General features: G+C 69.2%; 50 protein-coding genes and 2 pseudogenes (1 of these 52 running past the window's edge). 28 read left to right on the plus strand and 24 right to left on the minus strand.

Annotated features, from left to right (window positions below; translation table 11 throughout):
• Positions 1–34: 34 nt before the first annotated feature.
• On the minus strand, positions 35–2338 hold the full coding sequence (locus AB6807_RS14630) for an FdhF/YdeP family oxidoreductase (protein ID WP_371085138.1): 2304 nt from the start codon (positions 2336–2338) through the stop codon (positions 35–37).
• A gap of 242 nt (positions 2339–2580) precedes the next feature.
• Here AB6807_RS14630 and AB6807_RS14635 point away from each other — a divergent pair, with 242 nt between their 5' ends.
• Positions 2581–3786 carry a YihY/virulence factor BrkB family protein gene (locus tag AB6807_RS14635; RefSeq protein ID WP_371085139.1) on the plus strand — a complete coding sequence of 402 codons (1206 nt, stop codon included), beginning with the start codon at positions 2581–2583 and terminating at the stop codon, positions 3784–3786.
• Positions 3787–3820: 34 nt separating this feature from the next.
• Here AB6807_RS14635 and AB6807_RS14640 read toward each other — a convergent pair whose 3' ends face one another.
• From AB6807_RS14640 to AB6807_RS14650, 3 genes are read right to left on the minus strand one after another with little or no spacing between them, the layout of a single operon-like run.
• Entirely contained in the window at positions 3821–5119 is a 1299-nt protein-coding gene (locus AB6807_RS14640) for a cation:proton antiporter (RefSeq protein WP_371085140.1), read from the minus strand.
• Positions 5116–5322 carry a hypothetical protein gene (locus tag AB6807_RS14645; RefSeq protein WP_371085141.1) on the minus strand — a complete coding sequence of 69 codons (207 nt, stop codon included), beginning with the start codon at positions 5320–5322 and terminating at the stop codon, positions 5116–5118. Before AB6807_RS14645 ends, AB6807_RS14640 begins: the two co-directional genes overlap by 4 nt.
• Positions 5319–6278, minus strand: a complete 960-nt coding sequence (locus AB6807_RS14650; RefSeq protein ID WP_371085142.1) for a hypothetical protein — start codon at positions 6276–6278, stop codon at positions 5319–5321. Before AB6807_RS14650 ends, AB6807_RS14645 begins: the two co-directional genes overlap by 4 nt.
• A gap of 266 nt (positions 6279–6544) precedes the next feature.
• On the opposite strand from AB6807_RS14650, the gene AB6807_RS14655 reads away from it, so the two are divergent.
• The 4 genes from AB6807_RS14655 (at position 6545) to AB6807_RS14670 (ending at position 9916) form a co-directional block, all read left to right on the plus strand.
• Positions 6545–7591 (plus strand): alpha/beta hydrolase, encoded by a 1047-nt coding sequence (locus tag AB6807_RS14655; protein WP_371085143.1) that lies wholly within the window; start codon positions 6545–6547, stop codon positions 7589–7591.
• A gap of 174 nt (positions 7592–7765) precedes the next feature.
• Positions 7766–8266, plus strand: coding sequence for a hypothetical protein (locus AB6807_RS14660; RefSeq protein ID WP_371085144.1), 501 nt, complete (start codon positions 7766–7768; stop codon positions 8264–8266).
• Between the two features lie 134 nt (positions 8267–8400).
• A complete protein-coding gene (locus tag AB6807_RS14665) occupies positions 8401–9018 on the plus strand; it encodes a Dps family protein (RefSeq protein WP_286515211.1) in 618 nt (205 codons plus the stop codon).
• Between the two features lie 178 nt (positions 9019–9196).
• Positions 9197–9916, plus strand: a complete 720-nt coding sequence (locus tag AB6807_RS14670; protein ID WP_286515213.1) for an MgtC/SapB family protein — start codon at positions 9197–9199, stop codon at positions 9914–9916.
• A gap of 39 nt (positions 9917–9955) precedes the next feature.
• Here the strand turns inward: AB6807_RS14670 and AB6807_RS14675 are convergent, their stop codons facing one another.
• The 3 genes from AB6807_RS14675 to AB6807_RS14685 all read right to left on the minus strand — a co-directional run bounded on the left by AB6807_RS14675 (position 9956) and on the right by AB6807_RS14685 (position 15522).
• Positions 9956–14488 carry a DEAD/DEAH box helicase gene (locus AB6807_RS14675; RefSeq protein WP_371085189.1) on the minus strand — a complete coding sequence of 1511 codons (4533 nt, stop codon included), beginning with the start codon at positions 14486–14488 and terminating at the stop codon, positions 9956–9958.
• Between the two features lie 167 nt (positions 14489–14655).
• A complete protein-coding gene (locus tag AB6807_RS14680; protein WP_371085145.1) occupies positions 14656–15096 on the minus strand; it encodes a LysR family transcriptional regulator substrate-binding protein in 441 nt (146 codons plus the stop codon).
• 15 nt (positions 15097–15111) lie between these two features.
• A complete protein-coding gene (locus AB6807_RS14685; protein WP_371085146.1) occupies positions 15112–15522 on the minus strand; it encodes a LysR family transcriptional regulator in 411 nt (136 codons plus the stop codon).
• Between the two features lie 250 nt (positions 15523–15772).
• Between AB6807_RS14685 and psrA (AB6807_RS14690) the strand changes: the two genes are divergently transcribed.
• A complete protein-coding gene (gene psrA, locus AB6807_RS14690) occupies positions 15773–16864 on the plus strand; it encodes an iron-containing alcohol dehydrogenase PsrA (RefSeq protein ID WP_371085147.1) in 1092 nt (363 codons plus the stop codon).
• Between the two features lie 86 nt (positions 16865–16950).
• Positions 16951–18285: an MFS transporter gene (locus tag AB6807_RS14695; RefSeq protein ID WP_371085148.1), complete on the plus strand. Its 1335-nt coding sequence runs from the start codon at positions 16951–16953 to the stop codon at positions 18283–18285.
• 102 nt (positions 18286–18387) lie between these two features.
• Here the strand turns inward: AB6807_RS14695 and AB6807_RS14700 are convergent, their stop codons facing one another.
• The 4 genes from AB6807_RS14700 to AB6807_RS14715 all read right to left on the minus strand — a co-directional run bounded on the left by AB6807_RS14700 (position 18388) and on the right by AB6807_RS14715 (position 23618).
• Entirely contained in the window at positions 18388–19518 is a 1131-nt protein-coding gene (locus tag AB6807_RS14700) for a 2-aminoethylphosphonate--pyruvate transaminase (protein ID WP_371085149.1), read from the minus strand.
• Positions 19519–19586: 68 nt separating this feature from the next.
• Positions 19587–21341, minus strand: coding sequence for a putative 2-aminoethylphosphonate ABC transporter permease subunit (locus AB6807_RS14705; RefSeq protein ID WP_371085150.1), 1755 nt, complete (start codon positions 21339–21341; stop codon positions 19587–19589).
• Entirely contained in the window at positions 21338–22471 is a 1134-nt protein-coding gene (locus AB6807_RS14710; protein ID WP_116911243.1) for a putative 2-aminoethylphosphonate ABC transporter ATP-binding protein, read from the minus strand. Before AB6807_RS14710 ends, AB6807_RS14705 begins: the two co-directional genes overlap by 4 nt.
• Before the next feature lie 73 nt (positions 22472–22544).
• Positions 22545–23618 carry a putative 2-aminoethylphosphonate ABC transporter substrate-binding protein gene (locus tag AB6807_RS14715; RefSeq protein WP_371085151.1) on the minus strand — a complete coding sequence of 358 codons (1074 nt, stop codon included), beginning with the start codon at positions 23616–23618 and terminating at the stop codon, positions 22545–22547.
• Positions 23619–23781: 163 nt separating this feature from the next.
• On the opposite strand from AB6807_RS14715, the gene AB6807_RS14720 reads away from it, so the two are divergent.
• The 7 genes from AB6807_RS14720 to AB6807_RS14750 all read left to right on the plus strand — a co-directional run bounded on the left by AB6807_RS14720 (position 23782) and on the right by AB6807_RS14750 (position 30664).
• Positions 23782–24555: a phosphonate utilization associated transcriptional regulator gene (locus AB6807_RS14720; protein WP_371085152.1), complete on the plus strand. Its 774-nt coding sequence runs from the start codon at positions 23782–23784 to the stop codon at positions 24553–24555.
• 18 nt (positions 24556–24573) lie between these two features.
• Positions 24574–25800 (plus strand): phosphonoacetate hydrolase, encoded by a 1227-nt coding sequence (phnA, locus tag AB6807_RS14725; RefSeq protein ID WP_371085153.1) that lies wholly within the window; start codon positions 24574–24576, stop codon positions 25798–25800.
• A 29-nt stretch (positions 25801–25829) separates the two neighbouring features.
• Positions 25830–27278, plus strand: a complete 1449-nt coding sequence (gene phnY / locus AB6807_RS14730; protein ID WP_371085154.1) for a phosphonoacetaldehyde dehydrogenase — start codon at positions 25830–25832, stop codon at positions 27276–27278.
• Positions 27272–27874 (plus strand): phosphonate degradation HD-domain oxygenase, encoded by a 603-nt coding sequence (locus tag AB6807_RS14735; protein WP_371085155.1) that lies wholly within the window; start codon positions 27272–27274, stop codon positions 27872–27874. The genes phnY and AB6807_RS14735 overlap by 7 nt, the downstream gene beginning before the upstream one ends.
• Positions 27871–28356: an N-acetyltransferase family protein gene (locus AB6807_RS14740; RefSeq protein ID WP_371085156.1), complete on the plus strand. Its 486-nt coding sequence runs from the start codon at positions 27871–27873 to the stop codon at positions 28354–28356. Before AB6807_RS14735 ends, AB6807_RS14740 begins: the two co-directional genes overlap by 4 nt.
• A 21-nt stretch (positions 28357–28377) precedes the next feature.
• Positions 28378–29775 carry an FAD-dependent oxidoreductase gene (locus AB6807_RS14745; RefSeq protein WP_371085157.1) on the plus strand — a complete coding sequence of 466 codons (1398 nt, stop codon included), beginning with the start codon at positions 28378–28380 and terminating at the stop codon, positions 29773–29775.
• A 151-nt stretch (positions 29776–29926) separates the two neighbouring features.
• Entirely contained in the window at positions 29927–30664 is a 738-nt protein-coding gene (locus AB6807_RS14750) for an SDR family oxidoreductase (RefSeq protein WP_371085158.1), read from the plus strand.
• A 35-nt stretch (positions 30665–30699) separates the two neighbouring features.
• On the opposite strand, the gene AB6807_RS14755 is transcribed toward AB6807_RS14750, so the two are convergent.
• A complete protein-coding gene (locus tag AB6807_RS14755) occupies positions 30700–31596 on the minus strand; it encodes an SDR family oxidoreductase (RefSeq protein WP_371085159.1) in 897 nt (298 codons plus the stop codon).
• Between the two features lie 93 nt (positions 31597–31689).
• Between AB6807_RS14755 and AB6807_RS14760 the strand changes: the two genes are divergently transcribed.
• Positions 31690–32535, plus strand: a complete 846-nt coding sequence (locus tag AB6807_RS14760) for a helix-turn-helix transcriptional regulator (protein ID WP_371085160.1) — start codon at positions 31690–31692, stop codon at positions 32533–32535.
• A 47-nt stretch (positions 32536–32582) separates the two neighbouring features.
• Here AB6807_RS14760 and AB6807_RS14765 read toward each other — a convergent pair whose 3' ends face one another.
• Positions 32583–33815: an MFS transporter gene (locus AB6807_RS14765; RefSeq protein WP_371085161.1), complete on the minus strand. Its 1233-nt coding sequence runs from the start codon at positions 33813–33815 to the stop codon at positions 32583–32585.
• An 80-nt stretch (positions 33816–33895) separates the two neighbouring features.
• On the opposite strand from AB6807_RS14765, the gene AB6807_RS14770 reads away from it, so the two are divergent.
• The 4 genes and pseudogenes from AB6807_RS14770 to AB6807_RS14785 all read left to right on the plus strand — a co-directional run bounded on the left by AB6807_RS14770 (position 33896) and on the right by AB6807_RS14785 (position 37494).
• Positions 33896–34501 carry a TetR/AcrR family transcriptional regulator gene (locus AB6807_RS14770; protein ID WP_371085162.1) on the plus strand — a complete coding sequence of 202 codons (606 nt, stop codon included), beginning with the start codon at positions 33896–33898 and terminating at the stop codon, positions 34499–34501.
• A gap of 105 nt (positions 34502–34606) precedes the next feature.
• Positions 34607–35275 (plus strand): annotated as a pseudogene (locus tag AB6807_RS14775) (type 1 glutamine amidotransferase domain-containing protein); the annotation flags it as partial.
• An 84-nt stretch (positions 35276–35359) separates the two neighbouring features.
• A complete protein-coding gene (locus AB6807_RS14780; protein ID WP_371085190.1) occupies positions 35360–36121 on the plus strand; it encodes an alpha/beta fold hydrolase in 762 nt (253 codons plus the stop codon).
• Between the two features lie 101 nt (positions 36122–36222).
• Positions 36223–37494 carry a CynX/NimT family MFS transporter gene (locus tag AB6807_RS14785; RefSeq protein ID WP_371085163.1) on the plus strand — a complete coding sequence of 424 codons (1272 nt, stop codon included), beginning with the start codon at positions 36223–36225 and terminating at the stop codon, positions 37492–37494.
• A 49-nt stretch (positions 37495–37543) separates the two neighbouring features.
• Here the strand turns inward: AB6807_RS14785 and AB6807_RS14790 are convergent, their stop codons facing one another.
• From AB6807_RS14790 to AB6807_RS14815, 6 genes are all read right to left on the minus strand, one after another.
• Entirely contained in the window at positions 37544–38566 is a 1023-nt protein-coding gene (locus AB6807_RS14790) for a helix-turn-helix domain-containing protein (RefSeq protein WP_371085164.1), read from the minus strand.
• A gap of 52 nt (positions 38567–38618) precedes the next feature.
• Positions 38619–39710 carry a DUF2817 domain-containing protein gene (locus AB6807_RS14795; RefSeq protein ID WP_371085165.1) on the minus strand — a complete coding sequence of 364 codons (1092 nt, stop codon included), beginning with the start codon at positions 39708–39710 and terminating at the stop codon, positions 38619–38621.
• Between the two features lie 5 nt (positions 39711–39715).
• Complete coding sequence (locus AB6807_RS14800) at positions 39716–40705, minus strand: tripartite tricarboxylate transporter substrate-binding protein (protein ID WP_116911224.1); 990 nt, start codon at positions 40703–40705, stop codon at positions 39716–39718.
• 79 nt (positions 40706–40784) lie between these two features.
• Positions 40785–41801 carry a pyridoxal-phosphate dependent enzyme gene (locus AB6807_RS14805; RefSeq protein ID WP_371085166.1) on the minus strand — a complete coding sequence of 339 codons (1017 nt, stop codon included), beginning with the start codon at positions 41799–41801 and terminating at the stop codon, positions 40785–40787.
• Between the two features lie 4 nt (positions 41802–41805).
• A complete protein-coding gene (locus AB6807_RS14810; RefSeq protein ID WP_371085167.1) occupies positions 41806–42219 on the minus strand; it encodes a RidA family protein in 414 nt (137 codons plus the stop codon).
• A gap of 354 nt (positions 42220–42573) precedes the next feature.
• Entirely contained in the window at positions 42574–43461 is an 888-nt protein-coding gene (locus AB6807_RS14815; protein WP_116911210.1) for a LysR substrate-binding domain-containing protein, read from the minus strand.
• 161 nt (positions 43462–43622) lie between these two features.
• On the opposite strand from AB6807_RS14815, the gene phnD reads away from it, so the two are divergent.
• The 9 genes from phnD (at position 43623) to AB6807_RS14860 (ending at position 52880) form a co-directional block, all read left to right on the plus strand.
• On the plus strand, positions 43623–44486 hold the full coding sequence (gene phnD, locus AB6807_RS14820; RefSeq protein WP_371085168.1) for a phosphonate ABC transporter substrate-binding protein: 864 nt from the start codon (positions 43623–43625) through the stop codon (positions 44484–44486).
• The gene (gene phnC / locus AB6807_RS14825; RefSeq protein WP_371085169.1) at positions 44483–45283 is read left to right on the plus strand and encodes a phosphonate ABC transporter ATP-binding protein; all 801 of its coding nucleotides are present in this window, start codon (positions 44483–44485) and stop codon (positions 45281–45283) included. The genes phnD and phnC overlap by 4 nt, the downstream gene beginning before the upstream one ends.
• 12 nt (positions 45284–45295) lie before the next feature.
• Positions 45296–46132, plus strand: coding sequence for a phosphonate ABC transporter, permease protein PhnE (gene phnE / locus AB6807_RS14830; RefSeq protein WP_286515271.1), 837 nt, complete (start codon positions 45296–45298; stop codon positions 46130–46132).
• A 2-nt stretch (positions 46133–46134) separates the two neighbouring features.
• A complete protein-coding gene (psrA, locus tag AB6807_RS14835; RefSeq protein ID WP_371085170.1) occupies positions 46135–47226 on the plus strand; it encodes an iron-containing alcohol dehydrogenase PsrA in 1092 nt (363 codons plus the stop codon).
• Between the two features lie 61 nt (positions 47227–47287).
• Positions 47288–48115, plus strand: coding sequence for a phosphonoacetaldehyde hydrolase (gene phnX / locus AB6807_RS14840; protein ID WP_371085171.1), 828 nt, complete (start codon positions 47288–47290; stop codon positions 48113–48115).
• A gap of 168 nt (positions 48116–48283) precedes the next feature.
• Positions 48284–49570 carry a guanine deaminase gene (gene guaD, locus AB6807_RS14845; RefSeq protein WP_371085172.1) on the plus strand — a complete coding sequence of 429 codons (1287 nt, stop codon included), beginning with the start codon at positions 48284–48286 and terminating at the stop codon, positions 49568–49570.
• Positions 49571–49695: 125 nt separating this feature from the next.
• Positions 49696–50262: a dCTP deaminase gene (dcd, locus tag AB6807_RS14850; protein ID WP_018905384.1), complete on the plus strand. Its 567-nt coding sequence runs from the start codon at positions 49696–49698 to the stop codon at positions 50260–50262.
• 111 nt (positions 50263–50373) lie between these two features.
• Positions 50374–51264: a neutral zinc metallopeptidase gene (locus tag AB6807_RS14855; protein WP_116911203.1), complete on the plus strand. Its 891-nt coding sequence runs from the start codon at positions 50374–50376 to the stop codon at positions 51262–51264.
• 131 nt (positions 51265–51395) lie between these two features.
• On the plus strand, positions 51396–52880 hold the full coding sequence (locus AB6807_RS14860) for a DEAD/DEAH box helicase (RefSeq protein ID WP_371085173.1): 1485 nt from the start codon (positions 51396–51398) through the stop codon (positions 52878–52880).
• A 54-nt stretch (positions 52881–52934) separates the two neighbouring features.
• Here AB6807_RS14860 and AB6807_RS14865 read toward each other — a convergent pair whose 3' ends face one another.
• From AB6807_RS14865 to AB6807_RS14885, 5 genes and pseudogenes are all read right to left on the minus strand, one after another.
• Positions 52935–53168 (minus strand): hypothetical protein, encoded by a 234-nt coding sequence (locus AB6807_RS14865; RefSeq protein ID WP_116911201.1) that lies wholly within the window; start codon positions 53166–53168, stop codon positions 52935–52937.
• Positions 53169–53329: 161 nt separating this feature from the next.
• Positions 53330–54964 carry a rhodanese-related sulfurtransferase gene (locus AB6807_RS14870; RefSeq protein ID WP_371085174.1) on the minus strand — a complete coding sequence of 545 codons (1635 nt, stop codon included), beginning with the start codon at positions 54962–54964 and terminating at the stop codon, positions 53330–53332.
• Complete coding sequence (locus tag AB6807_RS14875; protein WP_371085175.1) at positions 54961–55599, minus strand: cysteine dioxygenase; 639 nt, start codon at positions 55597–55599, stop codon at positions 54961–54963. The genes AB6807_RS14870 and AB6807_RS14875 overlap by 4 nt, the downstream gene beginning before the upstream one ends.
• Positions 55596–56445, minus strand: a pseudogene (locus AB6807_RS14880) (ABC transporter substrate-binding protein); the annotation flags it as partial. The pseudogene AB6807_RS14880 and the gene AB6807_RS14875, both read right to left, overlap by 4 nt.
• Positions 56446–56557 carry part of the coding region annotated (locus AB6807_RS14885) for an integrase core domain-containing protein (RefSeq protein ID WP_371085176.1) on the minus strand (this coding region is incomplete at its 5' end). 368 nt of the annotated region lie beyond the right edge of the window, so 112 of the 480 annotated nt are shown. It abuts the pseudogene before it with no gap.

Raw genomic sequence — 56557 nt, forward strand, 5'->3', positions numbered from 1 at the left:
AAGCGCCCCCGTCACACCCGTCCGACCTGCCCGCTCAAGCCTCTGCGCGCAGCCGGACCGGAACCGACTTGGCCGCCGGCACCTTGCTCTGCTCCGCGTGGTGCGCCAGCGGCACCAGCGGGTTGCACTCCGGGTAGTAGCCGCCCACGCAGCCGCGCGGAATGTCGTACGGCGTCACGCGCAGACCCGCCACCTCGCGCAGCTTGCCGTCGTTCACCGCGGTCGACGCGGTCACGAGCACGCCTTCCGCCAGGCCGAGCCGCGCGATGTCGTCGCGGTGCATCAGCAAGACCTTGCGCGTGCCGTACACGCCGCGAAAGCGGTCGTCCAGGCTGTAGATGGTGGTGTTGAACTGGTCGTCGCTGCGCAGCGTCATCAGCCGCAGCACGTCGGGCCCGGTCTGCGGCGTGTCGGGGTCGGCCACGAGGCTGTCGAAGCTCATGAAGTTGGCCTTGCCGGTGGGGGTCTTCCACACGCGGTGCCGTGCCGGAATCGGGCGGTGGAAGCCGCCCGGCGTGCGAAAGCGCCCGTTGAAGTCGCGGAACACATCGGGCCACGTGGCCTCGATGGCGTCGCGCACCCGCGCGTAGTCGCCCACCCAGTCGTCCCACGGCACCTTCGCGTTCGGCTCCAGCGTGGCCTTGGCAATGCCTGCGACGATGGCGGCCTCGGACAGCAGCGTGTCCGCCGCGGGCTCGGCCAAACCCTTGGAGGCGTGCATGCAGCCGGTCGAGTCTTCGACCGACACGGTCTGCTCGCCGCTGCGTTGCCGGTCGATCTCGATGCGGCCCAGGCAGGGCAGCAGGTAAGACACCTCGCCGTGCACGATGTGGCTGCGGTTGAGCTTGGTGGCGATCTGCACCGTGAGCCGCATGCGCGGCCAGGCGGCTTCCACCAGCGCCGTCTCGGGCACGGCCCGCACGAAGTTGCCGCCCAGCCCGATGAACGCGCGCACCTTGCCATCGCTTTTCAGCAGGTCTTCGCACACCTCCACGGTGTTGAGCCCCTTCTTGCGCGGCGGCTCGAAGCCGTAGAGCTCGCCCAGCTTGTCCAGCGGCACCAGCTCGGGCTTCTCGCTGATGCCGACCGTGCGCTGGCCCTGCACGTTCGAGTGCCCGCGCACCGGGCAGATGCCCGCGCCGCGCTGGCCGATGTGGCCGCCCAGCAGCAACAGGTTGCTCACCATCTGCACGTTCTGCACGCCCTTGCGATGCTGCGTGAGGCCCATGCCGTAGATGCCGATGACCGCCTTGGCGCCCGCGAACACGTGCGCGGCCGCTTCCAGCTCGCGCCGCGCCAGGCCCGTTTCGGCCTCGATGTCGGGCCACGACGCGGCGCGCACCGACGAGGCGAAAGCCTCGAAGCCGTGCGTGTGCAAGGCGATGAAGTCGGCCGCCAGCACGCGCGCCCCGCCATTGCGCAGCGCCTCGTCGTCCATGGCCACCAGCGCCTTGCACAGGCCGGTGATGGCGGCAATGTCGCCACCCGTCTTCAGCTGCAGGTACTGCGTGCTGATGGTGGTCTGCGCGGGCGTGAGCATTTCCAGCGGCGACTGCGGGTTGACGAAGGCCTCGAGCCCGCGCTCGCGCAACGGGTTGAAGGTGACGATGGGCACGCCGCGCTGGCGTGCGTCCTGCAGCTGGTGGAGCATGCGCGGGCTGCTCACGGCCGTGTTCTGGCCGAAGATGAAGATCGCATCGGTGTGCTCGAAGTCGTCGAGCGTCACCGTGCCCACCGGCACGCCGATGGTCTGCGGCAGCGCCACCGACGTGCTCTCGTGGCACATGTTGGAGCTGTCGGGCAGGTTGTTGTTGCCGTACAGGCGCGCCAGCAACTGGTACATGTAGCTGGTCTCCAGCGACGCCCGGCCCGAGGCATAGAACACCACCGACTCCGGGTCTTGCGCGCGCAGCTGCCGCAGCTCGGCGCCGATGCCGTCGAAGGCCTCCTGCCAGCTCACCTGCTCGTAGTGATCGGTCTCGCGGTTCCAGCGCAGCGGCACCGTCAGGCGCCCGCCGCTTTCCAGGTCGAGGTCGCTCCACTGCGCGAGCTCGGCCACGGTGTGCTGCGCGAAGAACTCGGCCGGCAGCCGCTTGCTGGTCAGCTCCCAGGCCGTGGCCTTGGCACCGGCCTCGCAGAACTCCGCCGGGTGCGGATGCTCGGGCTTGGCCCACGCGCAACTCACGCAGGCGAAGCCGTCGGGCTTGTTCTGGTGCAGCAGCGCGCGCGTGCCGTTGATGGCGATGTGCTCGCGCAGCAGCGAGGTGGTGACGGCCTTCATCGACCCCCAGCCGCCGGCCGCGTGGGTGTAGGGCTTGAACTTGGGAAGGGCGCTCATGGTTGGAAACGTTGCAGGCGAGGATGAAAGAAGTGAGGACTTTCGGCCGCCGCCTCGGGCCAGCCTGTAGGACGCCCGCTGGTCGCGCTGCCATCAGGCAAGCGCGCCCTGCTCTGACTGGCTCTGACTGTTCGGCAGCGCCAGCGAGCGTCGGTGAGCCCTTCGCCTACCCGCGCGTTCGCTTCTGGCGGATGGCAGCGCACCGGCCAGGCGGCACAGTGACCCGTATTCCGGAGCCCGCCTTGAACACCGCCATCCTCCCGCCGCAGCCCAAGCCGCAGTCCAGCTTGCAGTCCACCAGCAAGACCGTGCAGCTGTACCACCTGTGCAGGGACGCCGTCATGGCCTGGATCGACGACTTGGCCCCGAGCATGGGCGCGGCGATTTCCTATTACACGATGTTCTCGCTGGCACCGCTGCTGGTCATCGTCATCGCGGTGGCCGGCGCGCTGTTCGGCGCCGAGGCGGTGCAGGGGCAGATCGCGGCGCAGCTGTCGGGCCTCATCGGGCAAGACGGCGCGCTGGCGGTGCAGGGGCTGGTGAAGAGCGCGAGCGCGCCGTCGCGCGGCCTCATTGCCGGCGGCATCAGCATCGTGGTGCTGGTGGTCGGCGCGACCACGGTGTTCGCCGAACTGCAGAGCGCGCTCGACCGCATCTGGCACGTGCCCGAGCGCGTCAAGCCCACGGGGGTGTGGGGTGTGCTGCGCGCGCGCGTGCTGTCGTTCGGGCTCATCCTGGGGCTCGCGTTCCTGCTGATGGTGTCGCTGGTGGTCAGTGCCGCGCTGGCGGCGCTCGGCAGCTGGAGCACCGGGCTGTTCCCCGGCTGGGAGCTGTTGCTGCAGGGCGCCAACGTGCTGGTGTCGCTGGGCATCCTGACGCTGCTGTTCGCGATGATCTTCAAGTTCATGCCCAGCGCGCCCATCGCGTGGCGCGACGTGTGGATCGGCGCCCTCGTCACCGCCGTGCTGTTTGAAATCGGCAAGGTGCTGATCGGCCTGTACCTCGGCAAGAGCGGCATGAACGAATCGTTTGCCGCGGCCGGCTCGCTGGTGGTGTTGCTGGCGTGGGTGTACTACGCCGCGCAGATCTTCCTGCTGGGCGCGGAGTTCACCAAGGTGTACGCCAACGCGCACGGCTCGGTGGCGGCGGCCAAGGCGCAGGCGGCCACCGATACCGCGGCGGAGCAGGCGAAGGCCGGCACCGATGGCACGGTGGTGGCTGCCCCCGGCAAGGGCACCTCGCACATCGAAGACGCGCAGCGCCTGGTCGAGAAGCGCACGCGCAAGGCCGTGGCCACGCTGACACAGCAACTGGTGGGGCTGGTGGTGGTCACGGTAGCGAGCACGGTCGTCTCGCGGATGGCGCGCAAGGCCCACAGCGAGCACAGGGCGCACAAGCGTTCGCTGCGCGCGGTTCCTCTCGCGCGTGGTCCGAAGCATTCGAAGTAATGGTTGAAGGACGGGCTGAAGGAAGCGCCCTTGCTCAGCGCCGGCGCTGCGTGGCCGCCTGGTAGATGTTCATCAAAGGCGTGGCGGAAATGCCATGCACGATCACCGACACCGCCACGGTGACCAGCACGGCGCCGCCGATGCTGCCGATTTCCGACGACGAGGCGCCGTGCGTGGTCGCGTACGCCAGGTAGTACATGGAGCCCACGCCCCGTATGCCGAACCATGCGCCCAGCCGGCGCTGCGGCGCGGTCCAGTCGCTGCGCAGGGTGGAGATGTAGACCGCCACCGGCCGCGCCACGGCAATGAGCAGCACGGCGATCAGCAGGTTTCTGAGCGTCAGCATCTCCGTGCGCAGCAGGCAGCCGATGACCAGCATGGCCGCCAGCTCCACGAACTTCTCCAGCTCGCGGGCGAACTCCAGCACGTCGCGCGTCATCGCGCCCGCGGTCTCCGCGTGTGCGGCGGCGGCCTCCTTGGCCTGCGGCGGCTTCGCGGCCGAGCGCACCTCGTCGGCCTCGTCTTCCACCGCGCGCTCCACGTTGCGCATGCTCAGCCCCGCCACGAAGACGGCCAGGAAGCCGTACACCGACGCATGCAGCGCAATGCCGTAGGTCAGCGCGATGAGGCCCAGCGCCAGGAAGCTTTCCATGCCCAGTGCCTGCTTCTTCTCGGTCTGCAGGAAGAGCACCAGCCGCGTGAAGGCGGCGCCGCACGTCCAGCCCAGCGCCAGCCCGCCCACGATGGGCCACACCACGTCCAGCCCCAGCCAGCGCAGGCCCCAGGGCCCCAGGTGGTGGGCGCCGGCCAGGCCCAGCGCGAGCATCACGAAAGGAAATGCCGCGCCGTCGTTCAATCCACCTTCGGCGGTGAGGCCGAAGCGCAGGTCGTCCTGGTCGTTCTCGTGGCGCACCTGCACGTCGGAGGCCAGCACGGGGTCGGTGGGCGCGAGGATGGCCGCGAGCAACAGCGCGGCGGCCAGTGAGAGGTGAAGGGCCAGGCCCGCGAGCGTCATCAGCGCGATGGTGATGACCATGCCCAGCGTGGCGAGCAGCACGGGCTGCCGCCAGCTCGACACCTGCATGCGGATGCGCAGGCGCAGCCCGACCGCGAAGAGCGACACCAGCACCGCCACTTCGCTGATGGTCTCTACCAGCGCGGCATCGGCCTTGATGCCGATGCGCACCAGGTTGAAGCCGCCCGGCCCCAGCGCGAAGCCCAGGGCCATGTAGAGCGCCGCGGCGCTGATGGGCAATGTCTTGAGCAGCGTGCCAGACAGTGCCATCAGGATCAGCAGCGCGCCGATCATCAGGTCCCAGGTCGCCGCGGTCATGGGAGGGCGCCGGGAGGCGGTGTCCTGGCGGCGTCGATCAATCCGTCGATCAGTGGAAGAACAACGCGATCAGGATGATGACCGGAATCGGCACGCCAAGAAAAAGCAGCAGAAGTGAGCGCATGGGAATCTCCTTTGGTGTGTTTGTGGATGTCTTTGAACAGGTCGTTGAACGGGTCGTTAAACAGGCCGCTGCGGCTCAAAGGTCGCGGCGGCGGCCGCCGTAGGTGGCGGCGAAGCTCGCGACGAAGGCACCGATGAGCATCGACACCACCAGCCACAGCGAGGCATAGGCCGAGGCCTTGCGGGCCGCGTCGGCCGCTTCCTTGGCCTTGGCCTGCGCATCCTTAAGTGCGGCCTGGGCCTTGGCATAGGTGTCGTTGACGCGCTTCTCGGCGTCTTGCTGGCTCAGGCCGGTGCGCTGCGCGACCACCTGGCCCACGTACTTCGCGTCTTCGGGCGGCAGCGCGCCGGTGCGGATGCTGTTCAGGAAGATGCGGCTGACTTCGGCATTGGTCGAGGAGGGGCTGCGCTCAGGCATGGCAGGCGCCATAGCGGGCGCGGTGCTGCCATCGGCCGCGGCGGGAGCTGCGGCTGCGGTGGCATCACGGCGGAACAGCGAGTCGATGAAGTAGCTGGTCGGGCCGGAACTGCTGTCCGAACCGGACTGCGAAGCCGCGGCACCCGCGCCCGCAGCAGTGGCTGCCGTCGCCGCGCCACCGGCCACCGTGGCACCCGCTTGCGCGCCGGCACCGACGATGGAGCCCACCACCGAGCTCAGCAGCGCGGCCGTCAACAGCGTGGCCACCGACCATGCGAGAAAGCCGTGCGCCGTGTCGCGAAAGTACACCTCATCGGTGTGCACGCCGGCCCACTTGGTGCGCAGCCGCCCGGCCAGGTAGCCGCCCATGCCCGAGGCCGCGATCTGCGTGAACGTGAGCCACAGGATGGTGGCCACGCCGACGGCCGTGGCGCTCGCGCCCTGGTTGGCCCAGGGGCTGACGGACGACATGCCAAGCCCGGTGCCCAGCAGCAGAAGAATCAGCGACAGCGACGCGGCACCCGCCGCCCCCGCGAAGATCGCGCCCCATGACACGCCGCTCTGGCTGAGGGCCCCTTCAGTGACGCTGACCGGTGTATTGACGCCGTATTGAGCCATGGCTGCTCCTTGTTGTGGAGCGGTAACTTTTTGTCCGCGGCGTTTTCGCTTCAGTCGTCCGCCCACGCGAAGCGGGGTAGGCGAGGTGCCCGAGCGCGGGGCGCACATGCCTCCGCTACATGTTGGGTAGGAAGCCCATGCGCGAGATCAGGAGGCGCCGTCCGACGTGGCCGCGCAGGTCAGTGGCCGAGCTTCAACCCGTCTTGAACGCCCTTCCTCTTCCCTCTTTCCTCTTTCCCTTTCAACACCCTCAAGGACATCCACCAATGAGCCAAGCCGATTCCAGCCGCCGCAGCGACGATGGCAAACCCAACCCCGTCATCAACGCGCTGTCGAACGCCGTGGCCGCCTTGCGCGCCGACGACGACCAGCTCGAGCTGGCCAAGGCCCACGAAGAACTCGGCCCCAAGGCCATCGAGAAGCTCTCGGTGCCCGAGGCGCGCCAGCAGCCGACCGGGGCCGACGCGGTGAAGGCGCTGCTGCAGAAGCAGGGCAAGTCGACACGGCCCGAAGACCTGGTGCCGGGCATTGCCATGACCACCGCTTCGGTCGACGGCGCGGCCGGCCCGTTGCCCGCCAACGTGTACACGCCGGTCGGCACGGGGCCGTTTCCGGTGGTGCTGTACTTCCACGGCGGCGGCTGGGTGATTGCCGACAAGAACGTGTACGACGGCGGCGCGCGCGGCCTGGCCCATGCGGCCCAGGCCATCGTGGTGTCGGTGGACTACCGCCAGGCGCCCGAACACAAGTTCCCGGCCGCGTGGGACGACGCGCTGGCCGCCTACCGCTGGCTGACCGCCAACGCCGCCTCGCTGGGCGGCGACCCGGCGCGCCTTGCCATTGCCGGCGAGAGCGCGGGCGGTAACCTGGCCGTGGCCACCGCCATCGCGGCGCGCGACGCGGGCCTGCCGGCACCGCGGCACGTGGTGTCGGTGTACCCGGTCGCGCAGACCAGCCTGAACACCGAGTCGTACATCGAGAACGCGATCGCCAAGCCGCTGAACCGCGCGATGGTGCAATGGTTCGTCGAGCACCTGGTGCGCGACGAGTCCGACCTGAAGGACACGCGGCTGCAACTGATCGAGGCCGACCTGGCGGGGCTGTCGCCCGTGACCCTCATCAACGCGCGCCTCGATCCGCTGCGCAGCGACGGCGCCAAGCTGGAAGACGCGCTGCGCGATGCGGGCGTACCGGTCGAGCGGCGCGAATACGAAGGCGTGGCGCACGAGTTCTTCGGCGCTGCCGCGGTGCTCGAGAAGGCGCGCGAGGCGCAGGCCTTCGCGGGCGAGCGCCTGCGTGCGGCCTTTGTCTGACAAGCGGGCAGACGGCGCGATAAGGCCCGAAGCGCCCCGTGCTTCGCCCTCGGAGCGCGTGGGTCTGGGCCTTTGCCTACGCAGCTTGAGTCCCCGCACCGACGGGGCTCGGCGCGTGCCTGAACGGCAATAGCAGCTTCGCAACGCCGTTGCTTCTTCTCTTCCGACACGACCATGGCCGAAGACGTCAAGACCCTTGCCCAGGCGAAAGCGCGGCTCGCCGCTTCCCGTGCGGCGCTTGTCGCAGTGATGGCGCCCGCGCATCCACGCGCGCCCGCTCGATCTGCACGGCCCGCGCTTCAGGCTGCGCAGCCGGGTGACGAATCCGATTCAACCGGTTCACCCGGTTCGCTGTCGCAGCGCGTCCAGCAGGGCGTGAGCCAGAGCGTCGTCGGCCGCTGGTGGCGCCGCAGCCACCTGAGCACCGCCACCGAGCTGGCCACGCCCTTCCTGCAGCACTACGCCGAGCGGCATCCGGCCCGGCTCATGGCCTATGCGGCGGGCACGGGCTCGCTGGTGGTGCTCGTGAAGCCCTGGCGCCTGCTCTCGCTCAGCATGGTCGTGGGGCTGATGGTGCGCAGCACCGACATCGCAGGCCTGATCTCCGAATACCTGGTGCCCGAACTCGGCGACACCCGCCATCCGCGCGACGACTTCCTCGACCGGTCTCCTTGAGGCCCGTGCAGGCCTTCAACGAGGCACCGGCCGTGACACGTTCGCGCCTGCAGCAGCCCCAACGCGGCCTGCTGCCCTACGCACAAGCCACTGCGCAACCGCTACAACCATTTCATCTAACACTGGAGTCCAAGATGGCAGCACCTTCCCGTACCAAGAAGCCCAACCTCGCCCCCACCCCTGCCCGCGGCAAGGCGAGCGAAGTCGCGCCCGACCTCGACCAGCCGAGCCACGAGACGCAGAAGTTCGGCGAAATCATCAAGATGCCCAACGGCCTCTCCGAGAAGGTCTGCAAGGACAGCGTGGCGCTGCTCAACCAGTGCCTGGCCGACACCATCACCTTGCGCGACATGTACAAGAAGCACCACTGGCAAGTGGTGGGCCCCACCTTCAACCAGCTGCACCTGATGTACGACCAGCACTTCGAGGCGCAGGTGCTGCTCGTCGACATCCTGGCCGAGCGCATCCAGCTGCTGGGCGGCATCGCACTGGCGATGGCGGCCGACATTGCGGAGACCACCAAGATCAAGCGCCCGCCGCGCGGCCGCGAGCCGGCTGCCGTGCAGATCCGCCGGCTTGCCGAGGCGCACGAGCTCATCATCATCGGCGCGCGCAAGGCCGCCAAGGCGGTGGACGAGTCGGGTGACGACGGCAGCAACGACGTGTTCGTGAGCAACGTGCTGCGCACCAACGAACTGCAGGTGTGGTTCCTGACGGAACACCTGGTGGCTGCGTCGCCGGTCACTGCCTGACCTGAAGTCGAGGGCCTTGCCAGGGCCTCGGGCCCTGGCAGCATGAAGGACCAAAGGCTTGGGTGCGCAAGGCGCGTGCCGAGCGCCCTCGCCAAGTTCACGAAGTCGGCGCGTTCTTACGACGCATGGGCGTTCACCGCCGGTGACGCGCCCGCGAGCCGCCGCTAGATTGGATGCGATGCAAAGCTCCATCCTTCTCTCCCACGGCGAAACCCTCATCCGTCTCCTGGTCGCGGCTGCCCTCGGTAGCCTGGTCGGCCTGGAGCGCGAGCGATTGCTCTGGGCCGCGGGCATTCGCACGCACATGCTGGTCAGCGTGGGCGCCTGCCTTTTCATGCTGGTGTCGGCCTACGGCTTTGCCGACAGCCTGCGCGGCGAGCATGTGGTGCTCGACCCCTCGCGCGCCGCGGCGCAGGTGGTGTCGGGCATCGGCTTTCTCGGCGCGGGCGCGATCCTGGCGCGTGGCGAAATCGTGCGCGGGCTCACCACGGCGGCCAGCATCTGGACCGTAGCCGCCATCGGGCTCGCGGTGGGCGGCGGGCTGTACTTTCCGGCGGCGGCTTCGACGGTGATCATCCTGGTGATCCTCGCGGGCATCAAGCCGCTGGAGGAGGCCTACCGCGCGCGAAGCCAGAGCTGCCGCCTGGGCGTGGTCGCCGAGCACGGCGCGGTGAGCCCCGAGACGCTGGAGGCCGGCCTGGGCATCCAGCCTGCGCGGCTGCGCCGCTTTCTCGTGGCGGTGCAGCCGGGCGGGCAGCTCGACGACATCACGGTGCAGCTGGTGCGCGTGTCGTCGGACGACATCAACGGCTTCGTTCAGCGCCTGCAGAAGCTGCCGGGCGTGCGCTCGGTCGAGGTGATGGCGCGTGGTGGCGGGCACAGCGCCGAGGTCAACTGAGCGCGCCGGATTTCGCTTAGCCGCTCGTTCGACCTCCGCTTAACCGACCTGCTGCATGGCCAGCTCGAAAAGCCGCAACGGCGCGTCCAGCGCCAGCGCGCGCCGGGCGGCCTGCGTCTGCTGCGCATCGAGCGTGACCAGCGCGGCGAACTCGCCCGCCACGCTGGTCGCGATCGGCACGCCGTCCTGGTAGAGCACGCGCGAACCCGCCACGCGCGGCACCTTCGGCCCGTTGACGAGCGTGCCCAGCAGGTTGGCCGGGTCGCTTGCCGCCAGCGCGATGAGCGCGCCGTCGCCAGGCTCCCTGCGCACCTGGCGCATCGAGGCGACCGCTTCGGGCAGCGCGAACTGTTCGCCCGACACGCCTGCGATAAAGCGGCCCCCACGGATCTCGCCGCGCGCTTCCAGCCGCCGGCACACGCGCACCAGCTCGCGCCACGGCGGCAGCCATGCGGCCTCGCGCTCGAGCAGGCGCCAGCAGATCACGCCGTAGCGGCGCAGCAGCACATGCACCACCTGCTCGATGGCTTCTGCGGACGCAGCGGCCACGGCCTCGGCGGCCGCCGGAGGGCGCACCAGCGTCCAGCGGCCCGCATCCTCGATGCCGAAGAGCGGCGTGCGGTGGCGACGGCGCGTGTCGGCCGAGGCGCGCTTCGAAGCCGGCACCAGCAGGGCGCGCAGCCCGGCGTAGCTGTCGCAGCGCGCGCGTCCCTTGGCGACCAGCTCGGTCAGCGCCTCTTCGATCTCGACCGGCAGCAGCCGCGTGCCCGCCGCGATCTCGTCGAAGAAGCAGGCGCCGTGCTGCGCCAGGTGCGCGGCCACGCGCGTGGCGCGCGAGCCCAGGGTGTCGTCGTCCACCGGGGCTGGCGCCAGGCTGGTCCACAGCGCGGCGCTGCGGCGCGGCAACAGCACCACCGGCGTGGCGCGCAACGAGAGGCTGCCCGTGCCCTTGCGTGCTTCACGTCCGTCACGTCCATCACGTTCATCACGGGTTTCGGTGGCGTTCGGCCGCAGCCGCGTCCACAGCACGCGCCCGGCGGTGCACAGGTCGTCGAGCCACGCGCCTGCGTAGTCGCTCACGCGCGCGGGCAGCAGCTCGGCCTCCCACAGCGGCGCGGGCGCCTCGTAGCCTTCGAGCTGCGACAGGATGCCCGACAGCGCCTCCGGCCCGCTCACGCGCGAGGCCGCGCCAATGCGCTGCCACGCGAACAGGAAGCGCACGAAGTCGCGCGGCGCCACGGGCTCGATCTCGCGGCGCAGGCGTTTCAGCGTGTACCGGTGGATGCGTGCCAGCAGATGCCGCTCGCACCACTCGATGTGCGCGGTGCCGGGCGTGAAGCGGCCCTGCAGCACGCTGCCTTCGGCCTGCAGCGCGTGCAGGGCGGTTTCGACCTCGGTGGCTGCCAGCCACAGCGGCTCGGCCAGTTGCGCCACGGTGACCGGGCCTAGCCCGCCGAGGCGGGAGCGCAGCAGCTCGCGCAGCGCGGTTTCACGGTCGGCCGGCTGCTCGGCATCGGCGGGCGCCTCGATGGTGGGCTGCATCGTCGCTTCGGGCGCGATGGCCTGCAGCAGGTGCAGGCGCTCGGCCGTCACCCACAGGCCGCGCGCGCTGCGGCCCTTGCCTTCGACCAGCAGGCGCGTCGCGCGGCCCGCCTTGGCGAGCGCGGCGAGCCACTTCTTCCAGTCCGCCTGCCGAGCGACTTCGTCGTCGCCCAGCGCGCCGAGCATGCCCAGCGCCTCGTGCATCTCGTCGGCGTTGCGCGGCTGCGGCCAGGCTTCTTCGCGCACGCTGGCGATGGCATCCGCATCGAGCTGGCCCACGTCGTCGGCGCTCTCGGGGTCGGTGTAGCGGCGGTTCTGCACGGCCTGCGTGCGGCGCTCTTCGAGCGGCGCGTCGTCCAGGAACGCATAGGGCCGCGCGTTCAGCGCTTCCATCGCGAGCGGGGAGGGCGCGGGCAGGTCGCGCGCCAGCACGCGCACCTCGCCGGCCTCCATGCGGCGCAGCAGCGCGAGCCAGCCTTCGGCGTCCATGGCGTCGTGCAGGCAGTCGTCCAGCGTCTGCGCGACCAGCGGGTGCTCCGGCACCTCGCGCTCGCCGACGATGTTTTCCGCGCACGCCACCTGGTCGGGGAACACGGCCGCCAGCAGGTCTTCGGAGCGCATGCGCTGCAGCTGCGGCGCCACCTTGCGCCCACCGCTGAAGCGCGGCAGCGCCAGCGCGGTGGTCGCGTTCCAGCGCCAGCGCACGCCGAAAAGCGGTGCGTCGAGCAGCGCCTGCACCAGCACGTGCAGCGCCGAGGCCGAGTGCAGGTAGCGCGCCACCTCGTCGAGCGCGAAGCTGTGGCTGGTCGACAGCGACAGCACGATCGCGTCTTCGGTCGCCGCCGCCTGCAGCTCGAAGTTGAAGGTGCGGCAAAAGCGCTTGCGCAGCGCCAGGCCCCACGCGCGGTTGAGCCGGCTGCCGAAGGGCGAGTGAATCACCAGCTGCATGCCGCCCGATGCGTCGAAGAAGCGCTCCATGACCAGCGTGCGCTGCGTGGGCAACGCGCCCAGCACGGCCAGCGCGTGGGCGAGGTGATCGACGATCTGGCGAGCGGCTTCGTCGCCGAGCCCCAGGGCCTGCGTGAGGAGCACCATGGCGCCCTTGCCCTTGCTTCGATTTTCGGGGCCATCCGCTTCCAGCGCCTGCGCCACCTCTTCGCGCAGCCGCGACACGCCGAACGACAGCTCGTCGCTGCGCCCCGGCGCCTCGCCGAGCCAGAACGGAATGTTGGGCGCGGCGCCTTGCGCGTCTTCGACCCGCACGCGGCCCGGTTCTATCTTCAATATGCGGTAGCTGGTGTTGCCCAGCTGGAACACGTCGCCCGCCAGGCTCTCGACCGCGAAGTCTTCGTTCACCGTGCCGATCTTGTCGGCCTGCGGCTCCAGCATGACGGTGTAGTCGCCGGTCTCGGGAATGGTGCCGCCCGAGGTCAGCGCCGTCATGCGCGCGCCCTTGCGCTCGCGCAGCAGGTGGTTCACCGCGTCGCGGTGCACGTAGCCGGCGCGCTGGCCCTGCCGCGTGGTGAAGCCTTCGGACACCATGCGCACCACTTCCATGAAGCGCGCGTGCGTGAGGCTCGCGTAGGGCCAGGCGCGGCGCACGAGCGCGAAGAGTTCGTCTTCGTTCCATTCGCGGCAGGCCGTTTCGGCCACGATCTGCTGGGCCAGCACATCGAGCGGCGCGGGCAGCACGCGCAGCGCGTCGAGCTCGCCGCGGCGAATGCAGTCGAGCAGCGCGGCGCATTCGACCAGCTCGTCGCGCGACTGCGGAAAAAGCCGCGCCTTCGGCACCCCGCCCACCGCATGGCCCGAGCGCCCCGCGCGTTGCAGGAAGGTGGCGATGGCGCGGGGCGAGCCGATCTGGCAGACCAGGTCGACGTCGCCGATGTCCAGCCCCAGCTCCAGCGACGCGGTGGCCACCAGCACCTTCAGCTCGCCGCGCTTCAGGCGCTGCTCGGCGGACAGCCGCGTCTCTTTGGACAGGCTGCCGTGGTGCGCCGCCACCGCCTCCTTGCCCAGGATGTCGCCCAGGTGCCGCGCCGCGCGCTCGGCCATGCGGCGCGTGTTGACGAACACCAGCGTGGTCTTGTGCAGCCACACCAGCTCGGCCACGCGCGCGTACACCTGCGTCCACTGGTCGCCCGACATCACGGCCTCCAGCGGCGTGGGCGGCAGTTCGAGCGCCAGGTCGCGCTGCTTGGCGTAGCCGATGTCGACGATGGCGCAATCGGCCGTGCCGTCGGCGCGCAGCGCGCCGGCGCCGACCAGGAAGCGCGCGACCTCGTCGATGGGCTTCTGCGTGGCGGACAGGCCGATGCGCACCGGCCGCGATCCCTTGTCACCTCGTGCGTCAGCGTGCGCCTCGCACAGCGCCTGCAACCGCTCCAGCGACAGCGCCAGGTGGCTGCCGCGCTTGCTCGCGGCAATGGCATGGATCTCGTCGACGATCACGCTGCGCACCGTCGAGAGCATCTTGCGGCCCGAGGCCGAGCCCAGCAGCACGTAGAGCGACTCCGGCGTGGTCACCAGGATGTGCGGCGGCCGGCGCAGGCTCTGCTGGCGCTCGCGCTGCGGCGTGTCGCCGGTGCGCACCGCGGTGCGGATGTCGACATCGGGCAGGCCCAGCGCCGCCAGCTCGGCGCGAATGCCCGCGAGCGGCGCCTCGAGGTTCAGGCGGATGTCGTTCGACAGCGCCTTCAGCGGCGACACGTAGACCACCGCCGTTTCGTCCGGCAGGCTGCCGGGCAGGTCGGTGCAAAGGCCCCGGCGCACCAGGTCGTCCAGCGCCGCGAGAAAGGCCGTGAGCGTCTTGCCCGAGCCGGTCGGCGCGGCCACCAGCGTGTCGCGCCCGGCGCGTATCGCCGGCCACGCCGCGGTCTGCGCGGAAGTGGGGCCGGGGAAGGTTCGAAGGAACCACTGGGCGACGGCGGGGTGGAAGGAATGCAGGGGCACTTGGGGCCAAAGGCTACTGCCAGCGCCGGAGCGGCGCAACGGGGCAGGAAATGACCAGTTCGGGACGGTGCGTTCAATGTCAAGACTGGACTTGCGGCCCGTTTTGAGAAGGGGAGGACGTTGCCTTCCTTGGCGCCGAGCTGTAAGGCCGCAACACCTCGATAGATCTAGACGCAGAAAAAGACATGTTTCTGCTTGTGCCAGCTTCGTGGTGGCCCTACCGCCAACGGCACTACCCACCCGCCTCAGCCCAACGCCACGCCGAACAACGCCCGAATCAGCGGCCGTTCCTGCCGCACCGACAGGCAGCACAGCGAGTAACCGATCGACAGCGCGTCGTCGTCGATCATCACGGCCGCCAGGCCCGGCAGCGGAATGAACTCGACCTGCGTTACAAAGCCGATGCCCATGCCGTTGGCCACCGCATGCAGGATGGCCTCGCGGCTGTTGATTTCCATGACGCAGTTCAGCCGCACATTGCTTTGGCGGCACGCACGCTCGACGCGATGGCGGGTCTTGGAGCCCGGTTCGCGCAGGATGACCATCTCGCCGCCGATGTCGGCGGTGGAGATGGCGGCGCGCTTCGTCCAGGGGTGGTCTTCGGGCACCACGGCCACGATGCGTTCGTTGCGGTAGGGCACCACGTGCAGGCCCTCGACATCCGCGGGCTCGGCCACGATGCCCACGTCGATGTCGAAGTCCTACAGGCCGCGCAGGGTCGATGCCTCGGAGCCGATGGACACCGTGAGCTCCAGCGACGCGTGCGCCTGCCTGAAGTTGCGCGCCAGCTCCAGCGCCATGGGCGGCGACACGGCGCCCACGCGCACCAGGCCCACCTTCAGCTTGTGCGCGCTCTGCAGGAACTGGATGGCTTCTTCCTCCTGGCCGAACAGGCCCTGCGTAATGGCGTAGAGCCGCTCGCCCGCCGAGGTGAGGCGCACGCTGCGGCCGGTGCGAAGCAGCAGCTCCACGCTGAAGCGCGTCTCCAGCGCCTTGACCTGGTCGGTCACCGTGGGCTGGCCGATGTGCAGGTACTGCGCCGCCGAGGTGAAGCCGCCCGTTTTCGCCACGGCGTGAAAGCAACGGATCGATTTGTAGTACTGGTGAAACATGGGCGCGGCGCTGGTCCTCGCGGGGCGCGGTCTTGGGGTCGGGCAAGGCTCTCACATGCGCGCGGGTGTGTGCATGCGCGCTTTCCCGCGTGACGATTCGCGCCGGCGGCTGTCCATCGGTTTTCGACCACGCGGGCATCGCAAATGCGATTGGACGCGATGGCGCGCGGCTTCGACACTGCCCTGCAGCCGCCCACATGCGCACGCCGACACCACGCAGCAACACCAACCGATACCGGAGACAAGCCCGATGCCCCACGCGTTCCACAACCCCGTTGCCATTCACTGCGGTCGCGGCAGCCTCGCGCAGCTGCCCGCCGTTCTTGCCGGCCGCCGCGTCGTCGTCGTCACCTTTCCCGAGGCCCGCGAACTCGGCCTGGTCGCGCGCCTGCGCGCGCTGCTGAAAGACGCGCTGCTCGGCGTGATCGACGACGTGCGGCCGAACCCCGATGTGGCGCACCTGGCTGCGCTGTACAACCGCTTCTGGCAATCGGCCGACGGCTGCGACGCCATCGTGGCGGTGGGCGGCGGCAGCGCCATCGACACCGCCAAGGCGCTGATGGTGGGCACGGCCAGCGGACGGTTCGACGAACTGGTCGGCCTGCTGGCCACCGGCAAGCCTTTCGTGCCCGCCGGCGTGAAGCCGCTGATTGCCGTGCCGACCACCGCGGGCACCGGCAGCGAGGTGACGCCGTGGGCCACCCTGTGGGACGCGGCCAACCAGAAGAAGTACTCGCTGCACCTGGACGCCACCTGGCCCGAGGCGGCCATCGTCGACCCCGAGCTGATGCTCTCGGTGCCCGCGGGCACCACGGTGTCCACGGGGCTCGACGCGCTCTCGCATGCGCTGGAGTCGGTGTGGAACGTCAACGCGAACCCGATCTCCGACACCTTCGCGATCTCGGCGGTGCAGGACATCTTCGAGTGCCTGCCGGCGCTGCGGGCCGACCTGGGCAGCATCGACCTGCGCGAGCGCATGGCGCTGGCCGCGCTGAAGGCCGGCCTGGCGTTCTCCAACACCAAGACCGCATTGGCGCATTCGATTTCCTACGAGATGACGCTGCGCCACGGCCTGCCGCACGGCATCGCCTGTTCGTTCACGCTGCCGCTGGTGCTGGAGAAGGCCTGGGCCCGCTCGCCCGACCGCGACCGCACGCTGCAACGCCTGTTCGGCACGGACCTGGCCGCGGGCGCCGCGCGACTGCGCGCGTTTCTGCAAGGGCTCGGCGTGAAGACCGAGTTCGCGGACTACGGCGTGGCGGACGGCGAGGCTGCCGCCATGATCGCGCGCGCCATGGAAGGCGCGCGCGGAAAGAATTTCATCGGGGCGGTCTCCGCCTAGTTGAATCTGCAGAGCGTTCCACAACAATGCCGGCCTGCGAGCCGGTTCCGCGGACCCACGTCCGCCAGGAAGACAGGAGACAAACCATGCAATTGGCAAACCAGGGCCTTCGGGCCGGCACGTACGCGCCGCCGCTGGCGCAATCATTCCGGCGCGCGCAGTGGCGAATGCTGCTGGCCGCCATGTTCTGCTACTTCTTTTTCTACACGGGCCGGCAGACCTTCGGCTTCGCCATTCCGGGGCTGCAGAAGGAGTTCGGCCTGTCGAAGGAGGTGCTGGGCTGGGCCTCGGCCAGCCTGCTGTGGTGCTACGCCATCGGGCAGGCCATCAACGGCAACCTGGCCGACAAGTTCGGCGGACGCCGCGTGATGACGGCCGGCGCCATCCTGTCCTGCGCGGCCAACTGGGTGGTGAGCTTCGCGGTCGGCTTCAAGAGCCTGGCGATCCCCTGGGGCGTCAACGGCTACTTCCAGGCGCTCGGCTGGGCGCCGGGCAGCCGGCTGCTGTCGAACTGGTGGGGCGCGGGGGAGCGCGGCAAGGTCTTCGGCTGCTACACCTTCGCCGCGGGCTGCGCGTCGGTGCTGTCCTTCGTCACGTCGATCATCGTGGTCAACGTGCTGCACCTGGACTGGCGCTGGATCTTCAGGCTGCCCGTGCTGCTGATGCTCGTGGGCGGCATTGCGTTCTACCTGATTGCCCGGGAGCGACCGGAAGACCTGGGCTTCAAGTCGCCGGACACGGGCATCGCCAATGCGGAAGACGCGAAGGCTGCAAACGCGGTGAATGCGTCAACTGTGGCATCCACCCAGGAGACCTCCGAAGAAAGCTCCTGGTCACGCTACAAGGCCGTGATCTCCAACCCCAGGCTGCTGATCGCGGCGCTGTCCATCGGCTTCCAGAACGCGGCGCGCTACGGGCTGATCGTCTGGGTGCCGGTGCACTTCCTGGGCAAGGACTGGAGCAAGATGGCCGACGGCATGATCGACCCGGCCTGGATCTCGGTCGCGCTGCCGGTGGGCATGGCCTTCGGCGCGCTCACCAACGGATGGATCTCCGACCGCGTGTTCGGCTCGAAGCGCTACAAGGCCATCGTGCTGTACATGCTGCTGGGGGCGCTGGCCTCCGTGGGCATGTACCTGCTGCCCACCAGCATCGGCGGGCTGGCGCTGCTCTTTCTGGCGGGCTTCTTCGTCTACGGCCCGGCTTCTTCGTTCTGGGCGCTCTGCCCCGACCTGGTCGGTGCCAAGCGCTCGGGCACGGCCACCGGTGTCATGAACTTCTTCTCGTACCTGCTCGCGGGCCTCGGCGAGCCGCTGATCGGCCGCATGCTGGACCACTCGGGCAACACGTCGATGGTGTTTCCCATCGTGGCGGCGAGCTGCCTCATCAGCGCGGGCATCGCGGTGTTCATTCGCCGCTGAAGCGCTTCACCGGCACCGACACAGGCGATGGCACTGGCGATGGTGATGGCGAACAAAAAAAGGGACGCGATGCGTCCCTTTCTTCGTGCCTCGCGAACCCTGTCAGGCCGCCACTGCCGCCGTGCCTTGCCGGATGCCCATGGCTTTCAGCGTCTGCGCAATGGCTTCCACCGCACCCGGAATGCCCGCCTCGCCGAAGTGCCCCATGCAGCCCACACGGAAGGTCTCGACCTGGGTCAGCTTGCCGGGGTAGAGGATGTAGCCGCGCTTCTTCACCTCCTGGTAGAAGGTCTTGAAGTCGTAGTTGGCGTCGTCGGGCGCATGGAAGGTGACGATGATCGGCGCCTGGATCCCGGGCGGCAGAAAGCTGCGCAGGCCGAGCGCGGCCAGGCCATCGACCAGCGCCTTGCAGTTGCGCGCATAGCGGCCGCCGCGCGCCGCGAGCCCGCCTTCCTCGAGGTACTGCGCGATGGCTTCGTCCAGCGCGGCCACCACGTGCGTGGGCGGCGTGAAGCGCCACTGCGTGGTCTTCTCCATGTACACCCACTGCTCGTACAGGTCCATGCTCAGCGAGTGGCAGTTGCCTTCGCACTGCGCCAGCACGGCGCGCCGCGCCACCACGAAGCCCATGCCCGGCACACCTTCCAGGCACTTGCCGGAGGCGGCGATGACGGCGTCGAACGGCGTCTTGCGCGCGTCGATTTCCAACGCGCCGAAGGAGCTCATGGCGTCGACGATCAGGCCGCGCCCGTGGTGGGCCACGACCTGCGCGATGTCGTGCAACGGGTTGAGCACGCCGGCGCCGGTCTCGCAGTGCACCACCGCCACGTGCGTGATGCCGGGGTCGGCGGCCAGGGCGCGCTCCACGTCGGCAGGCTGGACCTGCTGGTCTTCGGTGTAGTCGATGGTGGTCACCTTGCGACCGAGCACCCGGCAGATCTTCGCCAGGCGCTGGCAGTAGGCGCCGTTGCTGGGCACCAGCACGTGGCCGTTGCGCGGCACCAGCGTGCCGATGGCGGCTTCCACCGAGAAGGTGCCGCTGCCTTGCATGGGCACGCATTCGTGCGTGCCCTGGCCGTGCACGATGTCGAGCACGCGCTCGCGGATGCGCGCGGTGATCTTGTTGAAGTCGCCGTCCCAGGAGCCCCAGTCGCGCAGCATGGCCTGGCGCGTGCGCTGCGAGGTGGTGAGCGGGCCCGGCGTGAGGAGGATGGGGCTGGTGGTCGAACTCATCGTGATGTCTCCGTACAGGTAAAGAGCGAAAGAGCGGGAAGGGTCGGAAGGGCGAGGGGCACGCGGTCTCAGGTGCGCCCCGACAGGCGCCAGGCCTGCGTGCGCGCCAGCAGCACGCGCGTGAGCAGCGAATACACGATGCACACGACGGTGGAGGTGACGACGATCAGGCTCGCGAGCGCCGCGGCCGGGCCGATGTCGCCGGCGTCGTCCATGTGCATGATCGCCACCGACGCCAGGATGGTGTCGGGCGTGTACAGGAAGATGGCGCACGACAGGCTGGCCATGGACACCACGAAGAAGTAGCGCCCGATGTCCAGGATGGCGGGCAGGCATACCGGCACCGTCACGCGGAAGAAGGTCTTGACGAAGGGCACCTTCAGCGAGGCCGAGACGGCCTCGAACTCGTTGTCGATCTGCTTGAGCGCCGTCACCGCCGTGAGGTGGCTGGAGGTGTAGTAGTGCACCACCATCGAGATGACCAGGATGGCCATCGTCTGGTACAGGAAGCCCAGCGGGTTGGCCGGGTGGTTGAAGAACATCACGTAGCCCAGGCCGAGCACCAGGCCGGGCACGGCCATCGACAGCACCGCCATCATGTGCATGGTGCGGCGCATCATGCCGAGGTTGCGCGTCTTCTCGATCAGGTAGGCGCCCACGAACACGATGAACGAGCCCGCCACGGCCGTGATGGCCGCCACCGTGAGGCTGTTGAAGTAGGCCGCGGCCATGTCGCTTTCGAGCAGCACGAAGTGGTAGTGCTTGAGCGTGAGCGACAGGTCGTACGGCCACAGCGTGATCACCGAGGTGTACACGGCCATGCCGATGGTGGCCAGCAGCAGCGCGCACACCCCGGCGCAGAACGCCAGCAGCAGTGCGTCGACCACCTTGCGCGGCTTGGGCCTGTAGGGCACCGAGCGCGCGGTGAGCTGCGCCTTGAGCTTGCGGCGCACCACGTAGTCGATGGCGAAGGAAATCACCGAGGGCAGCAGCAGCAGCATGCCGACCACCGCGCCGATGGAAAAGTTGTGCTGCCCCACCACCTGCTTGAACACGTCGACCGACAGCACGTTGAAGTTGCCGCCGATGACCTTGGGCGCGCCGAAGTCGCTCACCACGTAGGTGAAGACCACGGTCGATGCGCTGATGAGCCCGTACTTGCACGACGGCAGCGTGATGGTCATGAACTGGCGCAGCGGCCGGGTGCGCAGCGCGGTGGCGGCCTCGTACAGCCGGCCGTCGGCCAGCGACAGCGCGGTGACCAGGATCATCAGCGCATGCGGAAAGGTGTTGTAGACCTCGGCCAGGATGATGCCCGGCGCGCCGTAGATCGACATGCCGCCCAGCAGGAACTTGAGCGAGCCCTGGTTGCCGAACCACTGGACGAACGAGATGGCCGACAGCAGCGAGGGCGCCAGCAGCGGAATGAGCGCAACCAGCCTGAACGTGGCCTTCAGCCACACGGGCATGCAGCTGCGCGTGAGCGCATAGGCGAACACGAAGGCCGTGGGCACCGCGATGGCCACCACCGCCGCCGAGACCCACACCGAGTTCCAGGCCGCGCGCAGCAGGCTGGGCGTCTGGAAGTAGGTGATGAAGTGGGCCAGGCCGACGAAGCGGCCGTCCTTGTCCTGCACCGCATGCGCCAATATGGTCACCAGCGGCGCGACCAGGAACACGAACAGCATGGCCATCACCGCGAGCAGCACCGCGCGCGCGATGATCTCGTCGCGGCTCCAGCGCATGCCTGTGCGGCGCGAGGCTGCCGGCGGGGCCATGGCGGACGCGCCCGGTCCGTGGGGTGTGTGCGCCAGCGTGTTCATGCGACCGCCTGGGCGGCCGGCGCCGCAAACGCGCGAATGCGGTTGGCCCGCAGCGCGATCTCGATGGTGTTGCCCTCGCGGATGTCGAGGTCGTGCAACTGGTTGAGCGAAAAGTGCAGTCCCAGCGTCTGGCCGTGCAGCGCCTGCGCCGTGACTTCGGCGATGCACAGGCCGCCCAGGAACTCGACCTTGCTCACCAGCACGTTCATGCGGTTGGCGGTGTCCTCGCGCAGGTTCTCGGCCATGCGGTCTTCGGGCCGCAGGTAGAGGTTGACCGCGTCGCCCGGCGTGAAGGCGCCGTCGCAGGCGTCGCACTGCAGCTCCAGGTCGCCGACCTTGAAGCGCTGGCGGCCCAGCGCCACGGCGCGCAGCACGTTGACCTTGCCCACGAAGTCGGCCACGAAGGGCGTGGCCGGCTGCTCGTAGATGTCCAGAGGCGTGCCGACCTGCTCGATCACGCCGTGGTTCATGACCACGATGCGGTCGGCCATCGACAGCGCCTCTTCCTGGTCGTGCGTGACCATGATGGTGGTGATGCCCACCTGCTTCTGCAGCCGGCGGATCTCGCCGCGCAGGCGGATGCGCTCCAGCGCGTCGAGCGCGGACAGCGGCTCGTCCAGCAGCAGCAGGCCGGGGCGGGTGGCCAGCGCGCGCGCCAGTGCCACGCGCTGCTGCTGGCCGCCGGAGAGCTGGCTGGGGTACTTGTGGCCCGAGGTCGGCAGGCCCACCAGCTTCAGCAGCTCGTCCACGCGCGCCTTGATCTCGGCCCTGCGCGCGCGCGAGTTGACCAGCCCGTAGCCCACGTTGTCGGCAATGCTGAGGTTGGGAAACAGCGCGTACGACTGGAACACGATGCCGTAGTCGCGCCGGTCGGGCGGCAGCCACGAGACGTCCTTGCCGTTCTGCAGGATCTGCCCGGCGGTCTGCGTCTCCAGCCCCGCGATGATGCGCAGCAGCGTGGTCTTGCCGCAGCCCGAGGGGCCGAGAAAGCACAGCATTTCTCCCGCGTTCACGCGCAGGTGGATGTCGCGCAGCGCGCTGAAGGTCTCGAAGTCCTTGCGCACGCCCACGATCTCCAGCGCGGCGGCGCGCGCCTCTTCGGCGATGAATTTTCCAGCGGTCATGTCCATGGTTCGCACTCGGTGAGACGAACGCCGCGCGGCGCGGCGTCGCAGGGTTTGAAAAACCGGATCGCCGCTCAGCTCACTTGGGTTCGGCCTTGCCCTCGTAGCGCTTGCTCCATTCCGCGAGGATGCGTTCGCGGTTCTTGGCGGCCCAGTTCAGGTCGTTTTTCGCCAGCATCTTTTCGTAGTTGTCCGGAATGCCTTCGAGCTTCGACGCCACGCCCGGGTAGGCCACCACCGCCCACCAGTTCGCCGTGATCTGGTTGGCCTCCTTGCTGGCCATCCAGTCGGCGAAGCGCCTGGCCTGCTCCATCTTCTTGCTGGTCTTCATGATGCTGGTGGCCTCGATGTCCCAGCCCAGGCCTTCCTTCGGAAAGACCAGGTCCACGGGCGCGCCCGACTTCTTCACCTGGTGCGCGCGGAACTCGAAGGAGATGCCGATGGGGAACTCGCCCGCGCCCGCCTGCTTGCAGGGCTTGGAGCCCGAGTGCACGTACTGGGCCACGTTCTGGTGCAGCGCGTCCATGTACTTCCAGCCCTCGGCCTCGCCCATGTTCTGCAGCCAGTAGGACACGTCGAGGTAGCCGGTGCCGCTGGAGGCGGGGTGGGGCATGGTGATGGTGCCCTTGTAGACGGGCTTGGCCAGGTCCTGCCAGCTCTCGGGCTTGGGCAGGCCCAGCTTCTTGGCCTCCACGCGGTTGAAGCAGATGGTGGCGGCCCACACGTCCATTCCGACCCACGAGGGCGGGCGGGCGCTGTCGGAGTACGCGGGGTTGAGCGCACCGAAGCCCTTGGGCTCGTACGCCTGCAGCATGCCTTCCTGGGCCAGCAGCGCCAGGCTGCTGGCGGCCAGGCCGGCCACCACGTCGGCCTGCGGGTTGGCCTTTTCGGCCAGCAGCTTGGCGGTGACGATGCCGGTGGAGTCGCGCACCCACTTCACCTCGATGTCGGGGTTGGCCTTTTCGAAGCCGTCCTTGTAGAGCTTCATGGCGTCGGTTTCCAGCGCCGTGTAGACCAGCAGCGGCGTGCGCTGGGCCCAGGCCGGCGCCGAGCTCAATGCGGCAACGCCCACGGCGGCAAGGCCGGTGGCAGCGATGCAGAGGGAACTGCGCAGGGCTCGTGTCAGGCGGCGTGCGCTTGAATGGATCGTCATCTCTCACTCCTGGTCGGCTGGCTGTTGGATCCCCGCGAGGGGACTGTTGGCGGGCGCCCGAAATCGCATTCCAGGTTTCGGGTGAGGTCAATGTAGATTGTGAACTGAGGACTGTCAATAAAAGATTGTTGACAGTTTTCAATTCGCGGCCAAAATAGCGGCCATGGCAACGCACAACTCCACCTCCGCCCTGGCCTTCCTTCAATCGAGCTCGCTGCCGATGCTCATGCAGGAAGAAATCGAGCGACTCATCATGAACGGCGAGCTCGCGGTGGGCAGCCGCATCAACGAGAGCGAGCTGTCGCAGCGCTTCAACACCAGCCGCGGGCCCATTCGCGAGGCGCTGCGCGCGCTGGAAGAGGCGGGCCTGGTGCGCAACGAGAAGAACCGGGGCGTGTTCGTGCGCGAGATCTCGTTCGAGGAGGCCGACGAGATCTACGAACTGCGCGAGGCGCTCGAGGAAATCATCGGCCGGCGCGTGGCCGCCAGCATGCAGCCCGACGCGCTGGAGCGCCTGGGCGCCATGATCGAGCCGATGCGCGAAGCCGCGCTGGCGCAGAACCTGGAGCAGTACGCCCAGCTCAACCTGCAGTTCCACGACATCCTGCTGGACACCGCCGGCAGCCGCAAGCTCACCGAGACCTACAAGCGCCTGGTGAAGGAGCTGCACCTGTTTCGCATGCGCGCGCTCGACACCGGCGGCGGCCTGCGCGTGTCGGCCGACGAGCACCGCGAGATCGTCGACGCCATTGCCAGCCGCGACCCCGAGGCGGCCGGCCAGGTGCTGCGCCGGCACGTTGCCGGCAGCCGCGCGCGCATGCACAAGGCCATGGGCCGCACCGATGGCGCAGCAGCTACTGCAGCCACTGCGACCACGCCGGCGCCCGGCTCGCCGCACGCCCCCCAGACCTCACATCCCCCCCGCAGAACAACCTGACCCGCAAGGAGACCCGAGATGACCGTGAAAACGCTGGAAGTCAACGCCCGGAGCTATCGCTGGATGAGCCGACCCGTCGTGGTCGTGTGCGTCGACGGCTGCGAGCCCGCCTACCTGGACGCGGCCATCGCGGCCGGCGTGGCGCCGTACATCGAACGCATGCGCAAGACCGGTGCCGACCTGCTGGCCGACTGCGTGGTGCCTTCGTTCACCAACCCGAACAACCTGTCGATCGTGACGGGGGCGCCGCCCGCGGTGCACGGCATCTGCGGCAACTACTTCTTCGACCGCGAGCTGGGCCAGGAAGTGATGATGAACGACCCGAAGTACCTGCGCGCGGGCACCGTGCTGGCCGCCTTCGCCGACGCGGGCGCCAAGCTCGCGGTCGTCACCGCGAAGGACAAGCTGCGCAAGCTGCTGGGCCATCGCATGAAGGGCATCTGCTTTTCCTCTGAGAAGGCAGACCAGGCCACCGTCGAGGAGAACGGCATCGACGGCGTGGTCGAGATGGTCGGCATGCCGGTGCCTTCGGTGTACAGCGCGGAGCTGTCGGAGTTCGTCTTCGCCGCCGGCGTGAAGCTGATGGCGTCGCGCCGCCCCGACCTGATGTACCTGTCGACCACCGACTACGTGCAGCACAAGGCCGCGCCCGGCAGCCCGGCCGCCAACGCTTTCTACGCCATGATGGACGGCTACCTGTCGCAGCTCGACGCCATGGGCGCCACCATCGTGCTCACGGCCGACCACGGCATGAACGACAAGCACGACGCGCAGGGCGCGCCCAAGGTCATCTACCTGCAGGACGTGCTCGACGGCTGGTACGGCAAGGACGAGGCGCGGGTCATCCTGCCCATCACCGACCCCTACGTGGTGCACCACGGCGCGCTCGGTTCCTTCGCCACCGTGTACGCGCCCGACGAGGCGCGCGTGCCCGGCTGGATCGACCGCATCAAGGGCATCCCCGGCATGGAGCTGGTGCTCTCGCGCAAGGAGGCCGCCGACCGCTTCGAGCTGCCGCCGGACCGCATCGGCGACATCGTGGTGGTCAGCGAGCAAAGCACCGTCATCGGCACCTCGGCCAGCCGGCACGACCTGTCGGCGCTCGAGGTGCCGCTGCGCTCGCACGGCGGCGTGTCGGAGCAGCGCGTGCCGCTGATCTGCAACCGGCCCGTCGCCGGCATTGCGCCCGGCCGCCGGCTGCGCAACTTCGACGCCCTCGACCTCGCCCTGAACCACGCGCAATGACGCGCAGCAGACGCACCCCGGAGCACCCCATGAGCCAAGCCATGTTGAAGCCAGGCACCGTCCACAAGGAAGCGCTGCGCATCGCCGGAGAAAAAATCCATCGCGACCGCACCATCGAAGTCACCTATCCCTACACCGGCGAAGTGATCGCCACGGTGCCCAAGGCCACGCTGGAAGACGTGCGCCTGGCGTACCGCATCGCGCGCGACTACAAGCCCACGCTCACGCGCTACGAGCGCTACAGGATCCTGATGCGCGCGGGCGAGATCATCGCGTCGCGGCTGGACGAGATCTCGCGCGTCATCACGATGGAGTCGGGCCTGTCGCGCAAGGACTCGCTGTACGAAGTGGGCCGCGCGTCGGACGTGCTGCTGTTCGCGGCCAACCAGGCGCTGGTCGACGACGGGCAGGTGTTTTCCTGCGACCTCACGCACCACGGCAAGAGCCGCAAGGTGTACACGCTGCGCGAGCCGCTGCAGGGCGTCATCACCGCCATCACGCCGTTCAACCACCCGCTGAACCAGGTGATCCACAAGGTGGCGCCCTCTGTTGCCACCAACAACCGCATGGTGCTCAAGCCGAGCGAGAAGACGCCGCTGGCGGCCTTTCTGCTGGCCGACATCCTCTATGAAGCGGGCCTGCCGCCGCCCATGCTGTCGGTCGTCACTGGCGACCCGCGCGAGATTGCCGACGAAATGCTCACGCATGCCGACGTCGACCTGGTCACCTTCACCGGCGGCGTGGCCATCGGCAAGTACATCGCGGGCAAGGCGGTGTACAAGCGCCAGATCCTGGAGCTGGGCGGCAACGACCCGATCATCGTGATGGACGACGCCGACATCGAGGAGGCCGCCACGCTCGCGGCCAGCGGTTCGTACAAGAACTCGGGCCAGCGCTGCACCGCCATCAAGCGCATGCTGGTGCAGGAGTCGGTGGCCGACCGTTTCGTCGAACTGCTGGTGGAGAAGACCCGCGCGCTGAAGCACGGCGACCCGATGGACCCGGCCACCGACGTGGGCACCGTCATCGACGAGGCGGCCGCCCGCCATTTCGAGGCCGTGGTCAACGAGGCCATCGCGGCCGGCGCACGCCTGTTGCATGGCAACGTGCGCGACGGCGCCTCGTATTCGCCCACGGTGCTCGACCGCGTCAGCCCCGAGATGACGGTCGCCAAACACGAGACCTTCGGGCCCGTGTCGCCGGTGATCCGCTTCAAGACCATCGAGGACGCCATTCGCATCTCGAACGGCACGGCCTATGGGCTGTCGTCGTCGATCTGCACCAACCGGCTCGACGACATCACGCGCTTCATCCGCGAGCTGAACGTGGGCAGCGTCAACGTGCGCGAAGTGCCGGGCTACCGGCTGGAGCTCACGCCCTTCGGCGGCATCAAGGACTCGGGCCTGGGCTACAAGGAAGGCGTGCTCGAGGCGATGAAGAGCTTCACCAACACCAAGACCTATTCGCTGCCGTGGTAACCGACGCACCGCTTTCCCCATCGCTTTCCGCACCGCTGGACATCCCGGGTATCGTCGCCCTGTTCGAGGCCAGGGGCCACGCGCAGTACGACGGCGAGCCCGTCACGCAGCTGGAACACGCGCTGCAGTCCGCGCACCTGGCGGAGCAGGCCGGCGCGAGCAGCGCGCTCATCACCGCCAGCCTGCTGCACGACCTGGGCCACCTGCTGCACGACATGGGCGGCACGCCCACGCAGCAGGGCACCGACGACCTGCACCAGTACCGCAGCCGCGCCGTGCTGAAGCACCTTTTCGGCCCGGCCACGCTGGACCCGATTCGCCTGCACGTGGACGCCAAGCGCTACCTGTGCGCCCGCGAGCCGGGCTACCTGCAGGCGCTGTCCGCGGACTCGCAGCGCAGCCTGGTGCTGCAGGGCGGCGTGTTCGACGACGCGCAGGCGCTGCGGTTCGAAGCCCTGCCGCATGCGCTGGACGCCGTGCGCCTGCGCCGCTGGGACGACAGCGCCAAATGCGCCGACGCGAAGACGCCCGACCTGGCGCACTACGCGCGGCACATGGTGGCGGCGTCGCAGCAGGCCGCCATGGAGCGCGCGTGAGCGGCACCGGCATGGATGTGCCGCTGCCGGTGCCCGTGCCAATGAATTCGCCGGCGCTGTCGCGCCGCCCGGCCACCCCGCACGACATTCCCTTCCTGCTCGCCTTGCGGCAACGAACCATGAACGGCCACCTGGTCGCCTCCGGCGCGGAGATCGACGACGCGCACCACAAGGCGCGGCTGATGCACCGCTTCGAGTGCGCCGAAGTGCTGCTGCACGAGGGCGCGCCGGTCGGCCTGCTCAAGGTGTCGCGCGACGCGCTGGAATGGGTGGTCATCCAGATCCAGCTGGTGCCCGCGTGGCAGGGCCGCGGCATCGGCGCGGCCCTGCTGGCCGAGGTGGCCGGGCAGGCCACCCGCGCCGGTGCCGACCTCACGCTCAGCGTGCTGAAGGCGAACCCGGCCAGGGCGCTCTACGAACGCCTCGGGTTCTTCATCGAGCGCGAGAACGGTTTTTCTTACGAGATGCGGCGCAAGCCCTGACAACGCTGGAGAGCACGCGACATGCGCCCCTTCTGGATCGAACAGGCTCTCTTCAACGACGGCGACCTCGCACCCGCGCTGCAGGGCGCGCAGCGCGCCGACGTGTGCATCGTGGGCGGCGGCTTCACCGGGCTGTGGACCGCCATCCAGGCGAAGCAGCGCAACCCGGCGCTCGACATCGCCATTCTCGAAAGCGACCTGTGCGGCTCGGGCGCGAGCGGGCGCAACGGCGGCTGCCTGCTGACCTGGTCGGCCAAGTTCTTCACGCTGCGCCGGCTGTTCGGCGAGGCCGAGGCCATCCGCCTGGTGAAGGCCTCGGAGGCCGCCGTGCAGCACATCGCCGACTTCTGCCGCACGCACGGCATCGACGCCGAGCTGCGGCAGGACGGCACGCTCTACACCGCCACCTCGCAAGCGCAGGTCGGCACGCTGGACCCGGTGATGAAGGGGCTGGAAGACTGCGGCATCCATTCGTACCGCACCCTGCCGCCCGACGAGGTGGCGCGCCGCTCGGGCTCCGCGCGCAACCTGGCGGGCGTGTACTCGCCCATTGCCGCGACGGTGCACCCGGGCAAGCTGGTGCGCGGCCTGCGGCGCGTGGCACTGCGCATGGGCGTGCGCATCTACGAGCGCAGCCCGATGACCGACTTCAGCGCGGGCCACCCGACCGTGGTGCGCACGCCGGGCGGCACGCTGGAGGCACCGAAGCTGGTGCTGGCGATGAACGCGTGGATGGCCGGCGCGCTGCCGCAGTTCGAGCGCAGCATCGCCATCGTGTCCAGCGACATGGTCATCACCGAGAAGTGCCCCGAGCTGCTGCGCGCCACCGGCCTGACCGACGGCGTGTCGGTGCTCGACTCGCGCACCTTCGTGTACTACTACCGCACCACCGCCGACGGCCGGCTGATGCTGGGCAAGGGCGGCAACACCTTCGCCTGGGGCGGGCGCATCGCGCCGGTGTTCGACCAGCGCTCGCCGTACGAGGCCGACCTGAAGCGCGCGCTGGACGACTTCTTTCCCTCGCTGCGCCACGTGCCCGTGACCGCGAGCTGGAACGGCCCCTCGGACCGCTCGGTGACCGGCTTTCCGTTCTTCGGCAAGCTCGACGGCGCGCCGCACATCTACTACGGCTTCGGCTATTCGGGCAACGGCGTGGGCCCGACGTATATGGGCGGACAGATCCTGTCGTCGCTGCTGCTGGACGAGGACAACGCATGGACGCGCAGCCCGCTGCTGCAGGGGCCGCTGGGTTTGTTTCCGCCGGAGCCGATCCGCTACATCGGCTCCATCGTCGTGCGCGACGCCATCCGCCGCAAGGAGGCGGCGGAAGACCGCGACACGCGGCCTTGGATGGTCGACCGGCTGTTGAGCAAGTTCGCCAACGCGGCGGGAAAGGCGGACAAGGCGGATAAGGCCTGAACGACCGTGCGATGTAGACCAGCTTGTCGTTTTTTGCGCCAGGAGCGCGCGTCATGTCGTGGAGGATCGTGCAACAAACGCGGACTCTCAGGTCTTCGCGCACAAGGCCCCGGCAAATAGCATTTGCGTCATCACATTCTGGAGAGACGCAATGAGCAACACGAATCAAGGCAAGGTCGTTCTCGTCACCGGCGCGAGCAGCGGCATCGGCGAGGCCGTGACGCGCGCGCTGGCCGCGGCGGGGCACCGCGTGGTGATCGGCGCGCGGCGCACCGAGCGCCTGCAGGCATTGACGCTCGAGCTGCGCGAGCAGGGCCTGCGCGTGAGCGCCCGCGCGCTGGACGTCACGCGCCTCGAAGACATGCAGCAGTTCGTCGCCTTCGCGGAGGCCACGTACGGGCCGGTCGACGTGATCGTCAACAACGCGGGGGTCATGCCGCTGTCGCCGCTGAACGCGCTCAAGGTCGACGAGTGGAACCGCATGATCGACGTCAACGTGCGCGGCGTGCTGCATGGCATCGCGGCCGTGCTGCCGGGCGTGGAGGCGCGCGGAAAGGGCCAGGTCGTCAATGTCTCTTCCATCGGCGGCCACGCGGTCTCGCCGACCGCGGCGGTGTACTGCGCCACCAAGTACGCGGTGCGCGCCATCTCCGACGGGCTGCGCCAGGAAACGGACCGCATCCGCGTCACGGTCATCAGCCCCGGCGTGGTCGAGTCGGAGCTGGCGGACTCCATCACCGACGACAGCGCGCGCGACGCGATGAAGGCGTTCCGGCGCATCGCGATCCAGCCAGAGGCGATTGCGCGCGCCGTGGCGTACGCGATCGACCAGCCGGACGACGTGGACGTGAGCGAGGTGATCGTGCGGCCTACCGCCAGCCCTTACTGAGGGACTTGAGGGACTGAGGGCGGGCTCGTCGACGGTCAGTGCGCGTCGAGCTGCAGCTGCTTCAGGTCGTCCAGCATGCGCGGGCCGCCCGGTTCCCAGCCGAGTTGCTTGCGCGTCTGCGTGCTCGATGCCGTCATGTCGTGGGCCGCGAACATCGCGAGCCAGCCGAAGGTGGCGGCTGCGTCTTCGGCGGCGATGGAGCGCGTCGGCAGGTCGAGCCGGCGGCCCAGCGTTTCGGCGATGTCGCGAAACGACACGCCCGTTTCCGCTACCGCGTGGTACTTCGCGCCCGGCTCGGCCCGCTCCAGCGCGAGCCGGTACAGGCGGGCCACGTCCGAGATGTGCGCGGCGGGCCAGCTGACGCTGCCGTCTCCGATGTACGTGCACGCGCCCTTGTCGCGGTAGACATCGATCACGTAGGTGATGAGGCCCTGGCGGCGCGTGTCGTGCACCTGCGGCAGGCGCACGACGGACACGTTGATGCCGTCCGCCGCCAGTGCCGCGGCCGCTTCTTCGGACGCCGCGCGCGGGTTCGTCTGCGAGCCGACGGTCGCGCCGTCTTCGGTCGCCGGCTGGCCCGGCGCGGTGTTGGCGATGGCCGTGCCGGAGGTGACGAGCAAGGGGCGCTTCGAGCCCGCGAGCGCCGCGCCGAGCGTGGCGATCACGCGGCGGTCGTCCTCGCAGTTCGCCGCGAACTTCGAGAAGTCGTGGTTGAACGCGAGGTGGATGACGCCGTCCGAACGGGCCGCGCCCTGCGTGAGGATGTCCGCGTCCTCGATCGATCCGAGCAGCACCTCGGCCCCGGCGGCGGCCAGGTCGGCGGCCTTCTCCTGCGAGCGGCAGAGGCCGAGCACGCCGTGCCCCGCCGCAATCAATTCCTTCACCACCGCCGAGCCGATGAAGCCGGTGGCGCCTGTGACAAATACCTGCATGGAACAGTCTCCAAAAACGTCGAAGGAAGCACTGTCTGCGCTGCGCTCATCCCGGTAAAGTAGTGAGCTCATCATGGTATGAAAGCTAACAGGATGGACAAGCGCGTGGTGCCCCCGCCCGAAAGCGCGCTCGGCGCGTACCTGAAAGACAGGCGAACCAAGCTGGACCCGGCGGCGCTGGGTTTCTCGGTGCAGCGCCGCCGCACGCCCGGCCTGCGGCGCGAAGAAGTGGCGCAGCGCGCCCACATCAGCCCCACCTGGTACACGTGGCTGGAGCAGGGGCGCGGCGGCGCGCCGTCGGCGGAAGTGCTCGGGCGCATCGCGCATGCGCTGATGCTCACGGACTTCGAGCGCGAGCACCTCTTTTTGCTGGGCCTGGGCCGTCCGCCCGACGTGCGCTACCAGCAGCGCGAAGGCGTCACGCCGCGGCTGCAGCGCGTGCTCGACGCGCTGGACCCGAGCCCGGCCATCATCCGCACCGCCTGCTGGGACGTGGTCGCGTGGAACCGCGCGGCCACCGTGATGCTGCTGGACTACGGCTCGCTGCCGCCGGAGCGCCGCAACATCCTGCGCTACATCTTTCTCGACCCGAGGCCGCGCGCCGAGCAGCTCGACTGGGAGAGCGTCGCGCGCTTCGTGCTCGGCGCGTTCAGGGTGGATGCGGCGCGCGCCGGCGCGGCGGCGGCGGTGCAGCCGCTGGTCGATGAGCTGAGCCACCTCAGCCCCGAGTTCAAGGCCATGTGGGCCGACAACGAGATCCGCGGCGCGCATGGGGAGGCGGTCAAGCACATCACGCATCCGACGCTCGGGCCGCTGGCCTTCGAGTACTCGGCCTTCGCGGTGGACGGGCGCACGGACCTCAGCATGGTGGTCTACAACCCGGCGACGCCGGAGGATGCGAAGAAGATCAGCGGGCGGGTCGAGTCGGCAGAGGGGTAGGCATAGGCGGCCGAAGACCTGCGCCGGTGCACAGCGTGGGCTCGGCTCTATCGGGAGCGCGCGGGTTCCCCCGCGAGCAGCGGCCGCAGCATCCACAGCCCGACCGCCGGTCCCAGCGCCAGGCCCGGCAACAAGACTTCCAGCGGCATCACCCGCGTGCCGCGCACGAACAGCTCGATGCTCAGCACCGTGATGCCGAAGCCGATGCAGTTGGCGAAAGTCAGCACGCTGCCCACCAGCTGGGGCGGCGCATTGCGCGCGCTGAGGGCGGAGAACTGCGGCGAATCGCCGGCCACCGTGATGCCCCACACCAGCAGCCACGCCGTGAACACCGGCAGCGGCGCGTGCAGCAGCCAGGGCGCCGCCAGCGCGCAGGCGCCGCTCATGGCCAGCTGGGTGCGGGCGACGCGCGCGCTGCCCATGCGCCGCGCCAGCAGGCCGCCGCCGACGCAGCCGAGCACCCCGCTCGCGATGACCCAGAACGCCGTCGCGCTCACCGCCGGTGCCGCCACGCGGCTCGCGAGGATGAACGGCACCAGCACGTAGAAGGTGTAGAGCTCCCACATGTGGCCGAAGTAGCCGAAGACCGAGGCGCGCAAGCGGCGGTCGCTCCAGATGGCGACCAGCCCGCGGGCGCTGATCTTTTGCCGTGCGACAACGCCGTGGGGCGCGTCGGGGAGCAGCAGCGCGGTCGCCAGCCCGCCGGCAATGGCCAGCAGCGACACGCCGAGCAGCACGCCTTGCCACGACAACAGCGAAGGCGCGCCTTCGCCCCAGCCGGCCGCGCGCAGGCCATAGGGCAGCGCCGTGCCGAGCACCAGCGCGCCGACCAGCAGGCCCAGTGCCGCACCCAGGCCTTCGCGGTACCAGCTCGCCGCGATGCGCATGCCGACCGGGTAGACGCCCGCCAGCAGGAAGCCCACCGCGAAGCGCGAGGCGAGCAAGGCCGCCCAGGCACCGGTGGGGAGAAAGGCCGCCGCCGCATTCGCTACGGCACCGGCCACGGCGCACACGAGGAACAGGCGCGTGGGCCTGTAGCGGTCGGCGATGGTGAGCAGCGCGAACACCAGCGTGCCCATGACGAAGCCGAGCTGCACCACCGACGTGAGCGTGCTGACCGCGGACGGCGCCAGCCCCCAGGCCGCCTGCAGGTCGGGCATGACGGCATTGGTGGCGAACCACAGCGAGGTGCCGGCGAACTGCGAGAACACGATCACCGGGAGCACGCGCGCGGGAACGGAGGGGTTCACGGTGGTCCAGGCCTTTCCGGGATGGCGCATGGGCAGCCGGTCTTCGAGCCGCGCAAAAAAGTTTGCACGGACACTAGACGACCGGTCTATTTCATCATTAGAATTGCGCCATGGTTAAGACGATCACTCCCGAATCCACCAGCGCCCGCGACAACATCCTTGCGGCGGGCCAGCGAATGATGGCGGCCAAAGGGTTCACGGCCGTCGGCCTGAATGAAATCCTGACGTCTTCGGGCGTTCCGAAGGGCTCGTTCTATCACTACTTCAGCTCGAAGGAAGCCTACGGCGAAGCCTTGCTGGACAGCTATTTCGACGAGTACCTGGCCGAAATCGACAGGACGCTCGCCAAGCCCGGCCAGACCATGGCGCAGCGCGTGATGAACTACTTCGCCGACTGGCGCGACACGCAGTCGTTCATGGATTGCCAAGGCAAATGCCTGGCCGTGAAGCTGGGCGCGGAGGTCGCTGACCTGTCCGAAGCCATGCGCCTCGCGCTGAAGAAGGGCACCGCCGGCATCACCAGCCGGTTGGCCAGGGCGCTCGAAGCCGGCATCGCGGAAAAGTCGCTCTCCATCCACGGCTCGCCCGAAGAGACCGCGCAAAGCCTTTACCAGCTGTGGCTGGGCGCCAGCGTGATGGTCAAGATCGTGCGAGACCGCGAACCCTTCGAAGCCGCCTTGAAAACCACGCGTCAAATTCTTCACCTGACCCACTGAACGGGGCAGGTCTGGATGCACTTCGAACCGAGGTGCTTTTTTCAGGCCGGATTACTAGTAGACCGGTCTAATGTTTTGCTTATCAACTTTTTCTGGAGAAACGACATGAAGATTCTGATGGTCCTGACCTCGCACGACGAACTCGGCAACACCGGCCGCAAGACCGGCTTCTGGCTCGAAGAGCTTGCTGCCCCTTACTACGCCTTCAAGGCGGCCGGCGCGGAAATCGTGCTGGCTTCGCCCAACGGCGGCCAGCCGCCCTTGGACCCCAAGAGCAACGAGCCTTCGTTCCAGACCGACCTGACGCGGCGCTTCGAAGCCGACGCAGAAGCCACCGCGCAACTCGCCAGCACCGTGCGTCTGGACAGCGTTTCGCAGGCCGACTTCGACACGGTCTTCTATCCGGGCGGCCATGGCCCGCTGTGGGACCTGGCGGAAGACAAGCACTCCATCGCGCTGATCGAATCGTTCATCGCTGCCGGCAAGTACGTGGCCCTCGTGTGCCATGCGCCGGGTGTGCTGCGCCATGTGAAGCGCGCCGACGGCAAGCCGCTCGTCGAAGGCAAGAACGTGACCGGGTTCACCAACACCGAGGAAGAGGCTGTGGGCCTGACGAAGGTCGTGCCCTTCCTGGTCGAAGACGAACTCAAGGCGAAGGGCGGCCTGTATTCCAAGGGTGCCGACTGGTCCTCGTATGTCGTCGCGGACGGCCTGCTCATCACCGGTCAGAACCCTGGCTCCTCGGCCGAGGCTGCCCGGTTGCTGCTGGAGCAAGGTCGCAGGCTGAGGCCCGCGCTCCTTGCCACTTTTCCTGAGTTCCCTACTTCAACCCACACCGACATCCACCGGAGCTTTCCCATGACCATTCGCAACGCGCTTTCATCCGTCGCACTCGCTTCCGCAGCCTTGCTCGGCGGCAATGCGGTCGCAGCCGACCTCCCTTCGGTCGTTCTCGTGCACGGCGCCTTCGCCGACGGCTCCGACTGGGCCAAGGTGATTCCGCTGCTGCAGGCCAAGGGCATCCACGTGACCGCCGTGCAGAACGGTCTCGAGTCGCTCGCCGGCGATGTCGCGGCCACGCGCCGCGCCATCGACAACCAGAAGGGCAAGGTGGTGCTGGTCGGCCACTCGTGGGCCGGCACCGTGATCACCGAGGCAGGCGACAACGACAAGGTGGCCGGGCTGGTCTACGTGGCGGCCTTCGCGCCGGACGCGGGCCAGTCGTCCGCCGAACTGGGCAAGGACTACCCGCCGTCGCCGGGCGCCAAGCGGCTAGTGGCCGACGCCAAGGGCTGGCTCACGCTGCCGCCCCAGGCCGTCGCCGAAGACTTCGCGCCGGACGTGCCGCGCGCGCAGGCCGCGGTCATGGCCGTGACGCAAGGTCCGCTGCAGGCCAAGGCCCTCGAAGACAAGACGACCGTGGCCGCGTGGAAGACGCGCCCCTCGTGGTTCATCGTGAGCGCCAACGACCGCATCATCTCGCCCGACCTGGAGCGCGCCATGGCCAGGAAGATCGGCGCGACCACGACGACATTGCCGACGAGCCACGTGCCGCAACAGTCGCGCCCCAAGGATGTCGCGGCCGTGATCATCGCGGCGGTCAACGCCAGCGCGAAGTGACATCTCGGCAGAGGGCGGCGGAGATCGGCGCCGGTGCCTCGGCGCTGATCCCGCGAGCCATCGACTGAAGCCAACCCAGACCAACGAACGAGCTCGACGCCATGTCTTCCACCACGACCCACACCCTCGCGCCGGCACCGTTCGGCTGGCGCACGACGCCCCAGCAAACAGCGAGCGCCGTGACCGCAACGCCAACCCCTTCGGCCATGACGCTCGCCGCCGCCATCGCGTGCATCGTGCTGGTGGCCATGGACTTGCGCCCCGGCATCGTTTCCATCGGGCCGATGCTCGAGCAGATCCGCGGCGAGTTCGGAATCTCGAACACGCAGGCCTCCTTGCTGACCGTGATTCCGAACGTGCTCATGGGGCTGCTGGCATTGCCTACCCCGTGGCTGGCGCGCCGTTTCGGGCGCGACCGCGTGGTCCTGGCCGCGCTGGCGGTGCTGGGCGTTGCCACGCTGCTCAGGGCCTTCGTGGGAACGACGGCCCTGCTGCTCGTCACCACGGCCGGCGTGGGCGCGGGCATCGCCGTCGCCGGCGCGTTGATCTCGGGTTTCGTTAAGGCCCGGTTCCCGCGGCACGTGTCCCTGCTGATGGGCCTGTACGCCATGTCGCTCGGGCTGGGCAGCACCCTTGCCGCGGCCATCACCGGTCCGCTGGCAGCGCATGGCGGCGGCTGGCGCCTGGGCACCGGGTTCTGGGCATTGCCGGGCCTGACCGCCATTGCCGCGTGGCTGTACGTGGCCCGCTCGGAACGCCGGCTGCCTGCGCAACCCGTTGCGCTTGCAGATGCCGCTCATGCGCATCCGGCGCGTTCATCGAAGGCGTGGCTGGTGGCCTTCTACTTCGCGACCAACAACTTCCTGTTCTTCGGCTTGCTCTCCTGGCTCGCGCCGATGTACCGGGAGTTCGGCGCCACGCACACCACCACGGTGCTGGCGCTCGCGAGTTTCACGACGACCTTCATGCTGGCCAATCCGCTGCCTGCGCTGCTCGGCAAGTCCGACGACCGCAGAGGGGTCATCGGCCTGTTCGCGGGCATCGCACTGGTGGGACTGTGCGCGATGGCCGTTGCGCCCAACCTCGCGCCGCTGGTCACCATTCCCCTGATCGCCGGCGGCATCGGTGGCTCCTTCGCCCTGGGCATGACCCTGCCGCTGGACCACACGTCGAGCGCCGACGAAGCCAATTCGTGGACATCGTTCGTGCTGTTCATCGGTTACCTGCTGGGTGCGTTGGGGCCGCTCACGCTCGGGCTGCTGCGCGACCTGACGGGGAGCTTTCATGTGGCCGTCTGGGCGCTGGTGGCCGCGGGCACGTTGATGTTTTTACTGGCGCCTTTCCTGGCGCCGAACAGGCCGCGGCCTGCGTGAACGGGTGCGCCTGCACCGCATGCACTGTTCGCTCGCCCCGTTCGATATCTCACATGACCGGAACGCGCCCCTCGCGCGCCGCCTTGCGCAGCCCGTGCGGCGTGATGCCGAAGTGCCGCTTGAACGCGGTGCTGAAATTGGCCGCGTGGCCGTAGCCGACTTCCAGCGCCACCTCGGTGATGCTCATGCGCCCGGCCTCCAGCAGCGAGCGCGCCCGCGCGAGCCGGGCCTGGGCGACGTACGCGAACAGCGCCAGCCCGAAGGCCTGGCGAAAGCGTCGTGCCAGGCGGCTCTCGCTGAGGCCGAAGCGCCGCGCCAGCGCGCGCATGTCGAAGGGCTGGTCGAGGTTCGCGTCGATGTAGTGCTTGACCGGCGCCAGTCCTTCCCGTGCATGGATCGCTTCCCGCGCCTGAAGCGTCTGCGTCTCGGCTCCATAAGGCGCATCACGGTCGCCCAGCCGGCTCGTCAGAAAACCGTGCAGCAACTCGAAGGCCTTGCCCTCCGCATACAGGCCGCGAAACGCGTCGTCGCGCGCATCGTCGAGCAGGGCGGCGGCAATGTCGTGCTGGGCCGGCGCCAGCGGAAAGCGCAGCAGCTCGAAGTGCGCGGGCGTTGACTGCACGAAGGCGCCGAACGGTCCGTGCAAATGCTGCTGCGCGGCCAGCCCCAGCTCTTCGACCAGGAAGCTGCGCGAGCAGCACAGCGTGACCGAGCGCTCGTGCACTTCGCTGGCAAACACCTCTTCCTTGGTGGAGCCGGGCGGTTGCAGCAGCGTGCTGACGCTCATGGCATGCACCGTCTGCGTGGCGCGGGCGTCGGGCTGGCCGCCCTGGCTCTCGCCTTCGAGCCTGAAGTGCAGCTTGATGAAATCGCCGCTGCGATAGACCTCGCGGCTGTGCTCCACATGCCTCACATGGCCGATGGCAAGGTAGAAGCCCGGGCGAAACGAAAGGAACTCGCGCCGTCCCTGCGCCGCCCGCCCCGTGGGCGTGACCGTGAGGCCCTGCGTGCGCCCCCAGCTGCGCGCCGATTCGAGCGCGTAGGCGGAAGGCAGGCTGAACGGCATGTCCATGTGCGGAGTCCTCGGTCCTGGTTGACGAGGGTCGCAAGCATACGCCCGCACTTCAGGTCGTGTGCGGCCTGCGCGAGAGAAAACGCAGCGCCCGTTCGATGACCTGGCGCGACTGGTCGACAAGGCTTTGCTGCCAGGCCGCATCGGCCGGATAGAAGAATTCGAGCAGTTCGCGCCGCACCGCGGACAACCGCGCGCGGCCCGCGCCCGAGGCCCATTCGCGCTGGTCGCGCACCAGCAGCTCCAGCATGCGCTGCGGCCGGCCGGTGCCGAACTCCAGCACCGCGGCCGTCACCCGCGCGTGGGCCAGCGTGCGCTCGTAGCCCGGCGTGGTGTGGCCGGTGACGGGCGCGAAGTCTTCGGGCGCGTCGCTTTCGTGCACGGCCACCACCCAGGGGCCGAACGCCTCGCGCATGCGCACCAGGTCCGCGCCTTGCTGCAGCGCGACGATGGAGCCGTAGCTGTAGGGGCCCAGGCCGGTGTGGTAATCGACCAGGCACACCTCGCCGGCCCCGGCCGCGTGCTTGCGCAGCACCGCCTCGATGGTCTTGCGCGACCACGTCGGCGCCTGTCCGCCGAAACCCATGCCGTGCGGCACCGTGTACTGGCCGGCCATCAGCGCGTTGTAGAGCGCGTCGTTGCCGCGTGCGTGCGCAAAGTCCGCCAGCATCGCGTCGCCGCGCGCAGCGGCGTCGGCATCGTCGGGATCGAGGTCGATGGCCGCATGCAGCGCCGCGTAGGCCGGCGAGGGCGGCAGCACCGAATGGTCGATGAAGTTGCGGCACAGGTCGACGTTGTCTTCCGTATAGCGCCGCAGCCACGACGCGCCCCACGGGTTGATGGCGTGCACCAGCACCACGGCGGTGTCGCGCGGCAGCGCGTCGGCGGCGTGCGTCAGCAGCCAGTCGACCTGGCAGCCCGCGCCAGCGAACAGCTCCACGCCGTGCACGCCCGAAGTCAGCACCAGCAGGCGCGCGGCGTCGTCCGGGCCGATGCGCACCACGTCGGTCGCCAGCGTTTCGCCGTGCGCGCCGGCCAGCGGATGCACGTGGGTTTGCGGGGCCAGCCCGCGCAGCGTGCAGGCGGCCAGGAACTTGGCGCGCGCCGTGGCGAAGTCGGCGCTGAACAGGGTGTCGGGGTGCATCGTCGTCAGTCGATCTGAAAGCCGGACTCGCGAATGATCGGCTGCCACAGCGCCAGTTCGCTGCGCACCGCGTCATGCAGCTGCTGCGGCGTGCTGGGCGCGGTATCGAAGCCGGCGGTGGTCAGGTTGGCCGTCGTGGCCGGCAAGGCGGCCACCTCGATGACGGCCGCGTTGATGCGATCGATGAAGGCCTGCGGCGTGCCCGGTGGCGCGAACAGGCCGACCCAGCTCGAGCTGCCGAGCGACTTGTAGCCGAGCTCGCCGAAGGTCGGCACCTCGGGCACGGAGGCGCTGCGCCGCGGCCCGGTCACGGCAAGGATGCGGATCTTGCCCGTCTTGTGCGACGCGACGAAGCCGCCCAGCGCGTCGATGCCGGCCGGCACCTGGTTGCCGATCAGGTCGGCCAGCAGTGGCGCGCCGCCCTTGTACGGCACCGGCAGCAGCTCGACGCCTTCCTGCTTGCCGACCACGTAGCCCACGAAATGCGGCGAGCTGCCCGCGGCCGGAATGCCGAAGCTGCGCGCCTGCGGATGCGCCTTCGCCAGCGCGATGTATTCCTTCACGCTGCGCGCCGGCTGCTCGGCGCTCACGGCCAGCGCGACTTCGAAGGTGGCGAGCCGCGCCACCGGCGCGAAGTCTTTCACCGGGTCGTAGCGCACCGTGCGCGAGGTCAGCGGCAGGGTCGAGAACATGTGGCTGTTGCCCAGCAGCAGCGCGCTGCCGTCGGGCCGCAGCGCGCGAAACTGGTCGGCCGCGAGCTGGCCGCCCGCCCCGGGCTTGTTGTCCACGATGACATTGATGCCCAGGCGCTTCTGCAGCCCCTCTGCGTAGATGCGCGCCACCGCGTCGGCCGTGCCGCCGGCCGGGTAGCCGACCACCAGCCGTATCGTGCGCGGCAGTTCCGGCGCGGCGGCCTGCGCGCCGGCAAGGCGCGGCAGCAGGGCACCGGCGAGCGCACCGGCGGGCAACAGGGACAGGAGGGCGCGTCGCTTCATCGGGGGGAGCTCCAAGGGGAAAAAACAAAAGAGAGGCGGGCGCCTGCGCGGCGCACGCTTGCTCGCGGCCTGCGCGTGCTCAGGCCGCGAGCAAGCGTTCGCCGCGCGCCAGTTGCTGCGCGAAGGTGTCGGCGTCGATGTTGGCGCCGCACACGATGAGCCCGGTGCGCGCGCCGCGCAGTTCTTCGCGCAGCGGCCCCAGTAGCGCGGCCAGCGCGGTGGCGCCCGCGGGCTCGACGGCCAGCTTGGCGTCGCGGAACATGACCGCCATCGCGCGGCAGATCTCGTCGTCGCTCACCGTCACGATGCGTTCCATGTGGCGACGGCACAGTCCGTAGGCCATGGGCAGCGTCATGGGCGGCGCCAGGCTGTCGGCGATGGTCGACAGCTTGTCCATGCGCTGCGGCGAGCCAGCCTCGAAGCTGCGGCGCATCACGTCGGCGCCCTCGGGCTCGACACCGATCACGCGGCACGACGGCAGCATCTTGCGAATGGCCGTGGCCACCCCGCTGGCCAGCCCGCCGCCGCCCACCGCGACCAGCACCACGTCGAGCGCGGGTGCCTGCTCGGCGAACTCGAGGCCCAGCGTGGCGGTGCCCAGCGACACGGCCTCGCCCTCGAACGGATGGATGAAGCTGCGCTGCTCGTCGCGCACCAGCGCCTCGGCCATGGCGAAGCCGGTGGCGCCGTCGGGCGCGACCAGCAGCTCGGCGCCGTACGAGCGCGCCAGCGCCGCACGCGCCGGATTGGCCGACGCCTGGATCACGATCTTCGCGTTCACGCCCGCTTCGCGCGCCGCGAAGGCGGCGGCCACCGCGTGGTTGCCGGCGCTCACGGCCGTGATGCCGAGCGCCTTCTGCGCGGGCGTGAGGCGACGCACCGAGTTCAGCGCGCCGCGCGCCTTGAAGGTGCCGGTGCGCTGGAACAGCTCCAGCTTCATGACGACATCGGCGCGGCCGATGAGGCGCTCGACCGTGGCGCCATGCAGCGGCGCGACGGGCGTGCGCAGCAGCGCATCGGCGTTCGCGCGGGCGGTGTCGCGGATGGCGTCGAGGTCGAGGTCGGGGAGTGCGTGGAGTGCGGCAGAGGTGGTCATGGCATCAGTCCTTGGGGGAGGCTGCGTTGCGAGCGATGGCTTCGATCTCGACCAGCGCGCCCGGCATCATCAGGTCGGCGCGCACCGTGGAGCGCGCCGGGGCCGGGGCTTGCGTGGCGGCGAAGACTGCGGCGTAGCTCTCGTTGAATTCGGGAAAGTCGGCGACCTGGCCGAGCCACACCGTGGTCTTGACGACGTCCGCCAGGGCCAGTCCTTCGGCTTGCAGGATGCCGTCGATGCGCGCCAGGCAACGCCGTGTCTGCTCGCCGACGGTGTCGCCCGCGATGCGCAAGTGGTCGTCGAACGCCATCTGGCCGCTGACGAACACCCAGTCGCCCTCGCGGCGGGCGGATGAGAAATATGGAGCCAGCGGGCGTGGCGCGCTGTCGGCGAAGGCGGGCGTGTCGGCAAGAGGCATGGGTGCCAGTCTAGGGAAGGGGCTGGAAAAAATCCTTTGCGCGGCGCTCGGATTTCTTTGCGCGCGGGGCAGAAGTGGCGCCTTTTGCGCGAAGCAGTGAGCATGTCCGCTGCGCCTTGAAACGCCCTGTGCGGCGCGACCAATGCGCGGGCCGCGCTGGAGTCGTTCTCACCCTTCGCGCGGCGCGACCTCGGCGACGGGTACCGCGGCGTGGTGTCGCGGCCGCTGGGGATTCATGTGGCGCTTCGCTTGTTGAGCCTCGGAATCGCGCGGGGAAAGGCGGAGGAGGACGAGGGTTGAGCAGCTGGTGGGCCCTCCGGGCTGCAACACCGCATCCTGAATCCCCCAATCCCCTCAATCCCCCGCATCCCCCACCCCCTTGCGCAGCTTCAGCGCCACATCGAAAAACGAAGCCAGCACCCGGCTCTCGCGCCGTATCTGCAGGCAGTACAGGTAGGTCTGCGTCACCGCAGGGTCGCCCTCGATGCGCACGGTGCGCAGGCGCTCGTCGGGAATGAACTCGGCCTCCGACACGGCGCCAATGCCGATGCCGCGCGCGGCGGCCTCGCGGATCGCCTCGCGGCTGCCGATTTCCATCGCGAGCCTGGGGCGCACGCCGGCACGCGCAAAGGCCTCGTCGAGCGCGCGCCGCGTGCTGGAGCCGCTTTCTCGCTGCAGCATCGGCTGGCCGTGCAGCTCCTCGAGCCGAATCTCTCCGCGCGTGGCGAACGGGTGGTCGCGGTGCACGAAGAGGATGAGCGCGTGCCGCGCATACGGCGTGGCGCTGAAGCCGGGCGCCTCGTGGAAGCGCGCCAGCACGCCGATGTCGACCGCGTAGGTTTCCAGGTCCTTGAACACGGACGATGAATTGCCCATGCGGATGGACACGTCCAGCCGCGGGTAGCGCTTGCGGTAGGCGTCGACCATCTCGATCACGTGGAAGGGCCCCACGGCGCCCAGCCTGAGCTCGCCCGACTGCAGGTCGCCGCTGTCGTGCAGCAGGTTGTACGAGTCCAGCTCCAGCGCCGCGATCTGCCGCGCGATGGGCAGCAGCCGCTCGCCCACGCTGGTGAGCTCGATGCGGTGCCCCTGGCGGTGGAACAGCACCACGTTGTGCTGGCGCTCCAGCGCCTGGACCTGGGTGGTGAGCGTGGGCTGGCTCAGCCCCACGGCGCGCGCGGCGGCGCTGAAGCTGCCGTGCTCGGCAACGGAGAGGAAGGCGCGGAGTTTGGCGGCTGACATCCATAGATTGTTTGAATGGATGTGTGACAAATCCGTGATCGTTTTGATATGTGGCTGTCACATGCGGTTCTTAGCCTTGCGGTATTCGCCCAGCCCACTCACTCAAAACCCCTCACACACACACCGCCATGGCTTCCCTCTTTCAACTCCGCCGAGGCCTGATGGCCCTGACCCTCGCATCCGTGGCAGCCGCCACCGCCTTGCCGGCCATGGCCGCCGAGCCCGCCAAGGCCGGCAAGCCCTTGACCATCGGCCTGATTCCCGCTGAAGACTCGCAGGCCATGATCGAAAGCAGCCGCCTGGTGCTCGACAGCCTGCAGCAGCAGCTGGGCATGCCGGTGAAGCCCTTCGTGGCGACCGACTACAACGGTGTGATCGAGGCGCTGCGCTCCAAGAAGCTCGACGTGGCCTACCTGGGCCCGTTCTCGTACGTGCTGGCCAACCAGGTCGCCGATGTCGAGGCCTTCGCCGTGGCCGTCACGAAGAAGACCGGCCAGAGCTCGTACAAGAGCGTGATCATCGCCCGCAAGGAAAGCGGCATCGCCAAGGCCGCCGACCTGAAGGGCCACACCTTCGCCTTCGTCGACCCGACCTCGGCCTCGGGCCACCTGTTTCCGAAGGCGGGCTTGCTGCAGGCCGGCTACGACCCCGAGACCTTCTTCGGCCGTGTGATCTTCTCGGGCTCGCACGACGCCAGCATCCTGGCCGTGGCCAACAAGAAGGTCGATGCCGCCGCCGTGGCCGACCGCATTTTGGCGAGCGCCATCGCCAAGGGCCAGGTGAAGGCCGACGAGCTGGAAATCGTCTGGTCGTCCAACCCCATTCCCGAATCGCCCATGGTGTGGCGCAAGGACCTCGACCCGGCATTGAAGGCGAAGATCGCCCAGGCCCTGGCCAACGTGAAAGACCTGCCGTGGGGCGACCAGGGCGTGCTGAACGGCTTCCAGCCCACCAACGACGCGGCCTACAACGTGGTGCGCGACACGGCCAAGGCGCTCAAGCTCGACCTGCGGAGCATGAAGTGATCCGGATCCGGCAGCTCACCAAGCGCTATGGCGACAACGTCGTGCTGCGCGGCGTGGACTTCGACGCGGCGCCCGGCGAGTTCGTGGTGGTGCTGGGCGAATCGGGGGCCGGCAAGTCGACCCTGCTGCGCTGCGTGAACCGCCTGGCCGTGGCCGACGGCGGCGAGCTGAACGTCGACGGCATGGATGCCGTGCACTGCGCCGACACCCGCGCGCTGCGCCAGCGCGTGGCCATGATCTTCCAGCACCACAACGTGGTGCCACGGCTGAGCGCGCTGAAGAACGTGCTGACCGGGCGCCTGGGCGCGGTGTCGACGCTGGCGTCGGTGCTGCACTTCTTCAGCCGCGAAGACATCGCGCTGGCACACGAGTGCCTGGCCCGCGTGGGCCTGGCGCACAAGGCGCACGAGCGCACCGACTCGCTGTCGGGCGGCCAGATGCAGCGGGTGGGCATCGCGCGCGCGCTGGCGCAAAAGCCGCGCCTCATCCTGGCGGACGAGCCGGTGGCGAGCCTCGACCCGCAAACCTCGCGCAAGGTGCTGCAGTACCTGCACGACGCGTCGCGCGAGCTGGGCATCACCGTGTTGTGCAACCTGCACCAGGTCGACTACGCGCGCGAGTTCGCGGACCGCATCGTCGGCCTCGCGCAGGGCCGCGTGGTGTTCGACGGCGCGCCGCAGGCCATGGGGCCCGAGGACATCGACCGCATCTACACGCCGCAGCCCGCGGCCGACCGCAAGGACGCGGCCGGCCCGGCCGCGCGGCTCGCGCCGCTGGTGGCGGGCGCGCACCGCTGAACAACATTGACCATGAAAAATTCATCTACCCACCCTTCGACTTCCTACGCCTGGACCGGCCCGCTGCCCGAGGGCCGCCGCGGCTGGTTCAACCTGCTCGTCGGGCTGTGCGTCGTGGCCTGGGCGCTGCAGTGGAGCGCCGACGGCGCGCAGCTCAGCTGGTCGGAGCTGGCGGCCGGGCTGCCGCAGATCGTCGACTTTCTGGGGCGCACGCTGCCGCCCGACACCCACATCCTGGGCCGGCTGCTGGCACCCGCGCTGGAGACGGTGCAGATCGCCGTGTGGGGCACGCTGCTGGCGGTGCTGCCGGCCATTCCGCTGTCGTTCCTGGCCGCGCGCAACCTGCAGAGCAGGCGCTGGGTGTACCAGGGCACGCGGCAGGCGCTGAACGTGGTGCGCAGCATCAACGAGCTGATCCTGGCGCTGGTGTTCGTCTCGGCCGTGGGGCTGGGGCCGTTCCCCGGCGTGCTGGCGCTCGCGCTGCATGGCGCGGGCATGCTGGGCAAGTTCTTCGCCGACGCCATCGAGGAGATCGACCAGGGTCCGCTCGAGGCCTTGCGCGCCACCGGCGCGCGGCCGCTGCAGGTGATCGTGTTCGGCGTGCTGCCGCAGGTGGTCACGGCGTGGATCGCGGTGGTGCTGTACCGCTTCGAGGTGAACCTGCGCTCGGCCACGGTGCTGGGCATGGTGGGCGCGGGCGGGCTGGGCTTCGAGCTGGTGAGCAGCCTGAAGCTGTTCCGCTACACCGAGACCGCCACCTGCATCATCGTGATCACGGTGATGGTGATCGTCGCTGACACGCTCTCCAGCCAGTTGCGCCATCGCATCCAGCGCAACGGCCGTCACTGACCATGTGGACCTGCTACAACCCCGTCGACGTGCACGCAGGCTGCGGCTCGCTGCAGGCGCTGCCGCGCCTGCTGGGCGCGCGGCGCGCCATTCTCATCGCGTTTCCCGAGGCGACCGGCCTCGGCCTGGTCGAGCGCATTCGCGGCCTGCTGGGCCAGCGCCTGGCCGCCGTGGAAACCGGTGTGCTCCCCAACCCCGACGTCGCGTGGCTGGCCCCGATGTACGAGCGCCTGTGGCGCGACCATGCGGACGTCGACTGCGTCATCGCGCTCGGCGGCGGCAGCGTGATCGACTGCGCGAAGGTCATGCTCACGCGCCCCGCGCATGGCGGCTTCGATGAGTTGATGGCCCTGCTCGAAGGCGCGGACGCGGTGCCCGCGGCCGGGCGCAGCCACCGCCGGCTGATCGCCGTGCCGACCACGGCCGGCACCGGCAGCGAGGTGACGCCCTGGGCCACCGTGTGGGACCAGGCGCGCGCCCGCAAGCTGTCGCTGCAGCTGCCCTGGACCTGGCCGCAGGCCGCCATCGTCGACGCCGAGCTGATGCTGAGCCTGCCGCATGAAGCCACGCTGGCCAGCGGGCTCGATGCGCTGTCGCACGCGCTCGAGTCGCTGTGGAACGTGCACCGCAACCCGGTGTCGGCCAGCCTGGCGGTGAGCGCAGCGCGCAGCATCGTCTCGACCTTGCCCCGCTTGCTGGCCGAGCCCGGGCGGCCCGAGCTGCGCGAGCGCCTTGCCACGGCCGCGCTGCAGGCCGGGCTGGCCTTCTCGAACACGCGCACGGCGCTGGCGCATTCGCTGTCGTACGACATCACGCTGCGGCACGGCACGCCGCACGGCATCGCGTGCTCGTTCAGCCTGCCGCGAATCATGCGGCTGGCGGCCGGGCGCGACCCGGCGCTGGATGCGCTGCTGCTGTCGGTTTTCGACGCTTGCGACATCGACGAGGCCGTCGCGTCGCTCTCGGTTTTTCTAGAGGACCTGGGCGTCAGCGTGGACCCGGTGAGCTACGGCATTGCCGAGGCCGACTGGAGCGACCGCATCGCGCAGGCGCTGGCCGGCGCGCGCGGACGCAACTTCGTGGCCGCGGCCTGAGCACCCATTCCACACATTCCACCTATTCGAGTTTCGAACTTTCTTCATCGACACCAACGCCATGAACACCCCTTCCACCCACGCTCCCTTGCCACCGCACAGCCTGCAGGCCGTCATCTTCGACTGGGCCGGCACGCTGGTGGACTTCGGCTCGCTCGCGCCCACGCAGATCTTCGTGGAGTCGTTCGCCAGCTTCGGCATCCACATCAGCCTGGCGCAGGCGCGCGGGCCCATGGGCCTGTCCAAGCGCGACCACATCCGCACCTTGCTCGAAGAGCCCGCCATCCGCGCGCAATGGCAGGAACGCTTCGGCGCGCTGCCCGGCGCGAGCGACATCGATGCGCTGTACGAGCGCTTCATGCCGATGCAGATCGAGAAGGTGGGCGCCTATTCGAAGCCCATTCCCGGCGCCATCGACACGCTGGCGTGGCTGCGCGCGCAGGGGCTGAAGATCGGCTCGTGCTCGGGCTACCCGCGCCAGGTGCTCGACGTGCTGCTGCCGCTGGCCGCGCAGGCCGGCATCGTGCCCGACCACGTGGTGGCCGGCGACGAGCTGGCGGCCGGCGGCCGCCCGGGGCCGTACATGGCGCTGGCCAACGTGCTGGCGCTGAAGGTGGGCGACGTGCGCGCCTGCGTGAAGGTCGACGACACCACCCCGGGCATCGAGGAAGGCCGCAACGCGGGCATGTGGTGCGTGGGGCTCACGCTGTCGGGCAACGAGGTCGGCCTGACCGAAGACGAGCTCGGCCGGCTCGCCCCGGCGGAAGTGGCCGAGCGCCGGCAGGTGGCGGAACGCCGGCTGCGCGACGCAGGGGCGCATTTCGTGATCGACAGCGTGGCGGAGCTGCCGGGCGTGATGCATGAGATTGCGCGGCTGCACGGCGGCTGACGCCGGGGCAAGGACGGAAGTGACGGCCGGCGTGCTTGCCGCTGCGCCGGGCTGATCGGGCGGAAAGGCTGTATAGAGGCCATATGAAGGCCATACGGAGCCCATATAGCACTCATATGCGCATGGAAATTGCGGTGCGCCGAGGCTGCATTACCCTCCGCATCCACGATGAAAAAAGCCTACCGCGCCTCCCTCCTGCGATTCGATGCCGCCGGCCAGCCCGTTTTCGATGAAGACGGCCTGCTGGTGGTCGCCCCCGACAGCACCGGCCGCCAGCGCGTGGTCGATGCCGGCAGCCACGCCGCGCTTGCGCCGCGCCATGCCGATGCCGAGCTCACCCACCTGCCAGGGCGCATCCTCGCGCCGGGCTTCGTGGACATGCACATCCACTTTCCGCAGACCGACATCATCGGTTCGCCCTCGCCGGGGCTGCTGCCCTGGCTCGAGAACTACACCTTTCCGGCCGAGAGCAAGTTCGCCGACCCCGCGCATTCGAACGAAGTGGCCGACGTGTTCTTCGACGAGCTGCTGCGCAACGGCGTTACCACCTCGCTGACCTTCGCGACCTCGCACGTGGCCTCGGTCGATGCCTTCTTCGAGGGCGCGCAGCGCCGCGGGCTGCGCATGATCACGGGCAAGGTGCTGCAGGACCGCAACTCGCCCGACGGCGTGCGCGACGAGGCCGAGCAGAGCCTGATCGACTCCGAGGCGCTGATCCGCAAGTGGCACAACGTCGACCGGCTGGGCTACGCCATCACCCCACGCTTCGCGCCCGCGAGCACCGACGCGCAGATGCGCGGCGCGGGCGAGCTGGCCGCGAAGTACGCCGACACCTGGATCCAGTCGCACGTGGCCGAAAACCGCGACGAGGTGGCCTGGGTGCGCGAGCTGTACCCGCACTCACGCTCCTACCTGGACGTGTACGCCGGCTTCGGCCTGATGCGCGAACGCGCCGTGTACGCGCACTGCATCTACCTGGACGACACCGACCGCGCGCTGCTGCGCGACACGAAGACGGCCGCCGCCGTGAGCCCGACCAGCAACCTGTTCCTGGGCAGCGGCTTCTTCGACTTCGGCGCGGCCGACCGCGTGGGCTACCCCTACGGCCTGGCCAGCGACGTGGGCGGCGGCACCAGCTTCAGCCCCTTCCACACCATGATGGCCGCGTACTACGTGGGCCGGGAAGGCCAGACCAAGACGGGCCTGAGCATCGCGCCCTCGGAGCTCTGGTGGCGCCACACCGGCGGCGCGGCGCGCGCGCTGGGGCTCGACGGCGTGGTCGGCAACCTGCAGCCGGGCTGCGAGGCCGACTTCCTGGTGCTGAACCCGGCGGCCACGCCGCTGCTGGCGCGCAAGACGAAGCTGGCGAACACGCTGGAGGAAATGCTGTTCGCCATGATCGTGCTGGGCGACGACAGGCTGGTCGAGCGCACGGTGATCTCGCAGGCGGGCTGAGCGGGCGGGCTGAGCAGGCGGGCCGATCCCGCGCGCCGGGGGAGGGCAGGCCGCGGGTGGGCCGTTGGCAAGGGCGCCCATGCCACAATTCGGCCCCGATTCCCCCGCAGCAGCAGCGAGCGCATATGAGCATCAAGAGCGACAAATGGATCCGGCGCATGGCCGAGCAGACCGGCATGATCGAGCCCTTCGAACCGGGCCAGGTGCGCGAGGCCGCAGGCCACAAGATCATCAGCTACGGCACCTCGAGCTACGGCTACGACATCCGGTGCGCGCCTGAATTCAAGGTCTTCACCAACATCCACAGCACCGTGGTCGACCCGAAGAACTTCGACGAGAAGAGCTTCGTCGACATGCACGGCGACTACTGCATCATTCCGCCGAACAGCTTCGCGCTGGCGCGCACGGTGGAGTACTTCCGCATTCCGCGCAACGTGCTCACCATCTGCCTGGGCAAGAGCACGTACGCGCGCTGCGGCATCATCGTCAACGTGACCCCGTTCGAGCCCGAGTGGGAAGGCTACGTGACGCTGGAGTTCAGCAACACCACGCCGCTGCCCGCCAAGATCTACGCCGGCGAAGGCTGCGCGCAGGTGCTGTTCTTCGAGAGCGACGAGGTCTGCGAAACCAGCTACAAGGACCGCGGCGGCAAGTACCAGGGCCAGCGCGGCGTCACTCTGCCTAAAACCTGACGCCATGCCGGGCCGGGCGCTGACGCCCGGTTACCCCGCGCGGCGCGGCGGCAAGTACCATCCTGCGAACCCCGGCAAATACGCCAGCACCAAGCCGGCAAGGAGAGCGCGATGAGATGGGAAGGCAACGAACAATCGGACAACGTCGAGGACCGCCGCGGTGAAGGTGGCGGCGGGGGCGGTGGTGGCGGTTTCATCGGCGGGCGCGGCATCGGCATCGGCACCATCGCGGTGGCGCTGATCGCGGGCTGGGTCTTCGGCATCAACCCGCTCACCGTGCTCAGCCTGCTGAGCGGAGGCGGTGGCCAGGCGCAGGTGCAGCAGCAACAACAGGGGCCGGCGCCCAAGCCGCCCTCCGGCGACCGCGAGGCGGCCTTCGTTTCCACGGTGCTCAAGAACACCGAGGTGGTCTGGACCGACATCTTCAAGCAGAACGGCGGCACGTACCATGCGCCCCGGCTCGTGCTGTTCCGCAACGCCACGCCCACGGCCTGCGGCACGGGGCAATCGGCCATGGGGCCGTTCTATTGCCCGGGCGACCAGAAGGTCTACATCGACCTGGGTTTCTACGACACGCTGAAGAACCAGCTCGGCGCGCCGGGCGAGTTCGCGCAGGCCTACGTCATCGCGCACGAGGTCGGCCACCACGTGCAGGACGAGCTCGGCATCACCGCCAAGGTCGACGGCATGCGCAACCGCCTGAGCCAGACGCAGAACAACGCGATGAGCGTGCGGGTCGAACTGCAGGCCGACTGTTTCGCGGGCGTGTGGGCGCACCACTCGCAGGAATCGAAGAAGTGGCTCGACCCGGGCGACATCGAGGCCGCGATGAACGCCGCGCAGAAGATCGGCGACGACGCGCTGCAGCGTTCCGCGGGCCGCGCGGTGGTGCCCGACAGCTTCACCCACGGCTCGAGCGCGCAGCGCCAGCGGTGGTTCGGCGCGGGGTACCAGAGCGGCGAAATCAAGGCCTGCGACACGTTCAACGCGCGCAGTCTTTGAGTTCGAAGCGCTCGCAGGGCGCGTTATTGCTGACTTGGTTGCTATTGAATAAATAGCAATTCCGCCGACGCGGGCGTTGTCATGCGGCCGTCACTGCCGTTTTTTGCGGCAATGCGACAATAGAAGGCTTAATGACAAGCTCCTTCTCCAATCTAATGCTGGCGGAACCGCTGGCGCGCGCCGTGGCCGAAATGGGCTACGAGACCATGACACCCATCCAGGAGCAGGCCATTCCGGTCGTGCTTTCGGGCCAGGATGTGATGGGCGCCGCCCAGACCGGTACCGGCAAGACGGCGGCGTTCTCGCTCCCGTTGCTCCAGCGCATGCTCAAGCACGAAAACGCCTCGACCTCGCCCGCGCGGCACCCGGTCCGGGCCCTGGTGCTCCTGCCCACGCGCGAACTCGCCGACCAGGTCGCGCAACAGGTCAAGCTGTACGCCAAGTACACCAACCTGCGCAGCACGGTCGTCTTCGGCGGCATCGACATGAAGCCCCAGACGCTGGAACTGAAGAAGGGCGTCGAAGTGCTGGTCGCCACGCCGGGCCGCCTGCTGGACCACATCGAGGCCAAGAACGCGGTGCTCAACCAGGTCGAGTACGTGGTGCTCGACGAGGCCGACCGCATGTTGGACATCGGCTTCCTGCCCGACCTGCAGCGCATCCTCAGCTACCTGCCCAAGCAGCGCACCACGCTGCTGTTCTCGGCCACCTTCTCGCCCGAAATCAAGCGCCTGGCCGGCAGCTACCTGCAGAACCCGGTCACCATCGAGGTGGCGCGTCCGAACGAAACGGCCTCCACCGTCGAGCAGCGCTTCTTCAGCGTGAGCGACGACGACAAGCGCCGCGCCCTCACGCAGATCGTTCGCCAGCGCGGCATCACGCAGGCCTTTGTCTTCGTCAACAGCAAGCTCGGTTGCGCCCGCCTGGCACGTTCGCTCGAACGCGACGGCCACCGCACCACCGCGCTGCACGGCGACAAGAGCCAGGACGAACGCCTGAAGGCGCTCGCCGCGTTCAAGGCCGGCGAAGTCGACCTGCTGGTGTGCACCGACGTCGCGGCCCGCGGCCTCGACATCAAGGACGTGCCCGCCGTCTTCAACTTCGACATTCCCTTCAACGCGGAAGACTACGTGCACCGCATCGGCCGCACCGGCCGTGCCGGCGCGTCCGGCCTGGCCGTGAGCTTTGCCAGCGGCGGCAACGACGCACGCCTGGTGGCCGACATCGAGAAGCTGATCAAGAAGAAGATCGAGCTCGAGCCCGTCGAGTGGGACGAAGACCGCCCGCGCGGCCGCATCAACGACGGACGCCGCCACTGGCGCGAAGAAGGCGAAGCCGGCGACGCACGCGATGTGCTCGACCAGCCGCGTGAACGCAGCAGCAGCCTGAGCGGCGGCGATGCCCGTCGCAGTGGCAGCGGTGGTGGCGGACGCCCACACCGCGCGCCTTCTGCCTCGCGCGACCCGTTCTTCGACAAGCCCTACGAACCCGGCGCGGCCGACGCAACGCCCGCATGGGAAGCCGCCGCCAAGGCAGCGCCCGCACGCGGCGTGTCGAGCAACATCAAGAGCAAGCGCAAGGTTGCGGCACTGTTCAAGAGCGCCGAGCCGAGCTGACCCCAGCCAAGCTGAGGTGTAAAAAAAGCGGCGCAATGCGCCGCTTTTTTCATTTCAGCGCCAGCCGCGATGCCAGCCGTACTGCGGGTGGTGCCAGCCCCAGCCGTAGCGCGGGTGATAGGCCCACACGAAGCCCACGCCGGGCGACACGTAGGTCGGCTGCACATAGGCCACGCCCGGCGGCGCTGCATAGACCGGTTGGGCCGGCGCAACCACGCAGCCGGTGAGGGTGGCTGCCAGCGCGGCGGCAGACAAGGCGAGCGCTGTGGATCTGGTGGTGAATCTCATGGCGAAGCTCCAGGGGAGTTGTTGTCGGTGTTCACAACCAACGCCTCGCCACTTCGCCGGATGACCTGCGGCGCGCCAGTCGGTGCGCCTTTACCCGGGCGCAACAGTGTGACCGTTCTGTTGTCATCCTTTCAACGCGCTTTCGCCGCTGAACGCCAGCCTCAGATCACGTGGAAGTGATGCGTGCCGTCGCGCCCCAGTTGCGCGACCAGGCCGAACTCCCAGTCCAGGTAGGCCTGCATGGCTTCCGCGGGCGCGTCCGTGCCTTCGTAGGGGCGGCGGTAGCGGTCGGTACGGGGCGTGGCCAGGCGGGTCTCGCCCGTCTCGGCCTGCAGGCCTGCCGCGAACCACGCAGTGTTGCCGCCTGCGAGCACCAGCACCTCGACATCTTTCTTGCCGCGCGCATCGAGCAACGCGCGCAGATCGGCCGCCGCATAGCGCGCGAGCAGGCTGCTGCCGCAGGTGAGCACATAGCGCGGCGAGGCCGGCACCACCGCATCGATCGCGTTCGCCAGCTGCGCACGAATCGCATACCAGGCGCCCGGAATGTGCCGCTTCACGTAGTTGGCGCTGGTGGTCACGTCGATGAGCGCGGTGTCGCCTTGTTTCAGCAGCGCGGCCAGTTCGGCCGGCGAAATCTCGGCCACCGCCGGGTCGACCGGCGGATAGGCGGGCGCCGGCACCGCCGTCTCGGTGAAATCGGCCACGCCCGGCACGGCGTCCGACACATAGACTTCCCACCCCATCTGCGCCAACCACGACGCGCTCATCGACGCGCGCACGCCGTCGTCGTCCGCCAGCACGATGCGTGCGCCGCGCACCGGCACCTGGTGGTCGGTTTCCTGCACCAGTTGCCCGCCAGGCGCGCTGGCAAAGCCGGGCAGGTGGCCCGCCGCGTATTCCTCGGGTGTGCGCACGTCGAAGCGGTACACGGTGCGTCCGGGCGCTTCCAGCGTCTGCACGGCGTCGAGCGCGATGCGGCGCACGCCGGCCGCATCGGCCACGCGCCGCGCATCGGCCTGGGCCTGCGCGCGGTGCGCGTCCGACACGGCGGCGCGGGCTTGCCGGGCGGCGCCGTGGTCCAGCACCTGGCCGGCCAGCTTCCAGCCGATGGTGCCGTTGCGCAATGCCGCCACCGGGTTTGGAATGCCCGCGTTCACCAGCGACTGCGTGCCGATGATGCTGCGCGTGCGCCCCGCGCAATTGACGATCACCTGCGTGGCCGGGTCGGGTGCCAGTTCGCGCACCCGCAGCACCAGCTCCGCGCCCGGCACGCTGGTGGCCGAGGGGATGCTCATGGTCTGGTATTCGTCGAAGCGGCGCGCGTCGAGCACCACGATGTTCGCCTTGCTGTCGACCAGCGCCTTCACCTCCGGCGCGGAAAGCGAAGGCGTGTGCCTTTCATGCTCGACCAGTTCACCGAAGGACTTGCTCGGCACGTTCACGTCGCGGAACAGCTCGCCGCCGGCCCGGCGCCAGCCTTCGAGCCCGCCTTCGAGCAGGTGCACGTGGGTGTAGCCGAGCGCGGCCAGCGTCCGTGCCGCGAGCGGGGCGCGGTCCGTGCCGCCGTGCTCGCCGTACAGCACCACCAGCGTGTCGCGCCGCGGAATGCGCCGCCAGGCCTCGATCTCGATGCGCGACAGCGGCAGGTTCGCGGCCCACAGCGGATGTTCCTGCGCGAACGGGTCTTCCTCGCGCACGTCGAGCAGGGCGGTTTCTTCGCGGGCGATAAGGCGTTCGCGCACGGCGGCGAAAGAAAGAACGGGGAATGAAACAGAAGCAGAGGCTGTCGTCATGCGGGTGTCGAGGAAGACCTGAGTTCGGCGCTGCGGTCCCACAGGTTGGGCAGCAGCGCGTTGGAGTAGCCGGAGACGAAGGGCTTGCGCACGTCCTGCGCCGGGTCGGTCGGGTAAGTATGCCGCCGCACCGCGCCGATGTTGGCGCCGTACACGTGGATGCTGATCGACACGCGGTCGGCGTGCGCGTTGTGCACGCGGTGCAGGTCGCCGACGGTGGGCGACACGGCTTCCACGTCGCCCGCGTCCAGTCGCACCGCGTCGCCGTGAGCCTGCACGCGGCCGGTGCCGTCGGGCGCGAAGCCCTGGCTGTACTCGGCGCCGCGCAGCATGCCGATCAGCCCCCACACCGTGTGGTCGTGCACCGGCGTGGCCTGGCCCGGCCCCCACACGAAGCTCACGACCGAGAAGCGCTCGGTGCTGTCCGCATGCAGCAAGAACTGCTGGTAGCGCGTGGGGTCGGGCTGGGCGAAGGCCTCGGGCAGCCAGTCGTCGCGCGCCACCAGCGTGCGCAACAGCGCGCCGCCTTCGCGAAGGATGCGGGGCTCGTCGGGCGCGCTGTCGAGCAGCCGGCCGAAGGCGACCACGAACTCGCGCAGCGGCGCAATCGAGGAGGGCGTGTCGATGCCGCTCACGCCGCGCGCTTCCACACGCTCGTGTCGGTGATCGCGCGCACGTCGACACGCACCGGCAGGATGCCGTCGCGCGCCGAGCGGTCGGCCACCGTCTGCAGCGCCGCGATGTCGGCCTCGCTCACCGGCCGGCCCGCCACCGACGCGCGCGCGGTGATGAGGCGCGACGACTCGATCGGCAGCCGCGTGAGCTGGCTGTACGCCTGCGCATAGGCCTCGGGGTTGGCCAGCGCCCAGTCGCCCGCGCGCGCGAGCCGGTCCAGGAACTGCACGATGGCCGCGCGCTTGGCCGGGTCGGCCAGCGACGACTCGGTGGCCGTGATGAAGCCCAGCGCCGTGTTGATGCCGCGCCCGTCGCGCAGCACGCGGCCTCCCTGCTGCAGCGCGATGGTGTAGTAGGGGTCGAACACCGCCCAGGCGTCGATCTGCTTCGAGGTAAAGGCCGCGGCCGCGTCGGTCGGCAGCACGAACTTCACCGTGACCTCTTCGCGCTTGACGCCGGCTTCCTCGAGCGCGCCGTAGAGCTGGTATTGCGAGATGCTGCCGCGCGCCGACGAGACGACCACGGTCTGCCCGCGCAGGTCGGCCACGCTGCGCAACTTCGAGTCGGGCTGCACCACGGATGCCCAGCGAATCGGCCTTGCCGACGCGCGTGGCGACGATCTTCAACGGCGTCTTGCCGACGGCCGCGGCCAGCACCGGCAGGTCGCCGGCCATGGCCGTGTCGACGGCGGCGCTGCGCTGCGCCTCGAAGAGCGGCGCCGCGCCCTGGAAGTTGGCCCAGCGAAAGGCGAAGGGGGCGCCCTCGAGCGCCCTGGAGGCTTCGAACAGCGAGCGCAGGCCGCCGGCCTAGTTGTGAAGCGTCAAGAGGTTGTTTCTTGACGATTTGATTCTGGACATAGGCGCGATGCCGCCGATGCCGCTGTGCGGGCGATGCCAGTTGTAGTGGTGCTGCCAGCTT

Source organism: Variovorax sp. RCC_210, from assembly GCF_041355175.1.
GTDB lineage: Bacteria > Pseudomonadota > Gammaproteobacteria > Burkholderiales > Burkholderiaceae_C > Variovorax.

Excerpts from the sequence above, each read along its gene's own strand:
- AB6807_RS14815 (WP_116911210.1), bottom strand. The coding sequence starts at position 43,461 with ATGTCAGCCGCCAAACTCCGCGCCTTCCTCTCCGTTGCCGAGCACGGC.
- AB6807_RS14700 (WP_371085149.1), bottom strand. The coding sequence starts at position 19,518 with ATGAGTTCGACCACCAGCCCCATCCTCCTCACGCCGGGCCCGCTCACC.
- guaD (WP_371085172.1), top strand. The coding sequence starts at position 48,284 with ATGAAAAAAGCCTACCGCGCCTCCCTCCTGCGATTCGATGCCGCCGGC.
- AB6807_RS14750 (WP_371085158.1), top strand. The coding sequence starts at position 29,927 with ATGAGCAACACGAATCAAGGCAAGGTCGTTCTCGTCACCGGCGCGAGC.
- AB6807_RS14640 (WP_371085140.1), bottom strand. The coding sequence starts at position 5,119 with ATGACCGCGGCGACCTGGGACCTGATGATCGGCGCGCTGCTGATCCTG.
- phnD (WP_371085168.1), top strand. The coding sequence starts at position 43,623 with ATGGCCCTGACCCTCGCATCCGTGGCAGCCGCCACCGCCTTGCCGGCC.
- AB6807_RS14770 (WP_371085162.1), top strand. The coding sequence starts at position 33,896 with ATGGTTAAGACGATCACTCCCGAATCCACCAGCGCCCGCGACAACATC.
- psrA (WP_371085170.1), top strand. The coding sequence starts at position 46,135 with ATGTGGACCTGCTACAACCCCGTCGACGTGCACGCAGGCTGCGGCTCG.
- AB6807_RS14785 (WP_371085163.1), top strand. The coding sequence starts at position 36,223 with ATGTCTTCCACCACGACCCACACCCTCGCGCCGGCACCGTTCGGCTGG.
- AB6807_RS14670 (WP_286515213.1), top strand. The coding sequence starts at position 9,197 with ATGCAAAGCTCCATCCTTCTCTCCCACGGCGAAACCCTCATCCGTCTC.
- AB6807_RS14705 (WP_371085150.1), bottom strand. The coding sequence starts at position 21,341 with ATGAACACGCTGGCGCACACACCCCACGGACCGGGCGCGTCCGCCATG.
- AB6807_RS14710 (WP_116911243.1), bottom strand. The coding sequence starts at position 22,471 with ATGGACATGACCGCTGGAAAATTCATCGCCGAAGAGGCGCGCGCCGCC.
- AB6807_RS14685 (WP_371085146.1), bottom strand. The coding sequence starts at position 15,522 with ATGTTTCACCAGTACTACAAATCGATCCGTTGCTTTCACGCCGTGGCG.
- AB6807_RS14755 (WP_371085159.1), bottom strand. The coding sequence starts at position 31,596 with ATGCAGGTATTTGTCACAGGCGCCACCGGCTTCATCGGCTCGGCGGTG.
- AB6807_RS14855 (WP_116911203.1), top strand. The coding sequence starts at position 50,374 with ATGAGATGGGAAGGCAACGAACAATCGGACAACGTCGAGGACCGCCGC.
- AB6807_RS14660 (WP_371085144.1), top strand. The coding sequence starts at position 7,766 with ATGGCCGAAGACGTCAAGACCCTTGCCCAGGCGAAAGCGCGGCTCGCC.
- AB6807_RS14780 (WP_371085190.1), top strand. The coding sequence starts at position 35,360 with ATGACCATTCGCAACGCGCTTTCATCCGTCGCACTCGCTTCCGCAGCC.
- AB6807_RS14790 (WP_371085164.1), bottom strand. The coding sequence starts at position 38,566 with ATGGACATGCCGTTCAGCCTGCCTTCCGCCTACGCGCTCGAATCGGCG.
- AB6807_RS14760 (WP_371085160.1), top strand. The coding sequence starts at position 31,690 with ATGGACAAGCGCGTGGTGCCCCCGCCCGAAAGCGCGCTCGGCGCGTAC.
- AB6807_RS14720 (WP_371085152.1), top strand. The coding sequence starts at position 23,782 with ATGGCAACGCACAACTCCACCTCCGCCCTGGCCTTCCTTCAATCGAGC.
- AB6807_RS14860 (WP_371085173.1), top strand. The coding sequence starts at position 51,396 with ATGACAAGCTCCTTCTCCAATCTAATGCTGGCGGAACCGCTGGCGCGC.
- AB6807_RS14715 (WP_371085151.1), bottom strand. The coding sequence starts at position 23,618 with ATGACGATCCATTCAAGCGCACGCCGCCTGACACGAGCCCTGCGCAGT.
- AB6807_RS14805 (WP_371085166.1), bottom strand. The coding sequence starts at position 41,801 with ATGACCACCTCTGCCGCACTCCACGCACTCCCCGACCTCGACCTCGAC.
- AB6807_RS14865 (WP_116911201.1), bottom strand. The coding sequence starts at position 53,168 with ATGAGATTCACCACCAGATCCACAGCGCTCGCCTTGTCTGCCGCCGCG.
- AB6807_RS14655 (WP_371085143.1), top strand. The coding sequence starts at position 6,545 with ATGAGCCAAGCCGATTCCAGCCGCCGCAGCGACGATGGCAAACCCAAC.
- AB6807_RS14630 (WP_371085138.1), bottom strand. The coding sequence starts at position 2,338 with ATGAGCGCCCTTCCCAAGTTCAAGCCCTACACCCACGCGGCCGGCGGC.
- AB6807_RS14745 (WP_371085157.1), top strand. The coding sequence starts at position 28,378 with ATGCGCCCCTTCTGGATCGAACAGGCTCTCTTCAACGACGGCGACCTC.
- dcd (WP_018905384.1), top strand. The coding sequence starts at position 49,696 with ATGAGCATCAAGAGCGACAAATGGATCCGGCGCATGGCCGAGCAGACC.
- phnY (WP_371085154.1), top strand. The coding sequence starts at position 25,830 with ATGAGCCAAGCCATGTTGAAGCCAGGCACCGTCCACAAGGAAGCGCTG.
- AB6807_RS14695 (WP_371085148.1), top strand. The coding sequence starts at position 16,951 with ATGCAATTGGCAAACCAGGGCCTTCGGGCCGGCACGTACGCGCCGCCG.
- AB6807_RS14870 (WP_371085174.1), bottom strand. The coding sequence starts at position 54,964 with ATGACGACAGCCTCTGCTTCTGTTTCATTCCCCGTTCTTTCTTTCGCC.
- AB6807_RS14795 (WP_371085165.1), bottom strand. The coding sequence starts at position 39,710 with ATGCACCCCGACACCCTGTTCAGCGCCGACTTCGCCACGGCGCGCGCC.
- AB6807_RS14810 (WP_371085167.1), bottom strand. The coding sequence starts at position 42,219 with ATGCCTCTTGCCGACACGCCCGCCTTCGCCGACAGCGCGCCACGCCCG.
- phnE (WP_286515271.1), top strand. The coding sequence starts at position 45,296 with ATGAAAAATTCATCTACCCACCCTTCGACTTCCTACGCCTGGACCGGC.
- psrA (WP_371085147.1), top strand. The coding sequence starts at position 15,773 with ATGCCCCACGCGTTCCACAACCCCGTTGCCATTCACTGCGGTCGCGGC.
- phnA (WP_371085153.1), top strand. The coding sequence starts at position 24,574 with ATGACCGTGAAAACGCTGGAAGTCAACGCCCGGAGCTATCGCTGGATG.
- AB6807_RS14665 (WP_286515211.1), top strand. The coding sequence starts at position 8,401 with ATGGCAGCACCTTCCCGTACCAAGAAGCCCAACCTCGCCCCCACCCCT.
- AB6807_RS14765 (WP_371085161.1), bottom strand. The coding sequence starts at position 33,815 with ATGCGCCATCCCGGAAAGGCCTGGACCACCGTGAACCCCTCCGTTCCC.
- AB6807_RS14800 (WP_116911224.1), bottom strand. The coding sequence starts at position 40,705 with ATGAAGCGACGCGCCCTCCTGTCCCTGTTGCCCGCCGGTGCGCTCGCC.
- phnX (WP_371085171.1), top strand. The coding sequence starts at position 47,288 with ATGAACACCCCTTCCACCCACGCTCCCTTGCCACCGCACAGCCTGCAG.
- AB6807_RS14650 (WP_371085142.1), bottom strand. The coding sequence starts at position 6,278 with ATGGCTCAATACGGCGTCAATACACCGGTCAGCGTCACTGAAGGGGCC.